This window comes from Streptomyces sp. NPDC006332 (genome assembly GCF_040612855.1).
In the GTDB taxonomy this organism is placed as follows: Bacteria; Actinomycetota; Actinomycetes; order Streptomycetales; family Streptomycetaceae; genus Streptomyces.
The window spans coordinates 56,373-112,137 of record NZ_JBEXRA010000030.1 but is presented as its reverse complement, the minus strand read 5'-3'; the positions used below and the strand labels follow the sequence as shown (position 1 = coordinate 112,137).

Genomic DNA, 55,765 nt, shown 5'->3' with positions numbered 1-55,765 from the left:
CCGGGCACGCGCAGTGCTGGCATCCGCCCGGGACGGCCCGCGACCCGTTCATCCTGTTCGAACCGGACGTACTGCGGCCCGACATCGCCCGCCTCCTGGCCCCGATCACCGCACACGAGGCCCCCGCCGTGCTCAGCCCCCACCCCGACGACACCGCCTGGCTCCACCAGACGGCACTCCAACTCCTGGACGAACACCGCGCACTGGGGCGCCGCCCCCTCGACATCCACCACGCCCTGCGCCGCAGCCTGCTCGAAGCACTGCTGCTGCGCCTGGCCAACTCCCCGGGCATCGCCCCCACCGGCACGGCCACGGCCCACGCGGGCCGCGCCGACCGGTACGGACGCTTCCTGGACGCCCTGGAGCTGCACTTCCGCGAACTGCACCACGCCGCGGACTACGCCGAGTTGCTCGGCTGCTCGGTCCGCACCCTCAGCCGCGCCGCCCGGGACGCCACCGGCAAGCCGGTACGCGAACTCATCGACGAGCGGCGCCTCCTCGAAGCCCGGCGCCTGCTGGGAGCTGCCCGGTGGGACGCCCGGACCGTGGCCGTCCACCTCGGCTTCACCGACCCCGCGAACTTCGGCCGCTTCTTCCGCGACCGCACCGGCCTCACCCCGGCCGCATACGCGGCCCGCGAGGCCACTACCGGCCCCCTCCTCCCCTAGGCGAGAGACCAAGTGCGTCGAGGATGTGGCCACTCCCAGGAGTTCGTCAGTGCCGGGCGTGCCTCCGTACCGGAAGTGCGGGAAGGCCGACGCCGGCTCACGCTCTACAGCACGAAGGATCACGCCGAAGACCGCCGTCCGCGTAGGACGAACTCCCAGGTGAGTGACACCGTTCGGGGCGTTTTTCGAGGTGCGTCAGGCGCTACCGCGTGGTGAAAGCGCCTCCGTTGACGTGGATGGTCTGGCCGGTGATGTGCCGGGCACCGGGGGAGGCAAGGAAGTAGGCAGTCTGGGCGATGTCGTCGACCGTTCCCGGACGCTTGTTGTGCGTCTCTTCCACGAGCGCGCGGTGGCGCTCTTCGGCCAGCTGGCCACGGAAGAAGTTCGTGCCGTCAATGAAGCCTGCGGAAATCACGTTGCTGGTGACACCCTTGGGTGCGAGTTCGGCGGACAGCGAAGCATTCCAGGCGGCCAGGGCGGCCTTCGCCGCACCGTAGGAGCCGCCTCGACGCTCGGCACCGATCGAACCGATACTGATGACGCAACCGCTGTCGGTGAACTTGTCCTGGACCGCGACGGTGGTGAGCACAGCGGTGAGAAGGTTCTGGGCCAAACTGCTGTGCCACTGGGCCAGTTGCGCTTCCAGCCCCGAAGGGTTCCCGGATGCGGACTCGGGCAGCCCTCCGGCGGCGTTGACCAGGATGTCCAGGTCACCGAGCTGGGCTGCGAGAGCCTCAACCTGCTCGGCCGAGGTGGCGTCACAGACGACGCCATGGGCCCCTATCTCCTTGGCCGTCCGTTCGACAGTGTCAGGGTTTCGTCCGGTGATGTATACGTCTTCCTGCTCGGCGGCGAACCTGTGGGCAATTGCGCGGCCGATACCGCTGGTGCCACCGGTGATGAGCACGGTGCGGGTCACGAGTCCTCCTGCTCTCTACTATGTTTAGATCTAAACGTAACTGATGGCGACAGGGAAAGCACACCGTGACCAACATCAAAACCGGATCGGACGGCCCCGCGCCCACTCCCTCCGCCGCCGACATCGCCATGGCCTGGCAGCGGGAACGACCGGGGACCCCAACGGAATCGATTGAGATCGTCACTCCCATCTGGTGGCTGGCGAAGCTGTTCACGGACGACCGCAACCGCGCCCTTCGAGAAGCCGGGATAGACGCGGCCACCCTCGATCTGCTGTCTGTCATTCGCCGCTCCGGCCCGCCTTACATCCTCAGCACCCGCGAGATCGCCCGGCGGACCCTGGTGACTGCCGGCGCGATCTCACAGCGCGTTGCCCGGGCAGAACGAGACGGCCTCGTCCACCGGAAGCCCGGGACCACCGGCTCCCGCACCGTCCTGGTGGAACTGACAGCCGACGGCCACGCACTCATCGAACGATCCGTTGACACCGTCCTCGGCCGCGAGGCCACACTCGTCAGTGGCCTGTCGGAGCACGAACGGCCGGTACTCATCGGGCTCCTGGACAAACTGATGGCGGACGTCAGGCAACGCACCGCGCACGAAGAGAAATAATCACCGCAAGCTCGCCGTGAGGCGGCAGAGACCATCAAGGACAGGCTCCCAAACCGGTGAACAACTGACGGCTCACTCGTGAATAGAGCCACTCCTTTTGAGTCCTCCGAACGCGCAGAGCGTCACTCCTGCGGCGATGGAGCCCGTGCACAGCTCAAGACACGTTGTGCCGCTGGAGGTGCCAGGTGCGGGTCGGCTGATGTCGAGCCGGGGCCGCCTGCCGGTACAGGTGTAAAAGTCGGGTAGGCGGCAGCTCGACGGACAGGGCGAGGTCGGGAGGTTCACATGACCGGGTTGGCGGCGCCGTTGTGGGATGTGCAGAACGGCCAAGGGCTGCGGCAGCTCTTCGAGTTGGGGTTGGCTCTGCTCTTGTCCAGCTTGATCGGCTGGGAGCGGGCGGCGCAGCAGAAGAGCGCGGGCCTGCGCACGCACACCCTGGTCGGGATCGCCAGCGCGCTGATGATGGAGGTGTCCCAGCACGGGTTCACCACCGTTCTGGGCATGGACAACGTCTCGTTCGACCCGTCCCGGGTGGCGGCACAGATCGTCTCGGGGATCGGGTTCATCGGCGGCGGTCTGATCTTTGTGCGCCGGGACGCGGTACGGGGCCTGACCACCGCGGCGACGGTCTGGCTGACCTGCGCGGTCGGCATGGCCTGCGGCGGAGGACTGCCCGTTCTCGCCCTGGCGACCACCGCCCTGCACTTCCTGGTGGTACGCGGCTACCCACGCCTGTCCGCCCGCCTCGTGCCCGGCACAGCCACGAACACCTTCGAGGCACGGCTGACCTACCGCACGGGCACGGCCTTGCTGCCGCGCCTGATGCAGATCTGCACCCGTCGCGGCTTCCGCATACTCCAGGTCAAGGTCGAGCGACTACCGGCCCACACCGACAACGCCGCGCGGGTACTGCTGGAACTGGACGGCACCCAGGACCCCGCCCACCTGGCGTCCGAGCTCTTCGAGGACGAGGGAGTGATCGACGTCGAAATAACCGCCGCAACCGATGACGAATAGACCCGCCCCACCGCACTTCGGCACCCCAACCAGCGGGCGACCGGCGGACGACAGGGCGAGGTGTGTCCCGGACACGGAAGGCGTCACCCCAACCAGCGGCATCCCTGTGAGAGCCGATGCCGGTAGTCGGCTGACTCGGACTGGTCCGCAGTTACGCGTGTCGATCGGCTTCCTGAGCTGCACGCTCCAGCCGGGTTCGATAGTTCTCCCACCACGCTGAGTCGCCCGGCGGCATGCTGTCGTTGCCCTGGTTCATCCCCACGGCCCCGTCTATGAGTTCCCGGAGGATGTCCGCGTGCCCGGCGTGCCGGTGTGTATCGGCGATCACGCGCACCACGGCATGGTGCAACGTCACCTCGTCCCTTCCATCGGGCCACCACGGCACCTTGCCGATCGTGTCCAGAGCCAGCGCGTCGATCGTCGCGTCCGCGTGCGCCCACGCCCGGCGGTACAGCTCCACGATGTGATCGCGTGACTCGTCGGCCGTGGCCCACATATCCGCGTTGGGCTCAGCACCGTCTTCGAGCCAGGGCAGCGGCTCGCCGGACGGCCGTCCGAAGGTGTCGCCGAGGTACCCCAGCTCCACACTGGCCACGTGTTTCACCAGGCCCAAAAGGTTGGTGCCGGTCGGCGTCAGCGGGCGGCGGATGTCGTACTCCGAGAGCCCTTCGAGCTTCCAGAGCAAGGCATCACGGGCGGACTGCAGATAAAAGTGGAGGTCAGCCTTGGGATCCGATGCGGTCATGGGGACAGTCTTCCGCTTGAACGATCTTCACCCACCTCCTTTTCCGCAACTCGCGGCCAACCAGATCATCTGACGCAGCGAGCCAATCGGACTGGATCACTTGAGACAGGGACCAGATCGACAGAGACAGGACAAGGCGGCAGCGCTGATCGTTCACGCTTGCTCGCTGACCTGTCGCAGCGAAGTTGAGTGTTCTCATCGAACGTTGGGCGGTGCCGCCGTCAGGAGGACACGGTCAAGGCCAACGAAGCCACCGCGGTGGCGAAGTAAAAACCGGGAAACGCGAGGTTGTAGAGCACGCGGGCGCGCAGATGGAAGGCGAGCGCGCCCAGGTAGAGCAGGACGAGACCGCAGGCCGCGGCGGCGCCGAGGGGGCGCAGTGCCGCGTCGAAGAGACCGAGGAGGAGGCCCGCCGCACCAGCCAGCTTGAGGGCGGCCAGCCAGGGCAGCCACGATCGGGGCACACCCACCTGCGCCGAGTTGGCCAGCACGAAGCGCGCCCCGGCGAGGTCGGCTGCGGCGATACCGACGTTGACAGCGGCGGTGAACAAGGTGACGACGAGGAATGCGAGCTGAGTACCGGTCATGCCTTCAGGGTCCGCAGGCACTTCGGCACCGTCCAATACCTGCTTCTATAACCTGGTGGCATGGATGTGGACACGCGCCTGCTTCGGTACTTCGCCGCAGTGGCGGAGGAGGGCAGCCTGACCGGGGCGGCGCAAAAACTGTTCGTCTCGCAGCCCGCGCTGACCAAGCAGATCCGGCGCTTGGAGGACGAGCTCGGGGTACCGCTCTTCGCGCGTTCGCGGTCCGGAATGGCTCTGACCGAGGCCGGTCGAGAGCTCGCCGCGCGGGTGCCCGCACTGCTGGACGGCTGGGACGAGGCGGTACAGGCAACCGGCCGGGCGGCGCGGGTGCTGCGCCTGGGCTTCCTGGACGCGGGCGCCGTGGGCGCCGTCCACGAGGTCATCGCCGAGTTCCGCCAGGCGCAGCCGGACTGGCGGGTGGAACTGCGTCAGTTCGACTGGTCGGACCCGAGTGCCGGCCTGGCCCGGGGCGAAGTGGATGCGGCAGTGGTGCGTTTGCCGTTTCCGGGGCAAGAGGGCCTGAACCTGCGGGAGTTGTTCGTTGAGGAGCGTGGGGTGCTGCTGCCGGCTCGACATCCGCTGGCGAACAGCGGGACGGTGGAGTTCCGGGAGCTGTGGGACGAGCCCTTCGTCGCGGCCGGAGCTGAGACCGGAGCCTGGAGGGAGCACTGGCTGGCGGCGGAGGAGCGGGAAGGGCACCCAGTCCGGGTCGGCGCCGTCACCAGCCGGCCCGACGAGTGGCTCGGAGCGGTGGCTGCCGGCTGCGTAGCCCTGGCCCCCGCGTCGACGGCCCGCTTCTACTCCCACCCGAACGTGGTGTTCCGTCGAGTCCGCGGAGTCTCACCGAGCCGGGTAGGGCTGGCCCGGCCAAAGGGCCGGACACGCGAGGTGGCGCTGGATGAGCTGCTGGAGGCCATCGCGCGGCGGTTGAGCCGGAGCTGACGACGGGGCCGACAGACTACCGGCACGCTGCCCGGCCGGATCGGCGCCACTCCCGGCGGCAGCCGCGTTGAACAGGCTCGCCCAGCACGAGGACACCCGCGGCGACCGCCTCGGTCCGGTGCGTAGACCATGACCGCCGACCGTACCGCCCCGAGCGCGTTCAATGTTCGTTGCGAACACTCGACCTTCGCTGCGACAGGTCAGCTCCTCTTGACCCCCGAGTGGTCGACGCTGCAGCCCACCCCTTAATATCGAACACGTGTCCGAACTATCGCCTGCCGAGCGCCTCGCCAAACTCCGCACGCTGGAGGTATGGCTCGGCTGGCAGCTACGCGACACCCAGCGGAAGATCGAACAGGTCGAGCAGCAGACGCGGGCGGCCGGCTACGTCACCGAACAAGAGCGGCGCGCGGGTCAGGCCGTGGGAGTGACCGTCCACGCCGCCGACTGCCCCAAGATCCACCAGCCGGTCACCACCCTCACCGCCACCGACGCGCACTACGCGCTCGTCAAGGACGCCAGCTTCTCCCACCCCTGCCGGCACTGCCGACCCGACAAGACCCTCGGCATCCTGAAGGATTAGCCGGACCGCGACTTCCGGGCAGGCTTCCTCGCCGCCTTCTTCGCTTGGGTCTTCCTCGGCTCGCGCGCATCGCCCTCACCGCGGGCCGTCTTCGCCTTGGACACCGACTCCTGCTCCTGCAGGGCGGCCATCAGGTCCAGCACCTCGCCGGGCTGCTCGACCGGCCACCCACCCCGGCAACGGTCGGTCCTCCCGCTTCGCTTCGATGACCTGGGCGAGGGCGTCGGTGCAGGCGTCTTCGAGCTCAAGGCCTTCCAGAACGTCACAGGTCATCGTCTCCATCAGGGCGAGCGCCCCGTCGATCTCCTCGTCGAACACGTCAGCGGTCGGCGGATCGACGGCGGCCGGGTCACGGACTTCGTCGGGCCGGCGCATCGCATGGAGGACGATCACGTCCTCGCGCACCCGCAGCAGACCCAGGCGTTCCCGGCCCGACCACGCATATTTGGCGACGGCGACCTTCGAGGAGCGGCCGAGCGCCTGGACGAGTACTGGCGAACGTGGTGATGCGAACCTGCGGAATGGTGAGCGTTCGGTGAGGCTGCCGGGCGGACCCGACCGCGGTCAAGGCCAGTCGGGGTGTGACACCGGTAGACGCCCGTGATCGATTGGTCGGAGTTTCTGTAGCTGCCATGTGCCTCCAGGCGGCGGCCGAAGTACCACCGTCTGCCGGCGGCGAGGCGTTCGGCGACTGACCGTGCAGTTCAAGCCCGGCGACACCGCGCATGTGGTGGAGCAACTCGACTGGATGCGGGCGCAGTTCTTCGCCAACCGCCCAGACGACCGCCCGACGGCGCGTGAACCTTCGAGCCGTGCCGCCGCGGCGTCGACGTGGGCCGACCGCATCAGATGCCTGCACAACGAGGCCGGCCGTGCCCTTCTCAGTGGTGGCGCGGGCGAGGCAGCAAGGCGAACGCGCTCTCCGCAATCGAGGTCAGGCGGTCGGGGCTGTGGCCGTACGCGCCTACGACATCGATCCCGCGGATGACGGTCAGCAGAAGGTACGCAAGGTCGTCGGGATCCGCGTCGGGGTCGATGTCGCCGTTGCGCTGCGCCGCTCGCACACACTCGGCGACCGCCGTCCGGACTACGGAGAAGCAGTCGTGGGCCAGGCGTTTCACCTCGGGGTCGGAGGCGCCGATCTCCAGGGCCATCTTGGCGGCGAAGCAGGCCGCCCCCGCCCGGTCGGACGCCGGGGGTACGTCGGCGGCGAGTGGCACCCCGTGGACGGCGCGGAGCAAGTATGCGTGCAGTCGTTCCAGGGCGCCCTCGTCCGGTCCGGCGAGCGCATTCCGCGGACCCTGCGCCAGCCGGGCGAAGTAGCCGGCCATCGCCTGCAGCAGCACGCCGTGCTTGCCGTCGAACGCGGCATAGAGGCTGCCGCGGCCCAGGCCGGTGGCGGCACTGATGTCGTCGACGCTCGTGCCGTTGTAGCCCGAGGCGCGGAACTGCCGCTCGGCGGCATGCAGGACGTGGTCGCGGTCGAAGCTTCGTGGTCTCGCCATACACAGAAGGTAAAGCCGACCCACCCTTCTTGACAACTCAGTACAGAACCACCTAGGTTTCTGACTGTTCAGTACACAACCGTCCTGAGCTCACCGGACAGGCTGCGTTCACGCCTGGCGCGATCGAGAGCAACCCAGCTTTTGAACTCCTCCGCGCCGCCCGGCGTCGCGACGCCTTCCAGGCCGGCAAGGCCCGGTCTGATCCTCGCGATCCTGGCGACGGCGAGTTTCATCGCCGTACGGGATCTGTACATCACGAACGTCCCAAGCAAACCGGGGCTGGACTCTCCACAACAACCCAAAACGGTCGCCGACCACATCCTCGGCTTCCTGAACAGCTGACCCCTCCACCCACCCAGAACTCGAAGGGTTGACCGAACCATGACTGACAAGGAAAAGCACGAGGCCATGGCTGTGACGACTCCTGCGTACGAGAGCGACGCACTGGCCGAGGGGACCGTCGACGCGGTGGTGATCGGCGGGGGCGCCGCGGGGCTGAACGGTGCGCTGATCCTCGCCCGCTCCCGCCGCTCGGTCGTCGTGATCGACAGCGGCTCCCCGCGCAACGCGCCCGCGGAGGCCGTGCACGGCCTCATCGCCTTGGACGGCACCCCGCCGCCCGAGATCCTTCGACGGGGCCGGGAGCAGGTGCGCCAGTATGGCGGACGCGTCGTGTTCGGCAAGGTGGTCTCCGCCGAGCCCGCCGCCCCGTCGGCGGACGGGGACCTGCGGTTCACCGTCACCCTGGCCGACGGCCGCAGCATCACCGCCCGCCGCATCCTGGTGGCCACCGGCCTCACGGATGTGCTGCCACAGGTGCCCGGGCTCGCCGAGCACTGGGGACACAGTGTGGTGCACTGCCCGTACTGCCACGGCTGGGAGGTGCGCGACGAGCCCATCGGCATCCTCGCCACCGGCCCCGCCTCCATCGGCCACGCGTTTTTGTTCCGTCAGCTGACGGAGGACCTGACCTACTTCACCCACGGCACCGACCTGGACGAGGACAGCCGCGCCCGCTTCGCCGCCCGCGGCATCCGCGTCATCGACACCCCGGTCACCGAGGTCGTCAACGACGAGGACGGTGCCCTCGCCGGGGTGCGCCTGGCCGACGGCCAGGTCGTGACCCGCCGCGTCCTCGCGGTCGCCGCGCCGATGGAGGCCCGTACCCAGGGCCTGGAAGGTCTGAGCCTGCCGGTGCAGGACCTGCCGACGGGGCGCGGTTTCGCCTCCGGCATGGCCGGCACCACCGAGGTGCCCGGTGTGTGGGTGGCCGGCAACGTCACCGATCCGGTTGCCCAGGTCGGGGCCTCCGCAGCGGCCGGCGCGCTGGCCGGCGCCGACATCAACAGGATGCTGGCCATCGCGGACACCGACGCGGCCCTCCAGAAGATCGCCGAAGGAAGCGCCGCAGCGGCCACACGATGATCTCGAAGCCCTGAGATCTCAGCCCGTCACCCACTCGCCTCACCTTCATTGGCGAGGAAACCAATCTGTTTTCCCCGATGGAAACTGATCAATTTCCAGACGGTTTTTCAGCCATGCCCAGCAAGCAAGCAAGCAGCAAGAGCGTCGCGCCGAGGTCAGCGCCACCCTCCTCGACTTCCTCACCCGCCTCGACGACTCCACATCCTCGGCTTCCTGAACGGCCGACCAACCCAACCAGATGGAGGGCACAACAATGACGGAACGCAATCCCATTCTGATCACCGGCGCCGGCGGCCAAGTCGGTGGCGTGAGCAGGGTGATGGTCGACATGCTGCTCGAACAGGGCCACCCGGTGCGCGCGTTCGTGCGACGGGACGACGAACGCGCGCAGTCGCTGCGCGAGGCCGGGGCCGAGGTCTTCGTCGGCGACCTGCTCAAACTCACGGACGTGGCCGCCGCGCTGAAGGGTGTCCGGCGCATCTACTTCAGCATGACGCCGCAGCCGTACTACGCCGATGCCCTCACCTTGATGGCCGCGGCGGCGCGAGCCCAGGGCGACATCGAGGCCTTCGTGCACCTGTCCAACTACGAGCAGTCGTACATGACGCTCGAGAAGATGACCACTCCGGATGAGGAGCGGCGTTCTTGGCTCGGCGGACTGGTCACGGACTGGTCACCGCAGCAGCGGGCGCACTGGGTCTGCGAGCAGGTGCTGGACTGGTCCGGCATCCCGACCGTCAACGTGCGTGCGACCCTGTTCGCCGAGACCGCCGTTCTGACCTGGATGCAACTGGGCCCGCTGAGAAACGGTGAACTGCGCCTGCCCTTCGGCAACCAGCGGCTCGCGCCCATCGCCGTTCACGACCTGGCAGAGGTGTGCGTGAAGATGCTGGTCGACCCCGCACCGCACATCTCGAAGTCCTACGCGCTCACCGGCCCGGAGCTGAAGGACATGTACGGGTTCGCTGACGACTACGCAGCCGCGCTGGGACGCCAGGTCGCCTACATCCCTGAGGAATTGGAGGCCTGGAACGAGGCCTTCATTGACGAGACCGTCCTGCAGGAGTCCCTGGGCGATCCGGCTGCGGCCCGGCACGTGGCGGCGCACCTGAGGATCCAGACCAGGCTGATCGCCGGCGGGCGGTACGACGTCCTCTCCGACCAACTGGAAACCCTGCTCGGGCGCCCGCCGCGGACCATGCGGTGGTCGCTGCAGAACAATGCTCGCCTGCGCGAACTGGCGGTTGCCCCGAGCCACTGAGCGCTCCGGACCAAACATGACGCCACACGATGGGCAATTCAGAGCTTCCGCTCGTCCGCCCCGTCCCTCTCAGGAGCTACTGATGCCCTTCCTTGCAAATACCCCCGTGGAGAAGATGACCGGGCCGTACGCGCGGCGCTGGTGGGCGCTGCTCGTGCTGTGCCTGAGCCTGCTGATCACGGTGATGGCGAACACGTCGCTGATCGTCGCCGCCCCCGACATGACCACCGACCTGGGCCTGAGCAGCAGTGATCTGCAGTGGGTCGTCGACGGCTACACCGTTCCGTACGCGGCGCTGATGCTGGTGCTGGGCTCGATCGGCGACAAGTACAGCCGGCGCGGCGCGCTGATGCTGGGTCTGCTGATCTTCGCCGGCGGTTCGGTGATGGGGAGCATGGTCGACGAGACCTCGCTGGTCATCGCGGCCCGCGCGATCATGGGTGTCGGTGCCGCGGTCGTGATGCCGGCCACGCTGTCCCTGGTGGTCGCGACCTTCCCCCGGAGCGAGCGGACCAAGGCCATCACCGCCTGGGCCGCGACCTCCGGGGTGGCGGTAGCCGTCGGCCCGCTGGTCTCCGGCTGGCTGCTCGAGGACCACGCCTGGGGCTCGACCTTCTTGATCAACGTGCCGATCGCCGTCCTCGCCGTGTTCGGCGCGCTCGCCCTGGTACCGCCGTCCAAGGCGCAGGGCATGGGCCGGATCGACTACGCCGGTAGTCTTCTGTCGATCGTCACCGTCGGCTCCCTGATCTTCGCCGCCATCGAGGGCCCGCACTTCGGCTGGGGCGCCGGCCCCGTCACCGCCGCCGTGGTCGCCGGTGTCGGTCTGGTCGCCTTCGCCGCCTGGGAGCTGCGGCATCCGCACCCGATGCTGGACGTCCGAAAGTTCGCGCTGCGGCCCTTCAGCGGCTCGATGCTCGCGGTGATGTTCTTCTTCTTCGGTATGTTCGCCGTGCTCTACTACTCGACGCAGTTCCTGCAGTTCGTCCTCGGCTACGGCGCCCTGGACACGGGCCTACGGCTGCTGCCGCTGGGCGGTGCGGTGTTCCTCGGGTCCGCGCTGACCGGGTTGTTCACCCCGAAGCTGGGGGTGAAGGCGATGGTCGTGACCGGCATGGCCATCGGCACTGCGGGCATGTTCCTGCTCACCCAGATCGACAAGGGGTCGACGTACGGGGACTTCCTGGCGCCGCTGATGATGCTGGGCCTCGCGCTCGGACTGGCCATCTCCCCGGCGACCGACACGATCATGGGCTCCTTCCCCGAGTCCGAGCTGGGCGTCGGCGGCGGTGTCAACGACACCGCGCTGGAGCTGGGCGGGGCGCTGGGCATCGCGGTGCTGGGCTCGCTGCTGGGCACGGCCTACCGGGACGAGCTGACCGACCTGGTGGGCAACCGGCTCCCGGCGCAGGCGATGGAGACCGCCAAGGACTCGGTCGGCGCCGGCCTGGCCGTCGCGCAGCGGGTCGCGCAGGATCCCTCCGCCGGGCCCCAGCAGGCCCAGGCCGCCGTGGACGCCGTCCACCAGGCCTTCGCCCACGGAGTCGCCCAGACCAGCCTCATCGGCGGGATCATCATGGCCGCCGGAACCCTGATCGTCCTCGCGGTCCTGCCGGGCCGGAGCGGGTTCGCGAGGAAGAACTCCGAGCCGGGGGCCGGGACGGCGGCGAGCGATGCGGCGGCTGTGCGGGAGCACACCGGGTCCACCCGTTAGATCGCCGGCGGGGCGCCCATTGGATCGCCGTGGACGCGTCCCCCGGGTCGCCGGGCACCGACTCCGCCGGATCGCCCGCCAGGCGCGTCGGCCAGGAGCCCGGCGGCGCGAGACGCGCAGGGCGCGGGCGCGGGCGCGGTCCACAGCCACGCGGATCGCGCTGCCCGAGGCGCAGCAAGACCTCGGCTTCAGCGACGGCAACCGGCTGGGGGTGCCCCCTCTGGGGGGGGCATCACGGGTTACGCCCTGGCGTGCAGCCTGCTGCTGCTCGGCGGCCGACTCGGTGACCTGTTGGGCCGACGTACGGCGCTACTGACCACCGTTGCCTCGTCGGCCGCGACCGACTACCTGACTTCGCACAAGCCCAGGGCGCCGGCTGCGGCGCTGGCCGGGGTCGAGGGCTACACGGCCACTCTGGCGTGAGGCTCCGGGTTCTTCGTGGTCGGTGCGGTGATCGCGGCGTTCCTGATTCCGAATCGGGCCCTGGAGCCGTCCGAGGGCGAGCCTGTGATGGCCCACTGAGCCTGGATCCACCCTGGAGATGCCCTGCTACCTGCGATGACTGTTGTTCTCAGGTCACGAATCAGCACAGGCAAGCAGGGCATCTCCAGGGTGGTGGACACGCCGTCACTGCGCGCCGGGCACTTCGAGAAGCAGCTGGGCTGGCAGGAGGTATTGGTCCCGCAGATCGCACGAAGACTGGGGGCCGGCCCCGACCGGCCGGAGGATCCCAGGCCGACTGCCCTGGTCGCCGCCGCCCTCGCCTGCTCGGACGCAGCTACGACGGGCTGGGTGGTCTGCGAGGGAACTGTCCCAATGACCGTGCTGCTCGACCGCGCAATGGGCGCCTTCATCGAGTAGCCCCGCGCGTACCGTGCTCCGCCGTTCGCGCCGCGCGCCTGGCGCACTGCCGGCATCAGTCGGAGGGCCGAGGTCTGTTCGACTCGCTGTCGGTGCGGCGGCTTTTGCTCAAGGTGGCGGCGTACTCCGTTCGTGAGCTGCCGGCGGCGTCAGCCCATTGGGTGGCTGCTTTTATACCGACGCCGAGGACTTGGCTGAGCACGGCGGGGGCATCTGCGCGGCGAGGTCAGAGGCGGCATTCGCGACGCAGATGGTCGGCTGTGTTGTATTCCGCAGGACCTCCCATGATGCAGGTCACTCTCGTTCGTGTTCCCGGGGCCGCGCTGTCAGTGGGGACTGAGATCGTGCCCGCGTGAGCGAATTGGTGGAGCATGTAGATGAGCAGGACCGCGTGTTGGGAGTCGTCGAACGAGGCGAGGCGGTGCGTCAGCACTGGCCGCATCGCATTGCGACGACGATCTGCCGTGATCGTTCAGGGCGGATCTTGGTGCTGCGACGGTCCGAGACGCATTCCCGGCTGCCTGGCCACTACGACGTGATGGTCGGTGGCGCAGTGGACGTGGGTGAGACATATGAGGAAGCCGCAGCCCGGGAACTGTCCGAAGAGCTGGGCGTTCGTGTGCCCGTGCGCTTCATGTTCAAGTTCCTTTGCCGGGAAGGGATCAGCCCCCTGTGGTTTGGGGTGCATGAAGCTGTCGTGACTGAACCCCTGATCCCGGACCCGGGCGAGATCGCCTGGCAGGGCTGGCTGACAGTGGCCGAATTGTGCAAGGTCGCCGATCAACGGCTCTTCGTTCCAGGAGGACGGAAAGCTCTGCGCCGATACCTGCAGTCCGAGTACGGACCGAGGCCTTGCCGGTGATGGCGTTCGGTGGTCCGAACGAGCGGCGAGTGGCCGACTTCGCAGCCTTTGCGATGTTACATCATCGGATATGACTCGATGGCCCACGGGAATGCCCGAAGGTCAGACGCAGATCACACCCACTGGAAAAGCTGCCAACTCCCTGGGCGAGGGAATGAGTAGACAGCTTCACCTGAAATGCCCTGACAGGCGCGGGAACAAGGACGTCAGCGAATCTCAATCTCGCTGGTCGGAGGCACTTTCCGCTCACCTGACCGCCTGCCGGGCACTCCGCTTCATGAAAGCTCGAGGCTAAGGCTTGCCCCGCAACCGCTGTTCAGGGCGAAATGCCGTATCCGGAGAGGTCTGTCAGTTGGCGGCCGCGGCGATGTCCAGGAGCTGTTGGTGGAGTCCGGGGCGGGCGAAAAGTGCGGCTCCGGTGTCGGTCCGGTGCTGGCCGGTGAGATCGCTGAAGGTGCCGCCGGCTTCTTGCACGATGGGGATCAGCGGGGCGATGTCCCAAGGGCCGGCGCCCAGGAGGAGGAAGGCGCCCAGTTGACCCGTCGCGACCAGGAGGGCGCCGTGGCTGGTGCCGGACCCGGTAGACGGTTTGCGGGCGCTGAAGCGATGGGGACCGCTGCAGTCCAGTCGAGCGACGGTCGGACCTGCGTGACGCCCCGGGCCAGCCTCGCGGCCACGGCGCGTTCCTGCTGGTTCAGTCTGGAGGGAGGCGGCCAGATGCCGACCGCCGCGTACTGGGCACTTCCGCCTTCGGAAAGCGCCAACCGGTGCGGCTGGGTTGGACGGGCATGGCCCTGCCCAGGAGCCTGAGTCTGGGCTGACCACCACCGGCGGCCCAGAGCCGGGGCGGAGACCATGCCCACGGTGATGCGGCCGTTCTCTTCTACGGCGATCAGGGTGCTCCACTCCGCTTCGCCGGCGACGAAGCTCGCTGTACCGTCGATGGCGTCGATGAGCCTTTCAGCGTGGCCACCGACCGGGTGACGGGGCTGTTGGCGGGGGCGGGCCGCAACGCGTGAGGCCCCCGTAACTGTTGAGGAGTGGTCGAAGCCTCACGCCCTGGTCGAGTGGGTCACGATGCTCATCGTCACCGTGAGGGTGAGTGCCGCTGCGAGCTCCCGCCGCACCTCCTTGCCCACATCGCCGCGGCCCTCGGAATGTTTGCGGCCACCAGGGAACCGCCTCTTGCGGGGAAACGCGTCAAACCTGTGTACCAATCTGGTGCCGATGCCCAGATTGCCGAGGTGACGCGGGTGTCCACACAGGATGATCACCTTGCTCTGCACGTTTGCTTGGCTTCTGACTGCACTTCGGGGGACCTCTTGTACCGCTTCACCCGCCGCACTGGCAGTGCTCTGACTACCGTCGCGCTGATTACCGGCATGGCATCCGCTTGTTCTGACTCGCCTACGGCGTCCAAGGCTTCGCAGTCCGAGAGGGCGGCGAGCTCCGCCGCGGCTCCCACGGCTCAGCCGCCCTCCCAGTCCGGCAGGGAGCAGTTGGACAAGGAAGCTCGCGACTTGCTTAACATGACGGATCGCCTGGAGTCGGATGAGGCGGGCTTGGTCGCGGCCGGTTCCCTCGCGGTGCCCGGAGAGAACCTGGACGAGACCATCAAGTCGGGCACGGCCCTGCGGGTGGAGGTGGCGTGCGCAGGGAAGGGCACGGTCACCTTCACGGTCGTCTCAGGCGCTGCCAAGACAGCTAAGCGCGTCGACTGCACGCAGCCGATGACGAACGGGTTCGACTTCACCACGGCCGGGCCGAGTCTCGCGATCCAGGCGGACTCACCCGAGGAAGACAGGGTAGGCACCGCCTACATAATGGGCCGCATCTCCTGATTTGTCGTGCCTGCCTGGCTGTCGTTTGCCAGCCGGTTTGTCACAGTGGTGGTCGTCGCAACGATGCTGCCCTGGTTGGCGGGCCGGTTCTGGTGCCAGTATCAGCAGCTTGTCCGGGCCGGTTGGGATCGTGCAGAACTACTGCAACGCGAACAGGAGTTGGTCGCTGAGCAGGCCCGACGGCGCGAGCGAGCGCGTATCGCGCAGGACATGCATGACGTACTGGGCCATGACCTCAGTCTGATCGCTTTGTCGGCCGGTGGCCTGAAGCTCGCGCCGGGTCTTGAAGAACACCATCGAAAGGCCGCAGGCGACATCAGGGCCAAGGCGGCAGGCGCAGTGGAGCGTCTCGGCGAGGTGATCGGTGTCCTGCGCGAAGAGACCGGTGACGCGCCGACGGCCCCTAACGGATCCAGTCCCGCAGACCTGATCGAAGAGGCCTCCGCGGCCGGCCTCGCGGTGAAGTTGTACACCGACGGCACGGCGGACGACCTGCCACCAGTAGCGGAGGGGGCGGTTCATCGCGTCGTGCAGGAAGCGCTGACCAACGTTGCCAAGCACGCGCCAGGCGCGACGGCGACCGTCCAAGTCACGCATACGGCAACGGAATCAAGAGTCGTCGTAGAGAACGGCCCGCCATCATCCGCGGCCAACCTGCAGCCCCGGCCACGGAGTGGGGGGCATGGTCTCATCGGTCTCGAAGAACGTGTGCGCTTGGCCGGCGGTTCGTTCGATCATGGTCCGCGCGACGGGGGCTTTACCGTCAGCGCGTTGATCCCGCACGCACCTGCGTCACAGCCGCCACGGCTCCGCGCGCCCGCGGCCTCCCGAACCGGCGGCCAGTTGCCGCAGGGCCATCGCCGTGCTCGGCGCCTCGTCAGGCGGACTCTGGTCGCTGCGGTCATGGTGCCCCTGGTGACAGGAGCGGTGCTGAGCGGAGCACTCATGGGATGGGAGATGCTGTCGGCGTCCCGGTCGGTCTTGGAACCTGGTGACTATTCTCGGCTGCGCGTGGGGCAAGATCGGTCTGAGGTGGTGCGTTTCCTGCCGGACCGGCAGACGAACTACCGACCGCTAACTGCCGAGCCGACAGGAGACGGCATAACGTGCGAGTACTACGCGATGACGGCCGACCGGTTCGACAACAGGTCCGGCGACGCTTACCGGCTCTGCTTCCGGGACGGCATCCTGATGTCCCTGGACGCGCTCACCCCTTGAGTGCTCGATGATCCGGGTGCTGATCGCCGACGACGAGCCGATGATCCGGGCGGGAGTACGCGCCGTTCTTGCCGCGGATCCGGACATGGAGATCGTCGCCGAGGCCGGTGACGGACGCGAGGCCGTGGAACTGGTTCGGCGTCACCGCCCTGCGGTAGCCGTGCTCGATATCCGTATGCCGGGGCTGAACGGCATCGACGCGGCGGCGGAAATCCGCAGCACCGCGCCCAGCACGGGCGTCGTCATGCTGACGACGTTCGGTGAGGACGACTACATCCTGCGAGCACTCGGTGGTGGCGCCACCGGCTTCCTGATCAAATCGGGTGAGCCCGAGGAACTGATCACCGGGGTCCGGGCGGTGGCCGACGGCGCCGCCTATCTGTCACCGAAGGTCGCGTCCCGGGTCGTCGCGCACCTCGCCGCGACGGGCGCGGGCACCCTGGCTGGCCGGCGCTCCGCCGCCCGCGCCCGAGTCGACTCCCTGACCGCCCGGGAACGGGAGGTCCTGGCCTTCCTCGGCAGTGGGCTGTCCAACGGGCAGATCGCCCAGCGTTTGCATGTGGTGGAGGGGACCGTGAAAGCCCATGTGAGTTCCATCCTGGCGAGGCTGGGCGTGGACAACCGCGCTGCTGCCGCTGTCGTTGCCCACGAGGCCGGGATGGTTCCTGGGCCATCCCAGACGTGATGCCGCCCGCTGAGCCAGTGGCAGGACCGTGAGCAGTACGGCCACCACCACAATGGCGCCGAGGATCGCGCCGGCGAGTACATCGTGCGGATAGTGGACCCCCACCAAGACACGCAGCAGCGCGGCGGCCCCGGCCAACGGCAGCGCGACTGCGGCAAGGCGCGGCCGAAGCACGACCATTCCGGCGGCCATCCCGGCGGCCATCCCGGTGGCCAGGGTGGCGTGGTTGCTCGGGAAGGACCAGTCCTCCGCGCCAGGGCATTCCGCGATGAGGTCGGCCCCCGTGCGCAGCGCGCGGCAAGGTCGCTCCTCGTCCACCACCAGCTTCACTGCTTCACTCACCGCGTAGGCCGCGACGGTGCCGCAACCGGTCAACACCGATCCGGCGGCCTCTCGTAGATCCTTGCGGCGGACTGCTGTCCACCAGGTCCAGGCCAGCAACATTCCGAGAAGCACCAGAGTGCCCTCGGTGGCCAATTCCAGGAGTGGGCCCACCCACGACGGCGCGTCTGCCACCGTCCGAGTAACCGACCGGTACGCGGACGCCGATGCTCCTCCAGTGGCCTGAACGGCACCGGCTTCACCCAGCCCATCCGGGGAAAGCCAGACGACCGTTCCCGACCCCACACCCAGGACGCCCAAAGCACCAAGCAGCCGGCCAGCTCTGATCTTCTCTCGTGGTTCTTGTTCCATGGGGACTGAACGTAGAAGCGGGGACAGCCAGGAACCCGAGCCGAACGGCACCAGCGACCCCTGCCGATCGTCGGGGTTGACGGGTACGGAAAACCTCGCCCACCGCACCGGACGGCCACTCTGATTGAGGCCGTCCAAGTGCCGGCGGCCCATCTCGATCAGGTCCTCGACCATGCGGCGGAGTTGGGTGGTGGTGACCTCGGCGACGTCGTCATCGGGCCCGAGACGGACGGCGTCCAGGAGCTGGCACCAGGATGTCCGGCCCGATTTCAGGGCGGCGACGAAGGAGAACGGCCAGCCGGGGATGAACTGATCCGAGGAGCGCCCGCTGCGACCGTAGACGTGGCAGAACCGCGATCCGCGCGGGTCGGCGCGTCGGGGCGCAGCCAGCTGCTGACGTCGACCGCCAGGACAAGGCGCCCGTCGGGGGCCCGCGGCATCGGCAGACCGGCAAGCATCTGCCGCAGCCGGGGCACATTCACACTCCCGTGGTTCAGTGCCTCGTACATAGCGCCGTGCCCGCGCCGATGCTCGGCCACCAGCGTCTGATCCACCGGCGAGGTCACCGGCCCGTCCGCGCACAAAATGCGTCGATGAGGTCGAACTGTTCGATCCCGCGCGCGGTCAGACAATCGAATAGGTCCTCCCGGAAGCGTGACGCTTGCACGAACGCCTCCCCGGACCGGCGTCAGGCAGCAAGCAGGGCCCGCATCCACTGGTCTTCGCGTTGCTCGATGTATTCGGCGTCGTTTCGCCAGGCGTCGCCATGGCCTTCAGCCCACAGCCTTGCCCAGGGCTGGGCTCCTTGGGCTGCCTGGTCGCGCAGGAAGTCGTGCATGGAACGCGTACGGCGCCCCAGTAAAGGAACCAACCGACGACGCTCGGACTCAGCGAGACCGTAAGCGTCGGCGAAGACTCGCAGCCGGTCCGCCGCGTCCGGGCTCTGCCAGTCCGGATGCGCGGACAGCGGGATGAACCCGTGAATGGCGTATGCGACATCCCACAGGCGCGAGCCGGGACCTGCAGTGTCCCAGTCGATGAATGCCCACCGCGCCTCGTCTGCGACCACGAGGTTCCAGGGGGCCAGGTCGTTATGGGCGATGATGTCACTGCCCTCAGCGGGGATCAGCGTCTGCCACCGCGCATCGGAGGGCGGCGTGAAGTCCTGCACGGCGTCGTGGAAGTCCCGGATCAGCCGTGCAACGCGAGCCAGTTGACGAGCGGGTTCCATCAGCGAGAACCGGTCGGGCCAGACCACATCTCCCGGCATGAAGGTCAGGGCCTCACGCCCCTGATCGTCAATGCCGAGCGGACGAGGCGCCGCGCCGAATCCCACCTCGTGCAGGTGGGCAAGCAGGGCATGCACAGCGGGAGTCCATGGTCCGGCCGGACGGCGAACGGTGTCCCCGACGCGAACGACACCATCACTGACGTTGCCGCCGGACAAAGGCTGTTCATCATCGTGTCGCATCGAACCAGTGTGTCGGATCAGCTCGTCATGATCACCCCATTAAGGGGAAGCGTCAAAGTAGGGACGGATGTCGCCATACGCGGGCCCATGCTTACGGTGATCAGCCCGGATTAGCGGTCGGCTGCTCGACGCGGCCGACCGTCTGGCCTCACCCTCCGCCGCATCCTCGGTACCGGGCCCGCCCCTGTCACCCCAAGAACTCGACGTCCTTGGGCAGGTGGCGCTGGACTGCAGCAACGCCGAAAGGCGGGCGACGACTGTCGCTGCAACGCGATGCGCAAGCTGGGAGCGAGCACCCGCTTCGAGGCAGTGGTCGCCGCAGGTCGACCGGTCCTGCTGCCCCTATGTTCCCGTCCACGTCGGCGTCTCGCGCGTCAGAAGAGTGCCGTGGGGGCCCTGACGGTACCTGTGCGCCTGCCGCCTGGAAACCGATCGGTGTACCGTATTGGAAACCGATCGGTTTCCATTTTGGAGTCGCACCCATGTCTACTCATGCCACCTCCTCCATCTTCGTCATCGGCGGCACGGGGGCCCAGGGGATGCCTGTTGTCCGCGCTCTTGTCGCGGACAAGAAGTACTCCGTCAAGGTCCTCACCCGGGACGCCAGTTCCCCCCGAGCCCAGGAGCTCGTCGCGCTCGGCAACGTCTCCATCCTCGAAGGGACGTTCGCTGACGAGGACGTACTACGCGAAGGATTTCGCGGATGCGACGGGGCGTTCATCAACATTGACGGTTTCAACACCGGGGAGAAAACGGAGACCTACTGGGCCATCCGCACGTATGAGATCGCGATCGAAGAAGGTATCAAGTTCTTCGTCTACGGAAACCTCGACTACGCCCTGAAGAAGTCGGGCTACGACTCGAGGTTCCGCACCGGCCACTATGACGGCAAGGGCCGCATGGCCGAATGGGTACTGTTCCAGAACGAAAAGAACAGCGACCGGATGGGAGCGGCGGTCTTCACTTCGGGTCCCTATATCGAGATGGTGATCTCACCGCTCACGCCCATGACGCCCGCCGTCGAGGACGGTGTCGTCACGTGGCGAGCCCCGCTCGGAGAGGGGGCCGTTCCGCACGTGGCTCTGGAGGACTGCGGATTCTATGTCCGCTGGCTCTTCGACCACCCGGAACGGGCCAACGGCATGGACCTCGAAGTCGCCATCGAGCACATGACCTATGCCGACATGGCCGCGGCGTTCGAGAAGGTCACCGGGCACCCGGCGCAGTACGTCGACACCGATCTGGACGCGTACTGGAACAGCCCGGACCTGAAGGGGATCGCCGACCACCCTGCCGGATACAACGCCGACCCCGACGACAAGAGCACCATGAGTTTCCGTGACAACTTCACCGGCTTCTGGAATGTGTGGAAGCACGGGATCATCACCAGGGACTACGCCCTGCTCGACGAAATCCACCCCAACAGGATCAGGACCGCTGAGGAGTGGTTCCGTCGGGAAGACCAGTTGGGCAGGGAAGCCGGCAAGGGAAGTCTCTGGGAAAGGGTCCAGCCGGAGAGCTGGACCGTGGACTCCGCGGTCCTCAAGAGCAGCGCGGATTTCAGGACGGGCAAGTTGTAGACGGACCCGTACCGCGGAAGTGCCCGGCGGGCAATTCGCCGTAGCCGCCGCCAGCCAGGCCTTCGACATCCTGCACGAGCCCGCCGAGGCTGCCGACGAGCGTGGCGGAGTTGGTGCGGTGCGACGCATCAGCGGGTCGGCGCCCGCTGCGATACCTTCTGCGCCTGATCAGAGGGTGACGCGCATGTATCGCTCACATGTCACATGTGCCGGATCAAGGTGTGCAACGCCGGGTTGTCGTTGGCTTTCCGCCACACGAAATGCAACTCGACCGGCGTCGGATCGGGCAGCTCGAGCGGCCTGAACCTGACGCCGGGGTGGCCCATCTGCGTTGCCGAGTCCGGGACGAAGGCGATGCCCCAGCCTGCGTTGACCATGGCCAGCATGCTGGGGACCTGACTGAGGTACTGGGCGTGCCGAGGTGCCACATGGGAGGCGCGGAAGATGCTGACCAGCAACTCGTGGAAGTACTGTGCTCCGACCGGCGAGTACATGAGCACTTCCTGCTCGTCGAACGTGTGGACCGGCAAAGGACCTTCCCCCGCCGCCAGGGGATGGTTCCGCGGCAGGGCCACCAGCAGGCCCTCCCTGATGGCAGGGCGTATGGCGAGGTCGGGCCCGGTCCTGGAAGGGCGGATTATCCCGAGATCTAGCGATCCATCAGTGATTGCATCGAGTTGGACCCGTGTGACTTCCTCGCGCGGGATGATCTCGGTGTTGGGCATGACGGAGCGGGCGACCTCCAGGAGAGTGCTCAGTACGGAGTGGGCACTGGCCGCGGTGAATCCGATGGCGATCGCGCCGGCCTCACCTGCGGAGACCTGCTGGGCCGACAGCGTGGCCGCTTCCACCTGGCGCAGGATGGTGCGCGCCTCGTTGAGGAACGACCGTCCGGCGGGCGTGAGGCGGACGGTGCGGTTGGTGCGGTCCAGCAACTGCACCGCCAACTCGCGCTCCAGGAGCTGGATCTGTCTGCTCAGCGGTGGCTGGGTCATCTGTAGCCGCTCCGCAGCCCGTGTGAAGTGCAGCTCCTCTGCGACGGCGACGAAGCTCACCAGCTGTGTCAGCGTGAACAATGATTCACTCCAGGTATTGGATCATCCAAAAACTGTGTTGGACGTGGATTGATCACCGACCCTAGCGTGAGGGAGAACAACGGCGAGCAGCCTGCTGCACCGGTACGGATGCGACGCGGCTGTCCGCCTTCTTCTGGGAGCACCTCAGTCATGCAAGAGCAGCCTCACAACCCCGGCCATGGCCTTCGCGGCATCCTGGGACACGTTCCCAGAACCACCTGAGCCGGGACGACGCCGCGCAGGAGCGCCGGTACGCCCGCGCCCCCCACCTGCGCCGGCCTTCTCGTCCTGCACAACGGGACCGGCTGCCCTCCTTCACGGCTGACCGGCCACGACCGGCAGATCGATCACATCCGCCTCACACACCAGGGACATGCAGTGGCGACCATGACACACACAGCCAGCTCCGCCGTCAGCACTCACGGCGAAGCCACCCTCGACACCATCGCCTGGGTCAAGCTCTCCTCGGTCACCCTGCCGCTGGCCACGCCGATCAGCGACGCCAAGGTCCTCACCGGGCGGCAGAAGCCGATGACCGAGGTCGCGTTCCTGTTCGTGGAGATCGAGACCGAGGAGGGCCACCAGGGCGTCGGTTTCGGCTACTCCAAGCGCGCCGGCGGTCCCGCCCAGTTCGCGCACGCCAAGGAGATCGTCGACAACGTGATCGGCGAGGACCCCAGCGACATCGGCAAGCTGTGGACCAAGCTGGCGTGGGCCGGCGCGTCGGTCGGGCGCAGCGGTGTCGCCACCCAGGCGATCGCCGCCATCGACGTGGCGCTGTGGGACCTGAAGGCGAAGCGCGCCGGGCTGCCGCTGGCCAAGCTGCTGGGCGCGCACCGCGACTCGGTGCGCTGCTACAACACCTCCGGCGGCTTCCTGCACACCCCCACCGGGCAGCTTCTCGACAACGCCACCGTCTCGCTCGCCAGCGGCATCGGCGGCATCAAGATCAAGGTCGGTCACCCTGAGACCAAGCAGGACCTGCGCCGGCTGAGCGCCGTCCGCGACCGCATCGGCGACGACGTGCCGCTGATGGTGGACGCCAACCAGCAGTGGGACCGGCCCACTGCGCAGCGCATGGGCCGCGCCATGGAGGACTTCGGTCTCATCTGGATCGAGGAGCCGCTCGACGCCTACGACACGCAGGGCCACGCTGCGCTCGCCGCCTCCCTGGACACCCCGATCGCCACCGGCGAGATGCTGGCCAGCGTCGCCGAGCACTATGAGCTCATCCGCCACGGCGCCGCCGACGTCATCCAGCCCGACGCTCCGCGGATCGGCGGCATCACCCAGTTCCTCAAGCTCGCCGCCCTCGCCGAGCACAACAACCTCCAGCTGGCCCCGCACTTCGCCATGGAGATCCACGTCCACCTCGCCGCCGCCTACTCCATCGAGCCGTGGGTGGAGCACTTCGACTGGCTGGAGCCGCTGTTCAACGAGCGCCTGGAGATCAGCGACGGCCGCATGCATCTCTCCGGCCGTCCCGGCCTGGGCATCACCCTCAGCGAGCAGGCCCGCGTCTGGACGCAGGCCACGCACGAGGTCGGCAAGCGTCCCTGACCCATCGAGGTCCCCGAACCCGCCTTCCCTCTCACACAGAGGGGAGCACGCCTGCCTGGCGCGGGCTCCGCTGACGGACAGCGCGGGGCCGGCGCCAGGCTCGGGCATCGCGCACGACCTGCGAGTCACCGAAGTCGCCAGCCGCACCGCCACGACCTGAGCACGGGCCGGAACCGGACTCCACCACTCCGCGACACACCGTCAGGCACCTACCCGCCCAACAGCGTGTCACGCCCGTCGTGCGGATGGCCGAGTGGGACGACGCCCACGCAGCGGCCATCTCCGTCCAGCAGCCGGCCCATGTGCTTGGCCGTGCGCAGTACCACCGACCGGTCGCCGATGGTCAGGCGTGGCAGTCGGCCCGACAGGTGGGCCTCGAAGGTGTGCACGTCGGCCAGGGCGCGCAGCCAGACGTCGATCACGAGGTTGTGCGGACCCGCCGTTATCGCGCAGGACCGGACCTCCCGTACGCCGGACAGGGCGCGGCTCGTCTCCTCCAGGTACTGAGCCGGTACGGAGGCGAAGTACACGGCGGACAGTGGCCATCCGGACAGCGGGCGGGCGAGGTCGCAGCGCAGGCTCACTCCGGTGGCGAGCAGTGACCGCAGTCGGCGGCGCACCGTCGTCAGGCCCGTGTCGGTCTCCGCGGCCAGCCGGCGCAGAGACATGCGGCCGTCGGTGCTCAGCAGTTCCACGAGCCGCTCGTCGAGGTCGTCCCAGCCGGTCGTGTCCGTGCTCGCCGGCGGAACCGGGAGGGCCGCCTCGATCCGGGCGCACTGGACGGCGTCCAGGCTGCGCAACCGCCATCGGCTGCCCTCGGTGGGCACTCCCGTCGACACATGGGTACGCGTCGCCCGTACACCCGGGGTGCCCTGGAAGAGCAGGGTGGTGAGGCGGGCCAGCTCGGCCAGGTCCCGGGCCTGCACGGAGGCCACCAGGTCCCGGCCGCCCGCCATGAGCTTGACGTTCGCCACCTCCGGGTCCGCGGCGAGGATCCGTGCCACGTCCTCGGCGGCGCCGGGTTCCGCGTCCACCTCGACGATCGCGGTGACCACGATCCTGGAGTTGGTCAGCCGCGGGTAGGCCGTCACCCAGGCCAGCCCCGCCTCCTCCATCCGGTGCCACCGCCGGGCGGCGGTCACCGGATTGATGGCGAGGACCTCACCGACGAGCGTCCACGGGGCCCGAGGGCGGATCTGGAGCGCGTGCACGACGGCGCGGTCGAGTTCGTCCAGCCCCAGCGCGGCGAAATCCTGCGCTCCTCCGGGCGGCGCGTTCCTGCGCACCTGGGCGGAATCGGGGTCGAAAGCTGCGCTGTGACCCACAGTTTTCTCGTGCATTCCACACTCCAATCGCCTGTTTCACATATCGGAGGAGTGAATCGCCCGCCATGACGGATGCCACGACCGGTACCCCGACGGACACCACCACGCGAGAGACCGGCAGGACCGCTCTGCGTGTCCACAACGCCCGGCTCATCGACGGCACGGGGGCCGCCCCCGTGCACGACGCCGTCGTCGTCACCGATGCCGAGGGAACCATCACCTACGCCGGACCCGCCGCGACGGCCCCGCCCGGCACCGAGGCCGTCCGGACCATCGACGCCGGAGGCCGTACCGTACTGCCCGGCTTCTTCGACTGCCACGTCCACCTCGCCTACGCGCAGGGCTCGCCCCCCGGCCGCCGCGCCGAACTCGATCCCGTGCTGGTCACTCTGGACACGGCCGCCCGACTGCGCCAGACCCTCGACGCGGGTATCACCACCGCCCGTGACCTGGGCGGCCTGTCCGCGGGCTACCGTACCGCCGTGGAGAGCGGCCGGATCGTGGGCCCACGGCTGCACACGGCCGTGCGGATCATCAGCCACACCGGCGGTCACGCCGACGTGCGCCTGCCCGACGGCACCGACCTGAGCGCCGGGATGTCCGAGATCGCCGACACCTCCGACGAGGCCCGGCTCGCCGTGCGCCGAGTACTGCGCGAGGGCGCCGACCTGGTGAAGATCTGCGCCACGGGCGGGATGGGCAGCCCGTACGACCAACCCGACGACGAGGGCCTGCTGGAGGAGGAGATCCGTGCCGTCGTGGACGAGGCACGGCGCCACGGCGGCAAGCCGGTCGCCGCGCACGCCCAGGGCAACGCCGGCATCCTCAACGCACTGCGCGGCGGCGTCACCAGCATCGAGCACGGTTACGGTCTCGACGAGCGCGCCCTGGATCTGGCCGGCGAGCGCGGCACCTTCGTCGTGCCGACCCTGTCCACCGTGTACGCCGGCATCAACAAGGACACGATGCCGCACTACCACTACGAGAAGAAGGTCCGCTGGTCGGGCATCACCAAGGAGAACATCGCCCGGGCCATCGAGTACGGTGCCCGGATCGCGCTCGGCACCGACGCCGCCGTCGGTCCGCACGGCGTGAACCTGATGGAACTCACTTATCTGGTGGACCTGGGTATGGACCCGATGACCGCCATCGTGGCCGGTACCCGCACCTCCGCCGAGCTGCTGGGCGTGGCCGACCGGCTCGGTACGCTCACCACCGGCCGCACCGCCGACCTGATCCTCTGCGACGGCGACCCGCTCACGGACATCGGTGTCCTCGGCGATCCCGCGAACATCGTCTGTGTCGTCCAGGACGGAACGGTCCGCAAGGACCTGCTGCCGACCACACCAACCGGAAGGCGGGCTTGATGTCCTCCTCCTCATTGACCGGCCTCCCCGCTCCGGCAGGCAAAACCCCGGACAAGCAACGGCGCGGTGTCCTCGACCGCGTCCTCGCGCTCATCGAGCGGGCGGGCAACGCCCTGCCCAACCCGATCGTGCTGTTCGCCGCCCTCTTCCTCCTGCTGGGCGTCGTCTCCACCGCCCTCGCCCTGGCCGATGTCTCCGTGGATGTCCCCGGCACCGACGACACCAAGGCGATCACCGGCCTGTTCACCGGCGAGGGACTGCGCTGGCTGGTGGAGAACCTGATCCCCAACTTCGCGACGTTCCCGCCGATCGGCGCCGTACTCGTCCTCATCATGGTGGTCGGACTGTGCGAGAAGACGGGTCTGCTGGAGACAGCGATGCGGGCGACCCTGGCCAGGGTGCCGCGCGCCCTGCTGCCGTACGCCGTGGCCCTGATCGCCAGTCAGGCGCACATGATGAGCGATGTCGCGGCCATCGTGCTCCCGCCGCTGGCGGCGCTGGTCTTCAAGAACGCCGGGCGTCATCCGGCGGCGGGCCTGATCGGCGGCTTCGCCTGTGTCACCGCGGGCTACGCCGCCGGGTTCACCATCGGCTCGCTCGACGCCCTGTACGTGGGCATCACCCAGCAGGCCGCCGCGGTGCTCCCGGCCGCCGACGGGCTCGACATCCATCTGCTCATCAACTACTTCTTCACCGCGGCGAGCAGCGTCGTGCTCGCGCTGCTGGGCGGATTCCTCATCAGCCGCGTCCTGGAGCCGCGCCTCGGGCCGTACGAGCCGGCCGGCGACGAGCCGGCCGGACAGGACGTGCGCCTCACTCCCGTCCAGCGCCGGGGCCTGCTGCTGGCGGGCGTCGTCGTCGTGGTGTTTCTGGGCGCGGTCCTCGCCCTGTGGCTGCCGCCGGGGGCGCCCCTGCGCGGCGAGGGCGGCGCCTATGTGCCCTCGCCGCTGCTCAGCGGAATCGTCCCGGTCCTCTTCGGTGCGTTCCTGCTGGCGGGACTGACGTACGGGATCACCGTCAAGACGCTCACCAGCACCGAGGACGCGGTCACCGCGGTGACCGACTCGGTGAAGACCATGTCCGGTTACATCGTCATGATGTTCGTCGCCGCGCAGGTCATCGCCCTGTTCACCTGGTCCAACGTCGCGGTGCTGCTGGCCGTGAAGGCGGCCGCGGTGTTCAACTCCCTGGGCGTGAACGGCTTCTGGGCGATCATGGCGTTCGTCCTGCTGGTGTCCTGCCTCAACCTCTTCATCCTGTCCGGTTCCGCCCTGTGGTCCCTGGTCGGACCGGTCTTCATCCCCGCGTTCATGCTGATGGGCATGAGTCCGGCGCTGAGCCAGGCCGCGTTCCGTATCGGCGACTCCGCGACCGGCGTCCTCACACCGATGAACCCGTACGTGTTCCTCGTCCTCGCGATGCTCCGTGAGTACGAGCCCGAGGCCCGGCTCGGCACGCTCATCTCCCGGCTGGCCATCTTCGCGGGGCCGTTCCTGGTGGCGTGGCTGGCCATCCTGGGGATCTTCTACGGGTTCGACCTGCCGCTCGGGCCCGGTGCTCACATCGGGCTCAAGTGACCGGTCACGCGGCGGACCGTTAGGGCCTGTCCGGCGGATCATGCCGCAGACGCGGGGCTTGGCACGACCTCCCCCGCTCTCGGCTTCGCTCGAGCGGGAGGTACCCCCACCGGCGTTGTCGTCGGTTGCCGACTCCCCCATCGCGTCGACGCCCTCCTCCGCCTTGCAGCTGGACGCGCCAAGCCCCGCTCACCAGCGTCAATGAGGCACCGCCTGTTTCCTGCGACTTGATCCGCCGGACAGGCCCTACGCGGCGGTCACCCATTCCAGGACGACTTTCGAGAACTTTTCGGGCAGTTGCTCCAGGACCGGGACGTGGCCGCCGGACAGGACGCGGGTCTCGCAGCCGAGCGCGGCCGCGAACTTCTCCAGGGAGGGGAGGGAGTAGTGGTCTCCCGAGGCACAGACCGCCAGGGTCGGTGCGGTGACGCTGGGCAGGCGCTCCTCCATCGCGTAGCGCCGTACCGCCTCGTGGCCCTCCTCCACCCGGTCGAGCACCGTGAGCGCGTCGACCATGAAACGGTTGAGGGCGGCCTCCTCCCCTTCCTGGTAGAAGCCGCGGCGACGGTTCCACAGCTCGACCAGGTGCGAGCCGTCGGGCTTTGGATCGACGTGGTCGACGGGCTTGCGGCCGCCCGCCGTACGGCGCTTCTCCTCGTCGACGAAGGACGTGGCGGACAGCAGGAGACTCGCGACCCGGTCCTCGTACCGGGCCGCGAGTTCGACTGCGATCACCCCGCCCGTGTGGTGCCCGACGAGGTGGAAGCGGTCCAGTCCCAAGGCTTCGATGAGGGCGCCGGCGGCGTCGGCGAACCGCTCGATGGAGTGCGGCCCGTCGGGCTTGGCGGAGGCGCCGAAGCCGAGGGTGTCCATGGCGATCCCCCGGCGTACGGTGCCGACGAGCGGCAGCACTTCGAGGTACTCGGTCCAGGAACGCGGGGTCTGGTGCAGCAGCAGTACGGGTTCGCCCGTACCGCATTCGGCGAAGTGCAACTGGCCGAAGGGGCTGGGCACATAGCCCTTTCGCACCGGATCCTTGCGCATGGAGTCCGTCATCGCTGGCCTGCCTTCGCTCGGGCGGAGTGGGACAGGGCCGGCAGCACCGAGGTGCCGACGGCCTCGATCAAGTCGGTGGGCGGGTCGTAGGAGCCGACGTGCTGGAGGAACACACCGGTGACGCCGGTGGCGTGCAGGGCGTCGAGGCGTTCGGTGATCTGCGCGGGGGTGCCGAACAGGCAGAACTCCCGGGCGAACAGGAGCGCCGCCTCGTCGCTGATCCACGCCGAGCAGATGTCGACCGCGGTGTCCCAGTCCTCCGCGTGCACGAGGTCGGGATAGACGCCCTCGACCGTCGCGGGGACGTCGACGTGGATGCCCGCGAGGGCGAGGAAGGGCGCGCCGCCGTTCTGGGCGATCGAGGCGCAGATGGGTTTGATCAGGCGGGCCTCGGCCTCGATGTCGTCGGTCACCGCGCAGAAGGCGGAAACGGTCAGCGGCAGGTCGTCGACGCTGCGGCCGGCCGCCTCCGCGCCCTCCCGTACGCGCGCCGAGGCGCCCTCGAGCGTCCTCGGCGAGACGCCGCTGAGGAGGATCACGCCGTCGGCCACCTCGCCCGCGAGGCGCAGGTTCTTCGGACCGCTCGCGGCCAGGTGCAGGGGCACGTGGGGCTGCGGGTCGCGCAGTCGGGAGCGGACCGGGCCCTGGAAGCCGTCGAACTCCCATTCATGGCCGTCCAGCAGCGCCCGCAGCATGCCGAGTCCCTCGCGCATGGCCGCCGAGGTGGTCTGGCGCAGGCCGACGGGCCCGACGGAGCTGTTGCCCACGCCAAGCCCGAGGGTGAAGCGGCCGGGGGCGAGTTCGGCGACGCTGCGGGCCGCCGAGGCGACGACGGCCGGGTGCCGGGTCGCCAGGTTGGTGACCGCGGTGCCGAGTCCGATCCGGTCCGTGCCCAGCGCGGCGGCGGTCAGTGTGGTGAACACGTCCCGCCACAGCAGTTGGGAGTCGGGGAACCACACGTCGTCGAAGCCGAGGTGCTCCGCCCGTCGTACGGTCTCGACCAGGCGGTCCGCACGGTCGCAGGGCGGAACGCGGACACCGATCCGCAGGGCGGGGAGCGGGTTCACGCCCGGGCTCCCGCCGCGAGGTCCAGGGCGACGTCGATGATCATGTCCTCCTGTCCGCCGACCATCCCGCGGCGGCCGACCTCGACGAGGATCGCGCGGGTGTCGAGGCCGTAGCGGGCCGCCGCGGTCTCGGCATGGCGCAGGAAGCTGGAGTACACCCCGGCGTAGCCGAGGCTGAGGGTCTCGCGGTCGACGCGCACCGGCCTGTCCTGGAGGGGGCGTACGAGGTCGTCGGCGGCGTCCATCAGTGGGAAGAGGTCGCAGCCGTGTTCCCAGCCCATGAGATCGGCGACGGCGACGAACGCCTCGAGCGGGCAGTTTCCGGCGCCGGCGCCCTGACCGGCCAGCGAGGCGTCCACGCGGGTGCAGCCGTTGTCGACGGCGACCACACTGTTGGCGACGCCCAGGGCGAGGTTGTGGTGGGCGTGGATGCCGAGTTCCGTGGCCGGGTCCAGGACGTCACGGTAGGCGCGGAAGCGGTCGCGGACGCCGTCCATGGTCAGCCGGCCACCGGAGTCGGTGACGTAGACGCAGTGGGCGCCGTAGGACTCCATCAGCTTGGCCTGGCGGGCCAGTTCGGCGGGCTCGGCCATGTGGGACATCATCAGGAACCCGGCGACGTCCATGCCCAGCTCCCGCGCGGCGGCGATGTGCTGGGCGGAGATGTCGGCCTCGGTGCAGTGGGTGGCCACGCGTACCGAGCGGATACCCAGGGCGTGGGCCTGCCTGAGGTCGTGGAGGGTGCCGATGCCGGGCAGCAGGAGCGTGGTGGGGATCGCGTGGCGTACGGCGCCGGTGACCGCCTCGATCCACTCCCAGTCGGTGTGTGCGCCCACCCCGTAGTTGATGCTGGAGCCGGACAGCCCGTCGCCGTGCGCGATCTCGATGGCGCGCACTCCCGCGGTGTCGAGGGCGGCGGCGATGCTGCGGGCCTGGTCGATGGTGTAGCGGTGCCGGACGGCGTGCATGCCGTCGCGCAGGGTCACGTCCTGGACGTACAAGGTGGTCACTTGGCCGCCTCCTTGCTCTGGTGGGCGGCCAGGCGTTCCGCGGTGCGCAGCGCGGCCGAGGTCATGATGTCGAGGTTGCCGGCGTAGGCCGGGAGGTAGTGGGCGGCACCCTCGACCTCCAGGAACACCGAGACCTTCACCGGCGTCGTGCCGACGGGCACCAGCAGGCGCAGCGGGTCGTCGGAGGCGATCCGGTCGAACTGCACCTTCTGCCTGAGGCGGTATCCGGGCACGTATGCCTGTACGCGCCCGACCATCTCCTCGATGGACGCGGTGACGGCCGCGTCGTCGCACTCGGAGACCAGGCAGTGCACGGTGTCCCGCATGATCAGCGGGGGTTCCGCGGGGTTGAGGACGATGATGGCTTTGCCGCGGGCCGCGCCGCCGACCTTCTCGATGGCGCGGGAGGTGGTCTCGGTGAACTCGTCGATGTTGGCGCGGGTGCCCGGCCCCGCCGAGCGCGAGGCGATCGAGGCGACGATCTCCCCGTAGTGGACGGGGGTCACCGCCGAGACGGCGGAGACGATCGGGATGGTGGCCTGGCCGCCGCAGGTGACCATGTTGAGGTTCGGGCTGTCGAGGTGGGCGTCGAGGTTGACCGGCGGAACCACGTACGGGCCGACCGCGGCCGGGGTCAGGTCGACCACCGTCCGTCCTAGGGCGCGCAGCACCTCGTCGTGGTGGCGGTGGGCGCCCGCGGAGGTGGCGTCGAAGACGACACGTACGTCGGCGAACTCGTCCAGCGCGACCAGTCCGTCCACGCCCTCGTGCGTGGTGGCGACCTTGAGGCGGCGGGCGCGTGCCAGGCCGTCGGAGGCCGGGTCGATGCCGGCCAGCGCGGCCATCTCCAGGCTCTCCGACAGCCGCAGCACCTTGATCATGAGGTCGGTGCCGATGTTGCCTGAGCCGATGACGGCGACCTTGGTACGGGTACTCACGACTCGTCTCCCTTTGTCGCGAACTCGACCGCCACGTGGCCCAGTTGGCTGATACGTGCCTCGAATCGGTCCCCCGGCGCCGCGACGGCCATCGGGCCCAGCGCTCCGGTCAGCACGACGTCCGCGGCCCGCAGCGGGTCGCCCGCGGCTGCCAGGGTCGAGGCGAGCCAGGCCGCCGCGTTGAGCGGGCCGCCCAGGCAGTCGGCTCCGGTGCCCTCGGAGACCGCCTCGCCGCCCCGGGTCATGGTCATCCGGACGCCGCGCAGGTCGAGGTCGGCCAGCGGTACGGGAGTGCCGCCGAGGACGAACAGACCGCTGGAGGCGTTGTCGGCGACGGTGTCGACGATGGTGATGTCCCAGTCGGCGTTGCGGCTGTCGACGATCTCCAGCGCGGGCAGCGCGAACTCGGTCGCGCGGATGACGTCGGCCACCGTGCAGTCGCGGTGCGCCAGGTCGGCGCCGAGGACCAGGGCGACCTCGGCCTCGACCTTGGGCTGGATGAGGCGCCCGGCCGCGACGACGCCACCCTCGGGCACCGCCATGTCGGCGAAGAGGGTCCCGAAGTCCGGTTGGTCGACGCCCAGTTGGGCCTGGACGGCGGGCGAGGTCAGACCGATCTTGCGGCCCGCGATCCGCCGACCGTTCGCCACGCCGCGCTCGGTGTTCACGCGCTGCACCGCGTAGGCGGCTTTGATGTCGCCCTCGGGCAGCAGCGCGCGAACGGGCGGGCAGGCGATTCCCGTACGCACGGCGTCGATGAGCATGTCGGCGGCCTTGAGTACGTCGGGGCTGGTCATGCGCTCACCCCGGTGACCAGAGGTGCGTCGACGCCGACGGCTCCGAGGCCGCTCGCGCCGCCCGGTGTGCCCAGCGGCTGCGCGCGGCCGGGCAGCACGAGTTCGAAGAACTGGCGGTTGTCGTCGCGGTGTTCGGGCTCGGCGCGCCGGCCGACGGTGATCGCCTCCGTGGGGCAGGCGATCTCGCAGGCGCCGCAGTCGATGCATTCGGTCGGGTTGATGTAGAGCTTGCGGTCGCCTTCGTAGATGCAGTCGACGGGACACTCCTCGACGCAGGAGCGGTCCATGATGTCGACGCAGGCGGCCCCGATGACGTAGGCCATCTCAGTTCTCCTTGTCCGTGGAGTGCCCGGGGAACAGCTGGGCCTCCGGGTCGATGACGGTGGCGACGTTGTTCACCGCGGTGGCGACCTCGCCGAAGCCGACGGCGATGAGCCGCACCTTGCCGGGGTAGTCGGTGATGTCGCCGGCGGCGAAGACGCGGGGGACGTTGGTGGCCATCCGCGTGTCCACGGCGATGCGCCGGGCCTGCAGGGTCAGGCCCCAGTTCTGGAGCGGGCCGAGGTCGGCCTTGAAGCCGAGGGCGGCGACGAGGGTCTGTGCCGGGATCACCTGGGTGGTTCGTTCCACGCGGTGCCGGATCTCCACCTGTTCCAGGTGGGTGGAGCCGCGCAGCGCGCTGACCTCGGAGTCGACGAGGATGTCGATGCCGAGGGTGCGGGCCTTGTCGATGGTCGTGCGGTGGGCGCGGAAGCGGTCGGTGCGGTGGACGAGTCTGACGGAGCGGGCGAGCGGGGCGAGGGTCACGGCCCAGTCGAAGGCGCTGTCGCCACCGCCGACGACGACGACGTCCCGGTCGGCGTGGTCGTCGGGGTTGGGTACGAAGTAGACCTGGCCGCGCCCCAGGAACTCCTCGCCCGCCGGGAGGGGCCGGGGCGTGAACGTTCCCACTCCCCCGGTGATGACGACAGCTCCGGCGTGGACCGTGGTCCCCTGGTCATCGCGCACGACGGGGCGTCCGTCCGCGTCGTGGGAGAGCTCGACGGCGCGGTGGCCGAGGAGGTAGACGGGACCGTACGGCTCGGCCTGCGCCACCAGTCGGTCGACCAGGTCGCGACCGCGCACCGTCGGGAATCCGGCGATGTCGAAGATGGGCTTCTCGGGATACATGGCGCTGATCTGGCCGCCGCACTGGGGCAGGACGTCCATGACCGTCACCCGCAGTCCGCGGAAGCCGGCGTAGTAGGCACCGTAGAGGCCGGCCGGTCCGGCGCCGATGATCAGGACGTCGGTCTCGATCCGGCGGGACTCGTCCGTGCTCACGGGCACGTCGGAGAGGAGGCTCATGGACCGGGAGCGTAGGGACGGCGCCGGTTTCGCCAAATGGTTTCGGTCCGCTGAGCAGGACGCCCCCGCTCGTGCGTCCCCGGGGGTCCGGTGAGCAGGACGATCCGCTTATCCGATGCCGGGGGTGCTGGGAGCCTCGGTCACCACGATCCGGTGCTCGGGAGGACGAATGCACGTGAACGGAAAGACAAGCGCCCTGACCGCCGCCTGTGCAGCCCTGGTTCTCGCCACGGGCTGTACGGCCGGTACGACGGACTCGGCGGGCGGGACCTCGGCGGGGCAGCCGACGGTGCGGGTCGCCCTCGGCGTGGACGCCTCGTACGCCCCGTTCTATCTGGCCGTGGAACGCGGCATGTTCGAGAAGGCGGGCGTGAACGTCGAGCTGGTGAAGACAGAGGGCGGTCCCGCGGCTGCCGAGGCGGTGTCCGCGGGCACCGCGCAGATCTCGGCCAACGCCGACTCCACCGCCCTGCCGCTGATGGCCACCAATCCCGATCTGCGGTCCCTGGGTGTCTTCCAGTCCTCCGACCGCTACCTCAAGGTCGTCCTGCGCGACGGCGTCGACTCCCCGAAGCAGATCAAGACCATGGCGTCGATCGGCGGGCTCGGCCTGTACGCGACCCACCAGTATCTGCGCCACAACGACGTCGATCCGAAGTCCGTGAAGATCCTGCAGAGTTCACCGCCGGAGATCCCCGGCATGCTGGAGCGCGGCTCGATCGACGCGTACGTCCTGTTCGAGCCGTGGGCCGCGCGGGGCGCCGCCGCGGGCGGTCATGTCGCCGGACGCATCGGCGACTTCGGGGTGAAGTACGTGCAGTGGCTGCTGACGGACCAGAAGTGGCTGGCGGACAACGAAGAGGTCGCCGGCAAGGTCTTCAAGGTGGTGGCCGCCGCGGACAAGCTCGTCACCGATGACCCCGCAGCCGCGGCGAAGGCCTCCAACCAGCAGGTCAAGCTTCCCGCGGCGGACACGGAGAAGGTGCTGCCCGAGATCACCTTCGCCGCCCGTGGCATCACCGCAGCCGACGTCGCCGAGTCGAAGAAGATCGTCGACTTCCTGCGCGAGCAGAAACTGATCAAGAAGTCGCCGGATCTGGGGACGTCCCTGCTGAAGGGCTGGTACGAGCAGCACGCGCGGTGAGTTCGACGTGCCCTGTGACGCAGGGAGCGCCGTCCTCCTTGAGCACGGAGACGTCGAGCTTCACCCGCACTCCCGCGTCGCACGGCTCGGCCGCAGCGACCGTCGCGGTCCAGGTGAGGCGCTCACCGGCCACGGCGGTCGCCCGGTTGCGCCAGCTCACCGACGTGAGGCTCGCGCCTGGACCGGCCCATTCCAGCGCGTACCGGCTGAGGGTCTCGCCGTGCAGGGTGGACTGCACGACGACGTCCGGGTGCCCCTCCGAGGCGGCGAAGGCGGCGTCGTAGTGGATGCGGTGGGCGTTCCACGACACGGCGCTGAACCGGAACAGCTGCAGTCGGCTGTGGGCGTACGCGCGCGGTGGGCAGACCTGCTCACCGACCTGCCCCGCGACGTCGGTCTCCGTCATGCCGCGGCCCCGCGCTTCTCGCCAGTGCCCTGCTCGTCCGCGCGCCGCTCGTCCGGCACGCCGTCCAGGACGACGATCGTCTCGTCCACGGCCATGAGTTCCTCTCCGTTGTGAGCGGTGAAGCGGGTCGTGACGCCGAGCAGCACGAACTCGCCCGATCTGCCGCGTCGTCGGTCGGCCGAGGTGACCGAGCGGGCGGCGGTGACGCGGGTGCCCGCGACCGGGGCGCGGACCAGCCGGACCGACTGGCCCCCGTGCACCTGACGTACCGGCAGGCCCTGAGTGCAGGGCGACTCGCGGGAGGCGAGCCCGTCGGGCCGCAGTTCGTCCTCGGCCGGGCCGTCCTCCCAGCTCAGCGTCCCGGCGAGGAACAGGGCCGGGGCGACGACCGTCTCTCCGGCCGCCTCTCGCGCCCGGGCGGTGCGGATGTAGTCGACGTCGTTGAGGGCGGCGGCGTAGCGGCAGAAGTCCTTCACCGAGAGCACGCCGCAGTCCTCGCTGTCCCAGTCGCCGATCAGCTCGCGGGCCCGGGTGAGCACCTCCTCCAGGACCGCGCTCACCGCAGTGACCTGCTGATCCCCAGAGCCGCGGCGCGCAGTGCGCTGGCGTGCCCGGACGGGTCCATGCGGTAGGTGGGCGCCGTGATCGAGAGGGCTCCGACGAGCGAGGACTGGCTGCCGAAGACCGGTACGGCCATGCTCGTGTAGCCCAGACGGATCTCCTCGGCCTCGACCACGATCCCCTCGGCCCGGATCCGCTCGATCTGAGCGCGCAGCCGGCCCGGCGAGGTGACCGTGTGCCGGGTGAACGGTTTGAGTCCGTTCCTGACCACCTCGGCGAAGAGCGTGCCCGGGGAGTAGGCCAGGATCGCCTTGCCGGTGGCCGTGCAGTACAGCGGCAGCCGGCCGGCCACCCGGGACTCCTCGTTCAGCCCGCGATGCGGGAGGATCTTCTCCAGGTAGACCACGTCGAGGCTGTCGTGGATGGCGAAGTGGATCGTCTCCTGGGTGGCCAGCAGCAGGTCTTCCATGTACGGCTGGGCAACCTCCCGCAGGATGCGCTGCCGGTGCACCCGCTGGCCCATCTCGAACAGGCGCAGACCGAGCCGGTAGTCGCAGCCCGCCCGCTCGAGGAGTCCCCATACGACCAGTTCCTGGGCGAGCCGGTGCACGGTGGCCTTGGCCACCCCGGTCCGGCGGACCAGCTCGGCGAGGGAGAGGGCGTTGTCCTCGGCGGTGAACGCCTCCAGGATCGGTCTCACCTTGCCCAGGACCGAGTTCATCGGGTCGGGGGTCTGGTCGGAACCGGGATCCGCGCGAGGGATGGCGGAGCCGACGGGGTGAACGGCGGTGCCGCTGAGCGAGATGACGGTCATGGGGAGGACCTTTCGATCAGTCCGTGGCTTTCCGGGGAACTCGGTCCGTGGCTGGATATGGCCCCTCAACGGAACCACGCCTGCCCTGATCACGGCCATGCGCCAAGGTGTAAATTCGCGGTGACCGCGCTGACCTCGGTCACCGCTGACGAACGTCCGCCGACGAGGCGTAGCGGGAGTCCGCTACCGCGCCTCGGCGAGAAAGGCCAGGCTGAGCGGGTTGTAGAGGTCGGCCTTCTCGTGCTGCGGCCAGTGCCCGCACTCGGGAAAGACCTCAAGGCGGGCCCCGGGGACGGCGGCCGCGATGGCCTCGGCCTCCGGGACGTCCCCCAGCGGGTTCTTGTTCCCCCACACCACCAGCGTCGGTGCCTTGATCCGGGCCATCCGGTCCGGCCGGAGCAGATTGCGCTCGCGTGCCTCGAGTTCCTGGAGGGCGAGCAGGTTGTGCAGGTTCTGCTGGAAGTCGGGGTGGTGGTAGATGCCGTAGCGGACCTGGGTCAGCTCCTCGCCGAGGTCCTCGTCCCACGCGGCCCACAGCAGGCGCAGACGCTCCCGGGTGAAGGAGATGTCGTCCTCCAGGGCGGCGGCCCTGGTCGAGGTCTTCAGCCGCTCCATCACCTTCGGGTTGACCTTCGTCCCGCCCATGCAGAGCAGCTGCAGCGAGGCGACCCGGTCCGGGTACTCGCTCGCCGCCCAGGAGCCGACCCAGCCGCCCAGCGACTCACCGACCAGATGCGCGCGCTCCGCGCCGACGGCGTCCAGGTAGGACATCAGGTGCTCGACGTACGCGGGGATCTCACCGGGGCGGTCCGGCTTGCCGGTGTAGCCGTGGCCGAGCATGTCGATGGCGTGGCAGCGGTAGCCGGCCGAGACATGCGCCGGGATGTTCTTGACGAAGGCCTCCAGATGGCCGGTCGTGCCGTGCAGGAACACCACGTGCTCGCCGTCCTCGGGACCGGCTTGCAGCGCTCGCGTCCTGAAGCCGCCGGTCTCCACGTACGCATGCCGGTAGTCGACGCCGATCAGTTCGGTCCAGATGCTCATGGCTGCCTTTCAACGCTGTCCGCGCTCACTGCGCTGTCTGCGGTGGGTGGGGTGGGTGCGGGGTCGAGGACGGCGACGCCCATGCCGGTGAGCCACTCGGGCATCGGCTCGTAGGCCAGGCGCCGTCCGGGGACGTGGTCGAGCAGGGCCGCCATGAGCAGCCAGGTGCGCACTTCCTGGGCGCCGTTGCCGGCCACCTTCTCCAGTTCCTCGGTGGAGTACTCGGTGATCCGGCCTGTCCGGCCGCGCTCCACCAAGGAGAGGAACTCGTCGTCGAACCCAGGGTTGAGGGACGCCTCGGCGGCCCGGATGATCTCGCGGCGCCTGACGTCGTAGTCCTGCCAGCTCTCCCGGCCGTTCAGCCAGGCGCCGACCATGAACTCCTCGTCGTCGCCGTGCGGTGCGCGCCAGTCCGGCCAGGGCAGCCGGTGCGAGAGGCCACCCGAGCCGATCACGGCGACCCGGCGGTCCTCGGGGAACGCCAGGACGGCTTCGCGTATCGCACGGCCCAGTTCCTCGCAGCGGGCGAGCGTGGGCAGTGGAGGGGCGAACACGTTGATGACCAGCGGGACGATGTCCACGTCCAGGCCGTCCAGCAGGTACTGGATGGCGTGCGACTGGCCGTGGTCGATCTGCAGCCGGGCCGAGAACGCCGGATCGAACCGGCCGCCCTCCACAAGGCAGCCCGCGATGTGCTGGGCCAGCGGCACGTCCACCGGCTGCGGGCCCTTGGGGGTGCCTGACTCCCCGCTGGCGACGCATTCGCCGACACCGAGAGTGAAGGAGGGGATCAGATCCAGCCAGAAGCCCCGGAAGTGGTTGGAGCCGACGAGGATCACCGTGTCGGGACGGGCCGCGGCGAGTTCGTCGCGTGCCGCCCTCAGCGCGTCGCGGAACCGCTCGGCGCGGTCCTTGTGGAGGGTCTCCTCCCAGTGGGTGTTCATGAGGGTGCTGTGCGAGGCGCCCACGCCCAGGACGATCTCGGCGCTCATGCGAGCGCTCCTTCCACCTCGGCGCGGGTACGGGTGACGGTGTCGACGGCCGTACGCACCAGATGACGTGTCAGCTTCTCCATGGCCCGCACGGAGACGGTGTTCATCCCTCGCGCGAAGTCGATGTCGAAGGGGGCCTGAGCCGGGTCGACCTTCGGCATGCCGACGCGGACGGTCGGGATGCCGCGGCCGCGCAGGATGTTGGCGTCGGTCGCGCCGCTGTTGCCGCGGACGACCTCGTGCTCACGGCCTTCGAACGCCTCCCAGCCCGCTTTCGCCGTACGGAAGATCCAGTCGCTCGGATCGGTGCGCGTCCCCGGGATGGCAAGGACCGTCTCGGCGGTGACGTCGAGACCGGGCATCTTGTCGCGGATGGCGTCGAGGGCGGCCGCGAACTCGCGTTTGGCCTGCATCGGCGTGGTGTCGGGGCTGATCCGCAGGTCGACCATGAGGGTGCAGGCCGCCGGTGTCACCGCGGCCATCCGGGGCCAGCCGGCCCGTACGGAGGAGACGACGGCCTGCGGGGCGACGGTGCCGTCGGTGTGCCGGTGGGCGTACTCGACGAACCACTCCTCCAGATGCCGGACGACCTCGCCGGCCCGGGTGATGGCGTTGTCGTACGGGAGCCGGTGCCGCGAGCCGACGTATGTGTGTGTCCCGCGGACCGTGACCTCGAACCAGACCAGGCCGACCTCGTCCCACGAGACCGTCCAGCCGGGCTTGGCGATGACCGCGTGGTCGGTCCAGACCCCCTGCTCCAGCAGGAACGAACAGCCAACGCCCTGGCCGGTGTTGCGCCGGCCGGAACCCGGCCGGGCGTTGGTGGGCATGCCGCCCGCGCCGAACGCGGCCACCAGGTCGCCGGTGAGCGGGATCCCGGCGAGGGCGATCGCCTCGGCGGCCATCATCACGCAGGCCACGTGACCCTTCGGATTCGACGCCCCGAGTCCGACGACCAGGTCCTCGTAGACGGTCGCCTCCGGCCGCATGTCGTCCCGCAACTCCGGGCCGATCCAGGGGAGGTCCTCGCTCTCCTCGCCCACCGTCAGGGTGTCGACGGGGGCGTAGAGCATGAGGTCGGGGCCGGTGCCGTCGCCTTCGATCCGGGCCCAGGCGTTGGCCTGCCGGTCGTCGATCGGCTGGACGGCGGCCCGGCATCCCGCGGCCTTCAACGTGGCGGCGATGTGCTCGGCGAGGGGGGCCTCGTCGCCGGTCGGGCTGGGGATGTCGACCAGGCCGACGATCAGCTCGCGCAGCCGGTCACCGGTGACGTGCCGCCAGGCCTCGGCGACCCAGGCGCCGCGCTGGTCGTCCAGTCCGGCCAGGCCCGCCGGTTGCGCGCCGGTCACTGGTTGATCCTGTGGACCTGGGTCATCGTGGTGCGCGCGAAGCGCTTCTTTGCCAGGGGCAGCCCGATGGCGAGGGCGACTCCGGCCAGCAGGGTGAGCAGGGTACGGCCCATGCTCAGGCTCCCTTCGTGTCAGGGGAGTTCGCGGTTCGCTGGGCGTCCGGGGCCGCCGCGGCCAGCTTCTTCGCGTAGTCCTCCTCGCTGAGGTTGCGCCAGGCGGTCAGCGAGATGTCGGGGCGGTAGAGCTTCTCCGGGGGCGCGTCGGTGACGTCGACCATCCAGGCGTCCTGGCCGGAGAACTGGCCGTGGAACAGCCAGCGGATGGCGCCCAGGTACTTGGCGTAGAAGCCGAGTGTCTGCCAGCCCTCGGTGAAGTTGACCATCACGCCGACGTAGGTGTGGTGGTCGTCGTCCACGGGGACGTAGAACTCGTAGTGGATGAAGTTCGGGTAGGCGATGCGCAGCACGCCGGGCATCGACAGGGACGCGAACCCTGGGAACTCCTGGGCCTCGATCGTCGGGTTGATCGTGTCCGGCGCTCCGGTGTTGCCGATGTTGAAGGTTTCCTTGGGCGGCCGCTTCTTCCACCAGCGCTTGTTGGACCAGCGGCCGACTCCAGGGAAGTCCGCCTCCCAGTGGACCTCGTCCTGCACCCGGAAGATCCATCGCCCCTGAGGGACGATCCTGGTGATGTTCCAGGTGGGCATGGGCTTGAACAGCCGCCATAGCGCGGTGCGGTGCAGGTACTTGGCGTGCCCCTCGTCGAAGCCGTTCTCGCAGGCGAACCGCCAGTTGCCGCCGCGGGGTTCGATGCGGCCGCCCATGACGAAGCCGTTGGAGACGAGCTCCTCGGGAAGCTGCTCGTCGATCGGGTGCGGTTCCTCGTCGGCGACGGGCATGTACACCCACACCATGCCGAGGCGTTCCTCGACCGGATACGTCGTCACCCCGACCTTGCCGGTCAGCCGACAGCCGGGGCCGTCGGTGATCACGGCGGCCAGCTTGCCGGTGGGCAGGTCGAACGTCCAGCCGTGGTACGGGCAGCTGACCGTGCCCGGGAACTGCTGATTACCCTCGGACAGCGGCACACCGCGGTGCGGACAGCGGTTGTGCAGCGCGTAGGCCTTTCCGCCGTCCCGGATCAGTGTGATCTTCTCGCCGCAGAGCGTGAACGGAAGCGGTTTTCCCGTGATGTGGCTGGCCCAGGTGACCGGATACCAGTAGCCACGGAAGCCGGCCGCCGCCGCGTCGTAGTGGGGCCACGACGACCAGTCCTGCCGGCCAGGCTGCCCTCCCGGTCTGCGGTTTCCTCGGACCGTGGTGCCCTTGGAGGCGAGCGAGCCCTCACCCGTCGTCATCGTGCGTGACCTCCTGCTGCCGTCGGAACATGGGTCGAGCATCCGGGTGTGTGCTCGATCCGCCTACGGACCCGTTCCGCTGAGCAGACCGTGCCGAATCCGGGCACGAGCAGGCGTGCGAAGGTCCCGGCATGGGTGACGTGTATGACCTCGGCGCCGGCGGTGGCCAGCCGCGGGGTGACTGCGGACTGTCCGCCGCCCGGGCGGATGCTCACCGAGATGGACGAGAGCGTGAACGACGATCCGGACGCCTGGACGTTCGTACGCGACGAGGTGCCGCCGCGGGACCGGTCTCGCGCGTGTCCCGTTGAGCGGACCGCGAACCGAGCCAGTGCGCGACGCCGCGTTCTACGGTTCGCGCCACCCCACGGGCCCCACCCAGACCCTGAACGCGATCAAGGAAATCGACTTCAGCACACGCGACATCACGGCGAAGGACCTCACGAACTACACGGCGACCGCCAGGTTCTACCTCGACATCGGCAAGGTCACGTCCCAGCCCGACGTGGCGCAGGCGCGCCGCGCGGCGGGTTCACCCCGGCAGACGAAGGGATCATGATGACGAAGGCCCTCAAGACCGACCGGCCGCCGCCCGGGTCGGTTCCAGCGAAGAACGGCCACGGCGCGGCCGTCTTGGTCGACGGGGTGGACATCCGGTTCGGCTCCTTCCACGCCGTACGGAACATCTCCCTGGACATCGCCGCCGGTGAGTTCCTCTGTCTGCTCGGCCCGTCCGGCTGCGGCAAGTCCACGCTGCTGTCCGCGCTGGCCGGGTTCGTACGACCGCACCAGGGCAGTCTGACCGTCGACGGCGCCCAGGTCGGCGGCCCCGACCCGGACCTCGGCATGGTCTTCCAGAGCAGCGAGGCGCTGTTCGACTGGATGACCGTTCGCCAGAACGTCACGTTCGGTCCGCGGATGCGGGGCGCCTCGCGGGCCGAGCAGACGAAGCTGGCCGACGAGTATCTCGGCCTGGTCGGGCTGCGGCACTGCGCCGACCGGTTCCCCAGTCAACTGTCGGGCGGCATGCGCCAGCGGGTGCAGATCGCCCGCGTGCTGGCCAACCAGCCGCGGGTGGTGCTGATGGACGAGCCGTTCGGCGCGCTCGACGCCCAGACCCGGCAGGTGATGCAGGAGGAGATGGCCCGCATCTGGCAGACCTCGGGCTGCACGGTCGTCTTCGTCACCCATGACATCGACGAGGCGATCCTGCTGGGCGACCGCGTCGCCGTCATGACGGCCGGACCGGCGGCCGCCATCAAGTCGGTGTACCCGATCGACCTGCCGCGGCCGCGTGACGAGTCCGACCCCGCCGCCCTCGAACTGCGCCGCGCCCTGCGCGACGACATCGGTGAGGAAGTACGCAAGTCCCTGCGGGACCAGGGCCTGGACCCGCAGTCGGCCTCGCGGCCGGACCTTCAGGAGGAGCGATGACAGTCGTCACGGCGGAGGCGTCCGCGAGCCCACGCACCGAACGACACGCGCTGCGGAACGCCGCACGCGGACTGCGCTCGGTCCTCCTGCCCGTGGTCTCCGTCCTCATCGGCATCGGGATCTGGCAACTGCTGTCGATGAAGTACGGCGCCTCCCTGGTCGCCTCCCCGAGCGCGACCCTGGACGCGGCACGCGAACTCGCGAGCGACGGAACGCTGACCAACTCGATCATCGCCTCCAGCCGCCGCATCCTCATCGGCTGGGGGCTCGGTCTGGTGGTGGGCGTTCCGGTCGGACTGCTGCTCGGGCAGATCCCCCTCGTGCGCCAACTCCTCGACCCGTACATCGAGTTCTTCCGCTTCATCCCGCCCGTCGCCTTCGTGACGCTGGCGGTGGTGTGGCTGGGCATCGGCGAGTCGTCGAAGGTCGTGCTGATCTTCTACACGGCGGTCTTCATCGTCACGCTCAACACGAGCGCCGGCGTGATGGCGGTGAGCGAGTCGAAGATACGCGCCGCAGCCAGCCTGGGGGCGAACCGCCGGCAGATCCTTCGGGGGATCGTGCTGCCGTCGACGGTGCCGCACATCATCACCGGGGCTCGCCTCGCGATGGGCAACAGCTTCCTGACCATCGTCTCCGCCGAGATCGTCGCCGCGCAGGTCGGTCTCGGCTCACTGATCTGGACATCCCGCAACTACGGCCGCATCGACTGGGTCTTCGTCGGGATCATCATGTTGGGCATCCTCGGGTTCGTCTTCGACCGCGTGCTGCGGATCGTCGCCTCCCGGGTGCTGCGTCGCTACGGAGTGAGGGTGTGACAAGGCTGTGAGTGAGGCAGTGAAGGACACTGCGAGTGGGGCTTTTCGGGGCGGGACGTCACGTGCCCTGGTCCTTGAGGAGTTCGGCACGCTGCCCAGGCTGGTGGAGCGACCGGTGCCGGTACGAGAGCCCGGACAGACCCTCGTACGGATCCAGGCGGCGCAGGTGGGCCACCTCGATCTCAACGTCGTGGACGGCAAGTTCGGCATCCTGCCCGATCTGCCCTCGGTGCCCGGCACCAACGCGTGCGGCGTCGTCCTGGCCTCTGACCAGCACGCCGAGGGCAGCCTCGTGAGGATCAACGGCCAGGGACTCGGGCTGCGCCGGGACGGCGGCTGGGCGGACCACGCGGTGGTGCCCGACGCCGCCGCGCTTGCCGTACCCGAGGGTACGGACCCGGCGCTGGCGTGCAGTTTCTTCTCGCCGGCCGGCACCGCCTGGGCCGCCGTGCACACCGTCGCCGCGATCCGGCCCGGGGAACGGGTCCTGGTGACCGGCGCGGCGGGTGCGGTCGGCGCGCTGACCGTGCAGGTCGCCGCGCGGGCAGGGGCCGAGGTCATCGGCGTGGTCGGCCGTCCGGCCAAACTGGACCATGTCCCGGCGCCCGCGAAGCCCGTCCTGGCGTCCGAGTTGTCGCCGGAGGCGGTCGGCGGCCCGGTCGACGCGATCGTCGACACGGTCGGCGGACCGGTGCTGCGGGATGCCCTCGGACTCGTCCGGCCGCGCGGACGTGTGGCGCTGGTCGGCTACACCGCGGGGCGCGAATTCACCGTGGACCTCGCGGACTTCCTGCTCGCGGACGTGTCCCTGCTGCCCGTCAACCTCATGTCGAGGGGCCGGGAGGTCGCCGCGGACACCGAACGCATGCTGACCGAACTCGCCTCGGGCGAGCTGACGCTGCCGATCGAACGTTACGGCCTCGATGAACTGGCCGAGGCCGCGGACCGGTTGCGCACCGGGGAGGCGATCGGGAAGGTGGCGCTGGATCTGACCTGACAGGGTCTGCGCCAGAACGACGGCTGTCCTGGCGGTGGTTCAGCCCAGGACGACGGCTGTCCTGGCGGTGGTTCAGCCCAGGACGACGACGGCATGGCCCCGGCAGCGGACAACGCCGGGGCCTTCGCCGTCAAGGGGCGCCCCGGCAGGAGCGCGGGGCACGACATCACGCGCCCCGCCGTGCGGGCACGATCCGCCACCCCGGACGTGCGGCGCCTCGGACCGTGCCGGTCACCACCATCCGGTCATCACCAGCCGGTCGCCAGGATGGGCCGGCGCCCGGTTCTGCCACGCGACTTCCCGCACCCACCCCCGCCCCGGCCCGCGAACCCGGCCCGCTCAGCGGACCGTTCCGCTTGGGCGGGCCCGTGCCACCGGACAGCATGCGGGGATGGACCTCATGGACATTCAGCCGCCTCCGCCGGGTGCCTACGCGGATGCGGACGGCGTCACGTACCACTACGTCGAGATGGGCGAGGGAAGCCCCACCGTCTTTCTGCACGGAGGCGGCCCGGGGTGCACCGGCTGGTCGGACTTCGGGCAGGTGGCGCCGCTGTTCGCCGCCGACCGCCGCTGTCTCCTCGTCGACATCCTGCAGTACGGCAAGTCGGCCAAGCCCGTCATCAAGGGCCCGATGTGGGACTACCACGCGGCCAAGACCGTGGCGCTGCTCGACACCCTGGGTGTGGAGCGCGCCGACTTCGTCTGCAACTCGTGGGGCGGCACCATCGCCCTCAACCTGGCCGCCAAGTATCCGCAGCGGGTGCGGTCCCTGGTCATCACGGGCAGCATGCCGGTCTTCTACGGACCTCTCGCCCCGCTTCCCGAAGGCGCGCGGCGCGGGCGCAACGCCCGGGACGTGTACTACGGCGGTGACGGCCCCACGCCGGAGAAGATGCGCGAGCTGATGGCCCGCCTGGAGTGGTACGACGCGGACGCCGTCCCCGACGGCACGGTGCAACTGCGCCACGCACAGAGCCTGGACCCGGAGGAGATGGCGCTCGCCGCCGCCTCCGACAACCCGCGCGGCGACTGGCAGGACCTCACCGAAGAGCTTGGGCGGATCGAGGCACCGACGCTCTTCATGTGGGGCATGTACGACGCGTTCCTCACCCCGGACTACCCGCTGATGCTGGCCCGTATGGTTCCCCACGGGAACCTTCACGTGATGAGCCGGACGTCCCATCACCTCCAGGAGGAGCGCCCGCACGACTACTGCACGGTCGTCTCCGGTTTCCTGAACCAGCGGCACGACGACCAGCGGCGTGGCTGACAGCCAACCGACCACGAACCGACTCTGAACCACTCCCGGCGGAGGAAAACGTGAGCGAACCGGCTCTGCGAGTCGTCGAACTGTCCAGCCCGTTCACCCGCTTCGCGGGCAGGCTCCTGGTGGGTCTGGGCCACGAGGTGGTGCTGGTCGAGCCCCCGGAGGGAGACCCCGCCCGGCACGAACACGACGGCGCCGCCTTCGCCCACTGGCACGCCGGGAAGCGTTCGGTGACGCTCGACCTGGCCACGCGCGAGGGCTCGGCCGGTCTGCGCCGGCTGCTGGAGGGTGCGGACGCACTCCTGGACGGCACTGCGGCAGACCCTGCCGACGGTGCCGGGCCGACCGCCGCGGATCTCGGTCACCTCGTGCACGTACGGGTCACTCCGTTCGGACTCGTCGGCCCGCGCAGTGGCTGGCAGGGCACCGATCTGGTGGTGGCCGCGCTCGGCGGGATGCTGGCGCAGGTGGGCGACCCGGACGGCCCGCCGCTGCGGCTGCCGGAGAACCAGGCGGAGCATCTCGCGGGCGTCAACGCGGCGATCGCCGTGCTGCTCGGACTGCGCGCTCGCCGCCACGGTCCGGGGCAGCTCGTCGACGTCTCCGCGCAGGCGTGCGTGGCCGCCGCACTGGAGGCGGGCACCCTCGCCTACCTGCACGAGGACCGGGTGCCGCCCCGTCCGGGCCGGGTGCATCCGTTGGTGCCGCACGGCCTGTTCCGGGCGGCGGACGGCCACCTGGGCGGTGGGCTCGGTGGCAGTCCCCGGATGTGGGACGCGCTGCTGGCCTGGCTGTGCGAGGAAGGTGCCGAGGCCGATCTGGCGGAACCGCGCTGGCAGGACCCCGTCGAGCGCAAGAAGTACCAGGAGCATGTGTTCAAGGTCGTCCAGGACTTCGTGGGCTCCTGGCCGAAGGCCGACTTCGCCGAACGGGCCCAGGCCAGGAAACTGCCCTGGGCCGCGGTGGACCTCCCGCGGGAGCTGCCGGACAACCCGCAACTGGCCGCACGAGGGTTCTTCACCCAGGTCGAGGGTCGGACCGATCTCGGCTTTCCGTTCGCGTTCCCCGAGGGCCGCCGGATCACCGAGTTGACGGTACCGGTGGCCGGGGAGGCCCAGGCTCTGCTCGACGAGCGGCGCTCGGTCCCCGCGTCCGCCCCCGATCCCGACGCGGCCACCGCCGTCCGCCCCGCGCTGGACGGCGTACGCGTCCTCGATCTGACCTGGGTGCTCGCGGGCCCGTACTGCACCAAGGTCCTCGCGGACCATGGCGCCGACGTGGTCAAGATCGAGTCGGCCGGCCGCCCCGACCCCACCCGTTTCGCGCCCTTCATGCACCTGTCGCGCGGTCCGCACACGGACCCGGACACCAACGGCTACTTCAACGAGGTCAACCGCAACAAGCGCAGCGCCACGCTCGACACGAGGTCCCCGGAGGGCATCGCGGTTCTGCGCGAACTCATCGCGTCCTGCGACGTGTTGGTGGAGAACTTCAGCTCCACTGTCATGAAGAAGCTCGGCCTCGGCTACGAGACGCTGCGGGAGATCAACCCGGGCATCGTGTACGTGAGCATGTCGGGCATGGGCCACACCGGGCCGCGCAACGGCTGGGTGTCGTACGCGGACACCGTCTCGGCGAGCGGCGGCCTGACCGGTCTTACGGGCTGGGGAGCGGACGACGTGGTGGGCGTGATCTACGGTCACGGCGACATCGTCGCGGGCCTCCAGGCGGCGCTCGCCACCGTCGCGGCGCTGGAGTACCGCGACGCGACCGGGCGCGGCCAGCACATCGACCTGTCCCAACTGGAGGCGCTCGCCGCCCACATGGGCACCAGCCTGCTCACGGCGTCGGACCCGGTCGGCAACGCCCACCCGAGCTGGAGCCCGCACGGCGTTTACCGCTGCCTGGGCGCGGACCGCTGGCTGGCCGTCAGCGTGCGCTCAGGGGTCGAGTGGACGGCGGTGTGCGAGGTCATCGGCCGCCCCGAACTCGCCGTCGACGGGCGCACCCGCACGGCCGAGGGTCGCAGACGCGAGCAGGCGCTGGTCGACGAGGCGATCGGCGCATGGGCGCGCACCATGCCGGCCGACGCCGCCGCGGAGCTGCTCCAGGAGCGCGGCGTACCGGCCGGGGCGGTGCAGGACGGGCGGGATCTGGTGGAACAGGACCCTCAGCTGCGGGCACGCGGGTTCTACGTCCGCCGGGAACACCCGACCGCGGGCGCCTTCCTCCACGAGGGCGTACCGATCCGCCTCACCCGCACGCCCGGCGGCATCCGCAAGGCCGCGCCGCTGCTCGGTGCGGACACGGACACGGTGTTGCGGGAGTGGGCCGGCATTCCGGAGGAGCGGCTGGGCCGGCTGCGCGGCGCGGGAGTGCTGGAGTGAACGACGCGCCCACCCCGGGCCCCGCCGTACCGGCCCCGACCATCCCGGAGCTGCTCGACGCCGCCGCATGCGAGCACGGCGACCGTGTACTCCTGCGGGTGGGCGGCACGGAGCGCACCTACCGGCAGGCGCGGCAGGCGGCGGCGACCATGGCGGGAGCCCTGGCCGCACACGGGTGCCGCCCGGGGGACCGCGTCGCGGCCCTGCTCTCCAACCGGATCGAATTCGTCGATCTGATGCTCGGCTGCGCCTGGCTCGGCGCTGTCCTGGTACCGCTCAACACCGGTCTGCGCGCCCGGGGGCTGCGGGAGGTCCTGCGGGAGGCGGACCCGTCGTTCCTGCTGGCCGAGGCCGAGGCGGTGGACCGGGTCGCCGAGGCGGGTTACCGGGGGACGCTCTGGACCGTGGGTGCGAACGGCGTTCCGGCGCCGGGCCGGGCCGAGGCGCTGCCGCCCGCTCCGGTGCGCCCCGAGGACACCTCCTCGATCCTGTTCACCTCGGGCACCACCGGACGGCCCCAGGGCGTGCGCTGCCCCCATGCGCAGTTCGCCTGGTGGGGCCGCAATGTCGCGGACTCCCTCCGCCTCACCCGCGACGACGTCCTCTACACCTGTCTCCCCCTGTTCCACACCAACGCCCTCAACGCGCTGGCGCACGCCATGGTGGTGGGCGCCACCTATGTGCTGGACGAGCGTTTCTCCGCGTCCAGGTACTGGGCGCGGGTGGCGGCGGCCGACGCCACCGTCGTCTACCTGCTCGGGGCGATGGTGCCGATGCTCCTGGCGCAGCCGCCGGGCCCCCAGGACCGCGCGCACAAGGCCTGGCGCGGCCTCTCCCCCGCCACCCCGGGGCCCGTCTGGCAGCCCTTCCGCGAGCGTTACGGCGTCACGCTGATCGACGGATTCGGCTCGACGGAGACGAACCTCGTCATCGGCTCCACGCCGGACGAACAGCGGCCCGGCTCCATGGGAACCGTGCGGGCGGGCTTCTCCGCGCGGGTGGTCGACGAACACCTCACCCCCGTGCCGGACGGCACACCCGGCGAGCTGATCGTCCGCACCGACCTGCCGTACGCCTTCTCCACCGGCCATCTGGGACAACCGGGGCCGCCCCCCGACTCCTGGCGCCGGACCGGCGACCGCGTGATCCGCGAGCGCGACGGCGGGTACCGCTTCGTCGACCGCATCAAGGACGTCATCCGACGCCGCGGCGAGAACATCTCCTCGTGCGAGGTGGAGTCGGCGGTGTGTGCGCACCCGGCCGTCGCCGAGGCCGCGGCCTTCCCGGTGGCCTCGGAACTGGCCGAGGACGAGGTCATGGTGACCCTGGTCGCATCACCGGGCCGTGCTCTGGGCCCCGACGACCTCGACGACCTCATCCGCCACTGCGTCCGCGAGCTGCCCGCTTTCGCCGTACCCCGGTACATCGACGTCGTCCCCGAACTGCCTCTCACCGAGACGGGCAAGATCCGCAAGGGGGTCCTGCGTGCGCGGGGCATCACCGCCGCCACGTGGGACCGCTCCGCGGGCGACGCCCGATCTCGGTGACCGGGAATCGTGTCGGAGGCATCCGGCTGGTGCTGGGCTCGGTACTCATGCCGCCTGACTGGCAATCGTGAAGTCGTCCTCCTGCTTGAGCTCGAAGAGGACCGCGTGCCGCTCCGCTCCTCGGGACCTTCGACGACCTCCCAGCGCACGAGTTCGGCGGGTCGAGTCTCCAGAAGGTTCGGTAGCTCTGGTGACCGGTGACAACCGTGGCATCGGCAGGGCATTCGCAGACGAGCTCCTCGACCGCGGTGCAACCGAGGTGTACGCGGCTGTCCGCGATGTCGCCGCCATCACGGACCCGCGGCTCACGCCCGTCGCGCTGGACGTCACGGACCCGGCAGCTGTCGCCGCGGCTGCTGCCGAGTTCGCCGATGTCGCGATCGTCGTGAACAACGCCGGCATCGCCAGCAGCAACCTCGCCCTCTCCGCGTCGCTCGACGTGGCGCGCAGCGAGCTGGAGGTGAACTACTTCGGGCTCATCTCCATGACGCAGGCGTTCGCCCCGGTCGTGGCGGCCAACGGCGGCGGTGCCTTCGTCAACATGCTCTCGGTCGTCTCGTGGGCGGCGTACGTACCCCGTTGCCGCAACGTACGGCGCGTCGAAGGCAGCCGCATGGAGCTACACCAACGCCGCCAGGCAGCAGCTCAAGACGCAGGGGACCGAAGTCGTCGCCGTCCACGTCGGGCCGGTCGACACCGACATGCAGGTCGGCATGGACGTCGCCAAGACCCCTCCGGCCGACGTGGCCCGCAGCGCCCTGGACGCGCTCGAGGCAGGTCGGTCCGAGGCCATCATCGATGAGATCAGTCGCAACGTGAAGTCCACGCTGCACGACGACCTGGCCCTGCTGTACCCGGCCATCGAGGCGCAGTTCGCCGCGCAACTGGCCGGCTGACCCATGCATTCCCGGCAGCGGCAACTCCTCGAGCGGGAACAGGCGCTCGCGCCCGTCCTCGCCGGTGACTCGCACTACGGTGATCCGCCGTCCTCGGGAACCTCCACCATCAGTGGCCGCTGCCCTAAACGTGTTGACCGCCCCCGGCAGGCAGTGCTGAAGTCGGCACGTGGACAGCATCCCCGCCAACCGGCGGCTCTGGAACCGGATCAGCAGCGCCTACCAGCACAAGCACGACCCGCAAATCGGCGCCACACCCCGGCTGTGGGGCATGTACTCCATCCCCGACGCGCACCTGCGCGCCCTGGGTGACGTCACCGGCAAGCGCGTCCTCGAACTTGGCTGCGGCGCCGGCCAGTGGTCCAGGGCGCTCGCCGCCGAGGGCGCCACGGTGGTCGGGCTCGACCTGTCCGAAGCCCAACTCGCCGCAGCGGCCAGCGCGATGGGAGCGGCCCGCTACCCGCTGGTGCAAGGCGCCGCCGAACAACTCCCCTTCGCCTCCGGCAGCTTCGACCTGGTGTTCTGCGACTTCGGTGGGCTCAGCTGGGCGCCCCCGCACCTGGCCGTCCCGCAGGCCGCACGCGTCTTGGGCCGAGGCGGGCGCCTGGTGTTCAACGTCGCCAGCCCATGGTTCGAAGCGTGCTACGACGAAGCCGCCAGCCGCGTGACCACGACACTGCAGCAGGACTATTTCGGGCTGGACACCATCGCCGAGGGCCACGGCGCGACCAGCTATCAGCTCACCTACGGCGACTGGGTCAGGGTCCTGCGCGGCGCGGGTCTCATCATCGACGACCTCATCGAGCCGCGGCCCGAACTCGGAACACCCAACGGCTACAACGAAACCGACCCACCCGACTGGGCACACCGCTGGCCGGCGGAACTGCTCTGGGTAACCCACAAACCGTAAGGTCCGCCGCGCCGAGACGTGCGGGCATCTGGCCCTCGCCTGTTCAAGCACCCAGCCCGCGTGGCACCAACGTCCCAGGACAGCACACCCAGACCTGCCCGGGCCTGTCGTTCGTCATCTGAGGAGTAGGGCCGGTGGAGGTGGCTTCGACGTGAAAGCCGCGCCGCATGACCATCGGGTTGACGGCCGCCCGGTCGAGTCTGTCGATCGCCTCTTGGCGGCTTTCGCCGAGGCCGCCCGACGGCTCACCCCTCAGCGGCCGGCCTGACCATACGCCGGCGGGACAGCTGATGCCGCCTGCGGCGACCGTGAGATCGCCGCGTGGCCCAGATGAGTCTCAGCGGGCGTCAAGCACCGCGCTTGCGGCGGAAGGATGTTCGGCCGTTGCGCCGCACCATGGAGACCGTGGTGGCCAGACGTCCGCGCCGCAGGTCGGGTTCGAGCCCAGCCCCCAGTCGGTGCAGCTGATCGGCGTGCCAGCTGATGTCGAGGACGCCGTCGAGTGCCTTGAGGTCGGCGACCTTGCCCAATACGCTGCGCATTCCGTAGCGCATCTGGTGTGCGACGACCGCATCGGCCCGCCCCGTGAGGATCACGTCGGCGGCGTCGGGCGTAGTGGCGGTGGGGCGCCCGATACCGACGACGTCGCATTCGCCCTCGGCGACGGCGTCCGCCATCGCGCCACGCGAGCGGAAGCCGCCTGTCACCGCCAGCGGGATGTCGCCCACCAGATCGCGCACTGTGCGGGCGTACTCCAGGAAGTAGGCCTCGCGGGCGCGCGTCGACGCCGCCGAGGCGCCCGACATCGCCGGCGACTCGTAGTTGCCGCCGCTCACTTCGATCAGGTCGAGTCCCTCCCCCGCCAGAGCCGCGACGACTCCGCGCGACTCCGCCTCCGTGAAGCCTCCGCGCTGGAAGTCGGCGGAGTTGAGCTTGACGGAGACGGCGAAGTCCGGTGACACCCGTGCCCGTATGCGACGGACGATCTCGAGGACGAAGCGCATCCGTCGCTCAGCATCGCCGCCCCACTGGTCGTCACGCTGGTTCGACAGCGGGGAGAGGAACTGGTTGACCAGGTAGCCGTGAGCTCCGTGGACCTGGACTCCGGCGAAGCCCGCCGCTTCGCACACTTCGGCCGCGGTCGCGAATCGCTCGATGATGTTCTCGATCTCCGCGGACGTCAGCTCGCGGGGTTTGGTGGCGCCGGGAAGTGCCAGCGGTATCGGGCTGGGCGCGACCGGGGTGTGCCCGAGGGCGAGCAGGTTGGCCTGGCGCCCCGGGTGGTTGAGCTGCACCCAGGTCGGAACGCCGGCGTCCTTGGTTGTCGCCGCCCATCGGGTGAGCATGGCGAGGTCGCGGTCGTCCTCGATGACGACGTTGCCCGGCTCGCCGAGTTGGCCGCGGTCGACCATGACGTTGCCGGTGATGATCAGCCCGTACCCGCCCCTGCTCCAGGTCCGGTAGAGCTGTTCGAGGCGATGGTCCGGGGCGTTGTGCTTGTCGGCGAGCCCTTCGCTCAACGCGGACTTCATGATCCGGTTCGGCAGTACCTGGCCGTTGGGCAGGGTCAGGTGGTCGTGGAAAGAGGTCACGGGGGGAGAATTCCTTCGATCGGGTGGGTACGTGGCACAGGGGTGTGCGGGCACTTGTGAGCTGACAGGCGTCGACTGGCTCGGCTCGGTTCGCGGCCCACGTCGGCTCACCGTCGTCAGACAACGCAGGGGGCGGTACAAAGCCCTCACTTCTCGGCCGAGCCGCGCCACCGCGTTCAGCGCGGGGTTGTGGGTGGCGATTCGCTCGAGGTAGAGCTCGACGAGTTCGTGACTGGAGACCTCTCCTCAGGCCATCAAGTGTGACGTACGGGATCGACGGATCCGGTGTCTCCACGCTCATGTCGGACGCCGGGCTGACCAACGGGGCCTTCTACGCCCCCTTCGAGTCCAAGGACGGCCTCGTCGCGAACGTCCTAGCAGACCAACTGCGCACGCAGGTGGAGCGGTACGGCACGCTGCGGCCCGGCCGTGCGGGGCTCGAGGGCCCCAACAGCATGTGCCGGGGGAGCCTGGGGGACGTCACGACTCAGAGGCAGCGTCCTCGGTTCAAGCAGCAGCCGCACTCCGCGCCTACCGCCTTGCGAGAAACTCGAGAGCCGTGTCCACGAACTGCTGGTGGAACTGGAATATGCCGCCGTGGCCGGCGTCCGGATAGATCACCAACTCACCGTTCGGCACTCGCTGCGCCAGGTCGTACGAGTTCTTCGTCGGCACCATCCGGTCGCTCTCGCCGTTGGCGACGAGCACGGGCTGACGGATGACGGAAAGATCCTGGGGCCGCTCCAGCCCCCAGCGGTGAATGGCCTTGAGCTGGGACCTGTACGCGGAGAGGGAGATCGCCTTGTCCCGGTCCTTGCTGCGCTCCTTCAGGCGGGCCAGGAACTCCTTGCCGGCCCGACGCCCGTTTGCGGTGCGGGTGAAGAAGAGGAACTGCTTCGGGTCCTGCAGGGTGAACAGCGCTTTGACGGTGTCGATGTTGGACAGCCGGGTCACGTTCTTGATGCCCTCGCCACCCGCAGGACCGGTGCCCGTGAGGATCAGCCGGCGGATTAGCTGCGGGTCGGTCTGCGCGACCATCTGGGCGATCATGCCGCCCATCGAGAAGCCGTGGATGTCCACGAGCTCCAGCCCGAGCGCCCGAATGAACGTGACGGCGTCCTGCGCCATCTCCTGGATGGTCTTCGGGGTGGAACCGTTGGTGGCACCGACCCCCCGGTTGTCGAAGGTGATGACCCGGTGCTTCGCCGCGAAACCGTCGACGACGCGGGGGTCCCAGTTGTCGAGGACCCCCGCGAGGTGGTTGAAGAAGACCACCGGCGTGCCGGTCCTGGGACCGAGATCGCGGTAGGCGAACGTCAGCCCGCCTGCGGTCACGGTGCGGTTCGGTGCGAGCTTGTACGACGTCACCACGTCGCCTCGTACACCCTGTGCGTCGTTCATGGTCGCCTCTCAATACGCGGCTGCTGCGACGACTGCGGCTGCAGTCTGCGGGGTCGACGGTCGAGGACCGAGAAGACGAGAACCTTGCGTGGCCGAGTCCCTCGGTAACGCGTCGACAATTGAAGTATGACTGTAATTCTATAGAGGTGCAAGGGTGCGCTGAACACATCGACACCGATGTGGGCCGAGGACTGGCCAGCAGCGGTCGACTCTCCGCCTCCCGAGACAGGAAGTCACCGCCTCGGCGGCTGTGAGCCCGGACGTGGACGCCGTCTCGGTTCGACGACTCCAGCGCATCCGCCTCCACACCAGCGGGCGCCCGCACCTGGGAGACGAGCCAAGATCCGATGGGGCACGTCCGACTGCACACACGCCCACGGACACCTTCAGCAGTCTCGAAAGGGTCACAGCAATCAGACGGCCCGATCCTTGAGGCCAACGGACAGGGGCGGCCTGCAGCACGCCGCAGGCGGGATCATGTGCCACCCATGAACGGCAGACACTCACCCCGCATCATTGAATTACATTCACAATACAA

The 55,765-nt window shown here is 69.4% G+C and carries 53 protein-coding genes and 7 pseudogenes (1 of these 60 running past the window's edge); 30 read left to right on the top strand and 30 right to left on the bottom strand.

Annotated features, from left to right (window positions below; genetic code table 11):
- Positions 1-668 carry the 3' portion of an AraC family transcriptional regulator gene (locus tag ABZ027_RS25785; protein ID WP_356772243.1) on the top strand. 172 nt of this gene lie to the left of the window's left edge, so the window shows 668 of its 840 coding nt (coding positions 173-840); the start codon falls outside the window, past its left edge; its stop codon occupies positions 666-668.
- A gap of 202 nt (positions 669-870) precedes the next feature.
- Here the strand turns inward: ABZ027_RS25785 and ABZ027_RS25780 are convergent, their stop codons facing one another.
- On the bottom strand, positions 871-1,587 hold the full coding sequence (locus ABZ027_RS25780; protein WP_356772241.1) for an SDR family oxidoreductase: 717 nt from the start codon (positions 1,585-1,587) through the stop codon (positions 871-873).
- A gap of 128 nt (positions 1,588-1,715) precedes the next feature.
- On the opposite strand from ABZ027_RS25780, the gene ABZ027_RS25775 reads away from it, so the two are divergent.
- Both ABZ027_RS25775 and ABZ027_RS25770 read left to right on the top strand, forming a co-directional pair.
- On the top strand, positions 1,716-2,198 hold the full coding sequence (locus tag ABZ027_RS25775) for a MarR family transcriptional regulator (RefSeq protein ID WP_356772267.1): 483 nt from the start codon (positions 1,716-1,718) through the stop codon (positions 2,196-2,198).
- A 285-nt stretch (positions 2,199-2,483) separates the two neighbouring features.
- A complete protein-coding gene (locus ABZ027_RS25770; RefSeq protein ID WP_356772239.1) occupies positions 2,484-3,215 on the top strand; it encodes an MgtC/SapB family protein in 732 nt (243 codons plus the stop codon).
- Between the two features lie 151 nt (positions 3,216-3,366).
- Here ABZ027_RS25770 and ABZ027_RS25765 read toward each other — a convergent pair whose 3' ends face one another.
- On the bottom strand, positions 3,367-3,960 hold the full coding sequence (locus ABZ027_RS25765; RefSeq protein WP_356772237.1) for a DinB family protein: 594 nt from the start codon (positions 3,958-3,960) through the stop codon (positions 3,367-3,369).
- Positions 3,961-4,181: 221 nt separating this feature from the next.
- On the bottom strand, positions 4,182-4,547 hold the full coding sequence (locus ABZ027_RS25760; RefSeq protein ID WP_356772235.1) for a DoxX family protein: 366 nt from the start codon (positions 4,545-4,547) through the stop codon (positions 4,182-4,184).
- 60 nt (positions 4,548-4,607) lie between these two features.
- Here ABZ027_RS25760 and ABZ027_RS25755 point away from each other — a divergent pair, with 60 nt between their 5' ends.
- A complete protein-coding gene (locus ABZ027_RS25755; RefSeq protein WP_356772233.1) occupies positions 4,608-5,489 on the top strand; it encodes a LysR family transcriptional regulator in 882 nt (293 codons plus the stop codon).
- Between the two features lie 259 nt (positions 5,490-5,748).
- Entirely contained in the window at positions 5,749-6,072 is a 324-nt protein-coding gene (locus ABZ027_RS25750) for a DUF6233 domain-containing protein (RefSeq protein ID WP_356772231.1), read from the top strand.
- A gap of 75 nt (positions 6,073-6,147) precedes the next feature.
- Here ABZ027_RS25750 and ABZ027_RS25745 read toward each other — a convergent pair.
- The 3 genes and pseudogenes from ABZ027_RS25745 to ABZ027_RS25735 all read right to left on the bottom strand — a co-directional run.
- A pseudogene (locus tag ABZ027_RS25745) lies at positions 6,148-6,504 on the bottom strand (hypothetical protein); the annotation flags it as partial.
- Positions 6,505-6,953: 449 nt separating this feature from the next.
- Positions 6,954-7,577 carry a TetR/AcrR family transcriptional regulator gene (locus ABZ027_RS25740; protein ID WP_356772229.1) on the bottom strand — a complete coding sequence of 208 codons (624 nt, stop codon included), beginning with the start codon at positions 7,575-7,577 and terminating at the stop codon, positions 6,954-6,956.
- Between the two features lie 68 nt (positions 7,578-7,645).
- A complete protein-coding gene (locus ABZ027_RS25735) occupies positions 7,646-7,810 on the bottom strand; it encodes a hypothetical protein (protein WP_356772228.1) in 165 nt (54 codons plus the stop codon).
- Between the two features lie 175 nt (positions 7,811-7,985).
- Here ABZ027_RS25735 and ABZ027_RS25730 point away from each other — a divergent pair, with 175 nt between their 5' ends.
- The 5 genes from ABZ027_RS25730 (at position 7,986) to ABZ027_RS25710 (ending at position 13,700) form a co-directional block, all read left to right on the top strand.
- Positions 7,986-9,002, top strand: a complete 1,017-nt coding sequence (locus ABZ027_RS25730) for an NAD(P)/FAD-dependent oxidoreductase (RefSeq protein WP_356772265.1) — start codon at positions 7,986-7,988, stop codon at positions 9,000-9,002.
- A 253-nt stretch (positions 9,003-9,255) separates the two neighbouring features.
- Positions 9,256-10,263, top strand: coding sequence for an NAD(P)H-binding protein (locus ABZ027_RS25725; protein WP_356772226.1), 1,008 nt, complete (start codon positions 9,256-9,258; stop codon positions 10,261-10,263).
- A gap of 82 nt (positions 10,264-10,345) precedes the next feature.
- The gene (locus tag ABZ027_RS25720; RefSeq protein WP_356772224.1) at positions 10,346-11,977 is read left to right on the top strand and encodes an MFS transporter; all 1,632 of its coding nucleotides are present in this window, start codon (positions 10,346-10,348) and stop codon (positions 11,975-11,977) included.
- 558 nt (positions 11,978-12,535) lie between these two features.
- The gene (locus tag ABZ027_RS25715; protein WP_356772222.1) at positions 12,536-12,838 is read left to right on the top strand and encodes a hypothetical protein; all 303 of its coding nucleotides are present in this window, start codon (positions 12,536-12,538) and stop codon (positions 12,836-12,838) included.
- Positions 12,839-13,190: 352 nt separating this feature from the next.
- The gene (locus tag ABZ027_RS25710) at positions 13,191-13,700 is read left to right on the top strand and encodes an NUDIX domain-containing protein (protein WP_356772220.1); all 510 of its coding nucleotides are present in this window, start codon (positions 13,191-13,193) and stop codon (positions 13,698-13,700) included.
- A gap of 348 nt (positions 13,701-14,048) precedes the next feature.
- Here ABZ027_RS25710 and ABZ027_RS25705 read toward each other — a convergent pair whose 3' ends face one another.
- The 3 genes and pseudogenes from ABZ027_RS25705 to ABZ027_RS25695 all read right to left on the bottom strand — a co-directional run bounded on the left by ABZ027_RS25705 (position 14,049) and on the right by ABZ027_RS25695 (position 14,986).
- Positions 14,049-14,174 (bottom strand): hypothetical protein, encoded by a 126-nt coding sequence (locus ABZ027_RS25705; protein ID WP_356772271.1) that lies wholly within the window; start codon positions 14,172-14,174, stop codon positions 14,049-14,051.
- A 9-nt stretch (positions 14,175-14,183) separates the two neighbouring features.
- A pseudogene (locus ABZ027_RS25700) lies at positions 14,184-14,525 on the bottom strand (inositol monophosphatase); the annotation flags it as partial.
- Positions 14,526-14,752: 227 nt separating this feature from the next.
- Entirely contained in the window at positions 14,753-14,986 is a 234-nt protein-coding gene (locus ABZ027_RS25695; RefSeq protein WP_356772219.1) for a hypothetical protein, read from the bottom strand.
- Positions 14,987-15,199: 213 nt separating this feature from the next.
- Between ABZ027_RS25695 and ABZ027_RS25690 the strand changes: the two genes are divergently transcribed.
- From ABZ027_RS25690 to ABZ027_RS25680, 3 genes are read left to right on the top strand one after another with little or no spacing between them, the layout of a single operon-like run.
- On the top strand, positions 15,200-15,541 hold the full coding sequence (locus ABZ027_RS25690) for a hypothetical protein (RefSeq protein WP_356772217.1): 342 nt from the start codon (positions 15,200-15,202) through the stop codon (positions 15,539-15,541).
- A gap of 6 nt (positions 15,542-15,547) precedes the next feature.
- On the top strand, positions 15,548-16,759 hold the full coding sequence (locus tag ABZ027_RS25685) for a histidine kinase (RefSeq protein WP_356772215.1): 1,212 nt from the start codon (positions 15,548-15,550) through the stop codon (positions 16,757-16,759).
- Positions 16,760-16,766: 7 nt separating this feature from the next.
- Positions 16,767-17,444, top strand: a complete 678-nt coding sequence (locus ABZ027_RS25680; RefSeq protein ID WP_356772213.1) for a response regulator transcription factor — start codon at positions 16,767-16,769, stop codon at positions 17,442-17,444.
- Positions 17,445-17,483: 39 nt separating this feature from the next.
- Here the strand turns inward: ABZ027_RS25680 and ABZ027_RS25675 are convergent.
- The 3 genes and pseudogenes from ABZ027_RS25675 to ABZ027_RS25665 all read right to left on the bottom strand — a co-directional run.
- Positions 17,484-18,137: pseudogene (locus ABZ027_RS25675) on the bottom strand (phosphatase PAP2 family protein); the annotation flags it as partial.
- Between the two features lie 153 nt (positions 18,138-18,290).
- Positions 18,291-18,804: pseudogene (locus tag ABZ027_RS25670) on the bottom strand (transposase); the annotation flags it as partial.
- A 21-nt stretch (positions 18,805-18,825) separates the two neighbouring features.
- Positions 18,826-19,608 carry an aminoglycoside phosphotransferase family protein gene (locus ABZ027_RS25665; protein WP_356772211.1) on the bottom strand — a complete coding sequence of 261 codons (783 nt, stop codon included), beginning with the start codon at positions 19,606-19,608 and terminating at the stop codon, positions 18,826-18,828.
- A gap of 344 nt (positions 19,609-19,952) precedes the next feature.
- On the opposite strand from ABZ027_RS25665, the gene ABZ027_RS25660 reads away from it, so the two are divergent.
- Positions 19,953-21,188 (top strand): NmrA family NAD(P)-binding protein, encoded by a 1,236-nt coding sequence (locus ABZ027_RS25660; RefSeq protein ID WP_356772209.1) that lies wholly within the window; start codon positions 19,953-19,955, stop codon positions 21,186-21,188.
- A gap of 200 nt (positions 21,189-21,388) precedes the next feature.
- On the opposite strand, the gene ABZ027_RS25655 is transcribed toward ABZ027_RS25660, so the two are convergent.
- The gene (locus ABZ027_RS25655; protein ID WP_356772207.1) at positions 21,389-22,264 is read right to left on the bottom strand and encodes a LysR substrate-binding domain-containing protein; all 876 of its coding nucleotides are present in this window, start codon (positions 22,262-22,264) and stop codon (positions 21,389-21,391) included.
- A gap of 387 nt (positions 22,265-22,651) precedes the next feature.
- Here ABZ027_RS25655 and ABZ027_RS25650 point away from each other — a divergent pair, with 387 nt between their 5' ends.
- On the top strand, positions 22,652-23,824 hold the full coding sequence (locus ABZ027_RS25650) for a mandelate racemase/muconate lactonizing enzyme family protein (RefSeq protein ID WP_356772205.1): 1,173 nt from the start codon (positions 22,652-22,654) through the stop codon (positions 23,822-23,824).
- Positions 23,825-24,033: 209 nt separating this feature from the next.
- Here the strand turns inward: ABZ027_RS25650 and ABZ027_RS25645 are convergent, their stop codons facing one another.
- The gene (locus ABZ027_RS25645) at positions 24,034-25,164 is read right to left on the bottom strand and encodes an Lrp/AsnC family transcriptional regulator (RefSeq protein WP_356772203.1); all 1,131 of its coding nucleotides are present in this window, start codon (positions 25,162-25,164) and stop codon (positions 24,034-24,036) included.
- Between the two features lie 50 nt (positions 25,165-25,214).
- Here ABZ027_RS25645 and ABZ027_RS25640 point away from each other — a divergent pair, with 50 nt between their 5' ends.
- Entirely contained in the window at positions 25,215-26,516 is a 1,302-nt protein-coding gene (locus ABZ027_RS25640; RefSeq protein ID WP_356772202.1) for an amidohydrolase family protein, read from the top strand.
- Positions 26,516-28,093, top strand: a complete 1,578-nt coding sequence (locus tag ABZ027_RS25635) for an AbgT family transporter (protein ID WP_356772200.1) — start codon at positions 26,516-26,518, stop codon at positions 28,091-28,093. Before ABZ027_RS25640 ends, ABZ027_RS25635 begins: the two co-directional genes overlap by 1 nt.
- A 246-nt stretch (positions 28,094-28,339) precedes the next feature.
- Here ABZ027_RS25635 and ABZ027_RS25630 read toward each other — a convergent pair whose 3' ends face one another.
- Genes ABZ027_RS25630 through ABZ027_RS25600 form a run of 7 tightly spaced genes read right to left on the bottom strand, consistent with a single transcriptional unit; the run spans position 28,340 to position 34,308 of the window.
- Positions 28,340-29,149 carry an alpha/beta hydrolase gene (locus ABZ027_RS25630; protein ID WP_356772198.1) on the bottom strand — a complete coding sequence of 270 codons (810 nt, stop codon included), beginning with the start codon at positions 29,147-29,149 and terminating at the stop codon, positions 28,340-28,342.
- Entirely contained in the window at positions 29,146-30,216 is a 1,071-nt protein-coding gene (locus ABZ027_RS25625; RefSeq protein ID WP_356772196.1) for an LLM class flavin-dependent oxidoreductase, read from the bottom strand. Before ABZ027_RS25625 ends, ABZ027_RS25630 begins: the two co-directional genes overlap by 4 nt.
- Positions 30,213-31,226 carry a 4-hydroxy-2-oxovalerate aldolase gene (dmpG, locus tag ABZ027_RS25620; RefSeq protein ID WP_356772194.1) on the bottom strand — a complete coding sequence of 338 codons (1,014 nt, stop codon included), beginning with the start codon at positions 31,224-31,226 and terminating at the stop codon, positions 30,213-30,215. Before dmpG ends, ABZ027_RS25625 begins: the two co-directional genes overlap by 4 nt.
- On the bottom strand, positions 31,223-32,164 hold the full coding sequence (locus ABZ027_RS25615) for an acetaldehyde dehydrogenase (acetylating) (protein ID WP_356772192.1): 942 nt from the start codon (positions 32,162-32,164) through the stop codon (positions 31,223-31,225). The genes dmpG and ABZ027_RS25615 overlap by 4 nt, the downstream gene beginning before the upstream one ends.
- Complete coding sequence (locus ABZ027_RS25610; RefSeq protein WP_356772190.1) at positions 32,161-32,961, bottom strand: fumarylacetoacetate hydrolase family protein; 801 nt, start codon at positions 32,959-32,961, stop codon at positions 32,161-32,163. Before ABZ027_RS25610 ends, ABZ027_RS25615 begins: the two co-directional genes overlap by 4 nt.
- Entirely contained in the window at positions 32,958-33,284 is a 327-nt protein-coding gene (gene fdxA, locus ABZ027_RS25605) for a ferredoxin (RefSeq protein ID WP_356772188.1), read from the bottom strand. Before fdxA ends, ABZ027_RS25610 begins: the two co-directional genes overlap by 4 nt.
- A gap of 1 nt (position 33,285) precedes the next feature.
- Entirely contained in the window at positions 33,286-34,308 is a 1,023-nt protein-coding gene (locus tag ABZ027_RS25600) for an NAD(P)/FAD-dependent oxidoreductase (RefSeq protein WP_356772186.1), read from the bottom strand.
- A gap of 175 nt (positions 34,309-34,483) precedes the next feature.
- Between ABZ027_RS25600 and ABZ027_RS25595 the strand changes: the two genes are divergently transcribed.
- A complete protein-coding gene (locus ABZ027_RS25595) occupies positions 34,484-35,452 on the top strand; it encodes an ABC transporter substrate-binding protein (RefSeq protein WP_356772184.1) in 969 nt (322 codons plus the stop codon).
- Here ABZ027_RS25595 and ABZ027_RS25590 read toward each other — a convergent pair.
- The 7 genes from ABZ027_RS25590 to ABZ027_RS25560 all read right to left on the bottom strand — a co-directional run bounded on the left by ABZ027_RS25590 (position 35,388) and on the right by ABZ027_RS25560 (position 41,975).
- Complete coding sequence (locus ABZ027_RS25590; RefSeq protein ID WP_356772182.1) at positions 35,388-35,858, bottom strand: acyl dehydratase; 471 nt, start codon at positions 35,856-35,858, stop codon at positions 35,388-35,390. The two genes, ABZ027_RS25595 and ABZ027_RS25590, sit on opposite strands and share 65 nt — an antisense overlap.
- Positions 35,855-36,418 (bottom strand): MaoC family dehydratase N-terminal domain-containing protein, encoded by a 564-nt coding sequence (locus tag ABZ027_RS25585; RefSeq protein WP_356772180.1) that lies wholly within the window; start codon positions 36,416-36,418, stop codon positions 35,855-35,857. Before ABZ027_RS25585 ends, ABZ027_RS25590 begins: the two co-directional genes overlap by 4 nt.
- The gene (locus ABZ027_RS25580; protein ID WP_356772178.1) at positions 36,415-37,233 is read right to left on the bottom strand and encodes an IclR family transcriptional regulator; all 819 of its coding nucleotides are present in this window, start codon (positions 37,231-37,233) and stop codon (positions 36,415-36,417) included. Before ABZ027_RS25580 ends, ABZ027_RS25585 begins: the two co-directional genes overlap by 4 nt.
- A gap of 183 nt (positions 37,234-37,416) precedes the next feature.
- The gene (locus ABZ027_RS25575; RefSeq protein ID WP_356772176.1) at positions 37,417-38,277 is read right to left on the bottom strand and encodes an alpha/beta fold hydrolase; all 861 of its coding nucleotides are present in this window, start codon (positions 38,275-38,277) and stop codon (positions 37,417-37,419) included.
- On the bottom strand, positions 38,274-39,269 hold the full coding sequence (locus ABZ027_RS25570; protein WP_356772174.1) for a catechol 1,2-dioxygenase: 996 nt from the start codon (positions 39,267-39,269) through the stop codon (positions 38,274-38,276). Before ABZ027_RS25570 ends, ABZ027_RS25575 begins: the two co-directional genes overlap by 4 nt.
- Positions 39,266-40,618 carry a peptidase dimerization domain-containing protein gene (locus tag ABZ027_RS25565; RefSeq protein ID WP_356772172.1) on the bottom strand — a complete coding sequence of 451 codons (1,353 nt, stop codon included), beginning with the start codon at positions 40,616-40,618 and terminating at the stop codon, positions 39,266-39,268. Before ABZ027_RS25565 ends, ABZ027_RS25570 begins: the two co-directional genes overlap by 4 nt.
- A 115-nt stretch (positions 40,619-40,733) precedes the next feature.
- Positions 40,734-41,975 carry a Rieske 2Fe-2S domain-containing protein gene (locus ABZ027_RS25560; RefSeq protein WP_356772170.1) on the bottom strand — a complete coding sequence of 414 codons (1,242 nt, stop codon included), beginning with the start codon at positions 41,973-41,975 and terminating at the stop codon, positions 40,734-40,736.
- Between the two features lie 307 nt (positions 41,976-42,282).
- On the opposite strand from ABZ027_RS25560, the gene ABZ027_RS25555 reads away from it, so the two are divergent.
- The 11 genes and pseudogenes from ABZ027_RS25555 to ABZ027_RS25505 all read left to right on the top strand — a co-directional run bounded on the left by ABZ027_RS25555 (position 42,283) and on the right by ABZ027_RS25505 (position 52,234).
- On the top strand, positions 42,283-42,534 hold the full coding sequence (locus ABZ027_RS25555; protein WP_356772168.1) for a hypothetical protein: 252 nt from the start codon (positions 42,283-42,285) through the stop codon (positions 42,532-42,534).
- Positions 42,531-43,409, top strand: a complete 879-nt coding sequence (locus tag ABZ027_RS25550; protein ID WP_356772166.1) for an ABC transporter ATP-binding protein — start codon at positions 42,531-42,533, stop codon at positions 43,407-43,409. Before ABZ027_RS25555 ends, ABZ027_RS25550 begins: the two co-directional genes overlap by 4 nt.
- Positions 43,406-44,227: an ABC transporter permease gene (locus ABZ027_RS25545; protein ID WP_356772164.1), complete on the top strand. Its 822-nt coding sequence runs from the start codon at positions 43,406-43,408 to the stop codon at positions 44,225-44,227. Before ABZ027_RS25550 ends, ABZ027_RS25545 begins: the two co-directional genes overlap by 4 nt.
- Before the next feature lie 7 nt (positions 44,228-44,234).
- Positions 44,235-45,224, top strand: coding sequence for a zinc-binding alcohol dehydrogenase family protein (locus ABZ027_RS25540; protein WP_356772162.1), 990 nt, complete (start codon positions 44,235-44,237; stop codon positions 45,222-45,224).
- 391 nt (positions 45,225-45,615) lie between these two features.
- The gene (locus tag ABZ027_RS25535) at positions 45,616-46,497 is read left to right on the top strand and encodes an alpha/beta hydrolase (RefSeq protein ID WP_356772160.1); all 882 of its coding nucleotides are present in this window, start codon (positions 45,616-45,618) and stop codon (positions 46,495-46,497) included.
- 50 nt (positions 46,498-46,547) lie between these two features.
- The gene (locus tag ABZ027_RS25530) at positions 46,548-48,881 is read left to right on the top strand and encodes a CoA transferase (RefSeq protein ID WP_356772158.1); all 2,334 of its coding nucleotides are present in this window, start codon (positions 46,548-46,550) and stop codon (positions 48,879-48,881) included.
- Entirely contained in the window at positions 48,878-50,428 is a 1,551-nt protein-coding gene (locus tag ABZ027_RS25525) for an AMP-binding protein (protein WP_356772156.1), read from the top strand. The genes ABZ027_RS25530 and ABZ027_RS25525 overlap by 4 nt, the downstream gene beginning before the upstream one ends.
- A 67-nt stretch (positions 50,429-50,495) precedes the next feature.
- Positions 50,496-50,930: pseudogene (locus ABZ027_RS25520) on the top strand (SDR family NAD(P)-dependent oxidoreductase); the annotation flags it as partial.
- 25 nt (positions 50,931-50,955) lie between these two features.
- Positions 50,956-51,078 (top strand): annotated as a pseudogene (locus tag ABZ027_RS25515) (hypothetical protein); the annotation flags it as partial.
- Between the two features lie 63 nt (positions 51,079-51,141).
- Positions 51,142-51,324 carry a hypothetical protein gene (locus tag ABZ027_RS25510; protein WP_356772269.1) on the top strand — a complete coding sequence of 61 codons (183 nt, stop codon included), beginning with the start codon at positions 51,142-51,144 and terminating at the stop codon, positions 51,322-51,324.
- 169 nt (positions 51,325-51,493) lie between these two features.
- Positions 51,494-52,234, top strand: a complete 741-nt coding sequence (locus ABZ027_RS25505; protein ID WP_356772154.1) for a class I SAM-dependent methyltransferase — start codon at positions 51,494-51,496, stop codon at positions 52,232-52,234.
- A 347-nt stretch (positions 52,235-52,581) separates the two neighbouring features.
- Here the strand turns inward: ABZ027_RS25505 and ABZ027_RS25500 are convergent, their stop codons facing one another.
- On the bottom strand, positions 52,582-53,826 hold the full coding sequence (locus ABZ027_RS25500) for an NADH:flavin oxidoreductase/NADH oxidase family protein (protein WP_356772152.1): 1,245 nt from the start codon (positions 53,824-53,826) through the stop codon (positions 52,582-52,584).
- A gap of 269 nt (positions 53,827-54,095) precedes the next feature.
- Here ABZ027_RS25500 and ABZ027_RS25495 point away from each other — a divergent pair.
- A pseudogene (locus ABZ027_RS25495) lies at positions 54,096-54,269 on the top strand (TetR/AcrR family transcriptional regulator); the annotation flags it as partial.
- 88 nt (positions 54,270-54,357) lie between these two features.
- Here the strand turns inward: ABZ027_RS25495 and ABZ027_RS25490 are convergent.
- Positions 54,358-55,227, bottom strand: coding sequence for an alpha/beta hydrolase (locus ABZ027_RS25490; protein ID WP_356772150.1), 870 nt, complete (start codon positions 55,225-55,227; stop codon positions 54,358-54,360).
- Positions 55,228-55,765: the final 538 nt, after the last annotated feature.

Coding starts and splice junctions, on each gene's coding strand:
- ABZ027_RS25775 (WP_356772267.1), top strand. CDS start 1,716: ATGGCCTGGCAGCGGGAACGACCGGGGACCCCAACGGAATCGATTGAG.
- ABZ027_RS25770 (WP_356772239.1), top strand. CDS start 2,484: ATGACCGGGTTGGCGGCGCCGTTGTGGGATGTGCAGAACGGCCAAGGG.
- ABZ027_RS25765 (WP_356772237.1), bottom strand. CDS start 3,960: ATGACCGCATCGGATCCCAAGGCTGACCTCCACTTTTATCTGCAGTCC.
- ABZ027_RS25760 (WP_356772235.1), bottom strand. CDS start 4,547: ATGACCGGTACTCAGCTCGCATTCCTCGTCGTCACCTTGTTCACCGCC.
- ABZ027_RS25755 (WP_356772233.1), top strand. CDS start 4,608: ATGGATGTGGACACGCGCCTGCTTCGGTACTTCGCCGCAGTGGCGGAG.
- ABZ027_RS25740 (WP_356772229.1), bottom strand. CDS start 7,577: ATGGCGAGACCACGAAGCTTCGACCGCGACCACGTCCTGCATGCCGCC.
- ABZ027_RS25735 (WP_356772228.1), bottom strand. CDS start 7,810: ATGAAACTCGCCGTCGCCAGGATCGCGAGGATCAGACCGGGCCTTGCC.
- ABZ027_RS25730 (WP_356772265.1), top strand. CDS start 7,986: ATGGCTGTGACGACTCCTGCGTACGAGAGCGACGCACTGGCCGAGGGG.
- ABZ027_RS25725 (WP_356772226.1), top strand. CDS start 9,256: ATGACGGAACGCAATCCCATTCTGATCACCGGCGCCGGCGGCCAAGTC.
- ABZ027_RS25720 (WP_356772224.1), top strand. CDS start 10,346: ATGCCCTTCCTTGCAAATACCCCCGTGGAGAAGATGACCGGGCCGTAC.
- ABZ027_RS25715 (WP_356772222.1), top strand. CDS start 12,536: ATGACTGTTGTTCTCAGGTCACGAATCAGCACAGGCAAGCAGGGCATC.
- ABZ027_RS25680 (WP_356772213.1), top strand. CDS start 16,767: ATGATCCGGGTGCTGATCGCCGACGACGAGCCGATGATCCGGGCGGGA.
- ABZ027_RS25665 (WP_356772211.1), bottom strand. CDS start 19,608: ATGCGACACGATGATGAACAGCCTTTGTCCGGCGGCAACGTCAGTGAT.
- ABZ027_RS25660 (WP_356772209.1), top strand. CDS start 19,953: ATGTTCCCGTCCACGTCGGCGTCTCGCGCGTCAGAAGAGTGCCGTGGG.
- ABZ027_RS25650 (WP_356772205.1), top strand. CDS start 22,652: ATGACACACACAGCCAGCTCCGCCGTCAGCACTCACGGCGAAGCCACC.
- ABZ027_RS25645 (WP_356772203.1), bottom strand. CDS start 25,164: ATGCACGAGAAAACTGTGGGTCACAGCGCAGCTTTCGACCCCGATTCC.
- ABZ027_RS25640 (WP_356772202.1), top strand. CDS start 25,215: ATGACGGATGCCACGACCGGTACCCCGACGGACACCACCACGCGAGAG.
- ABZ027_RS25635 (WP_356772200.1), top strand. CDS start 26,516: ATGTCCTCCTCCTCATTGACCGGCCTCCCCGCTCCGGCAGGCAAAACC.
- ABZ027_RS25630 (WP_356772198.1), bottom strand. CDS start 29,149: ATGACGGACTCCATGCGCAAGGATCCGGTGCGAAAGGGCTATGTGCCC.
- ABZ027_RS25610 (WP_356772190.1), bottom strand. CDS start 32,961: ATGACCAGCCCCGACGTACTCAAGGCCGCCGACATGCTCATCGACGCC.
- fdxA (WP_356772188.1), bottom strand. CDS start 33,284: ATGGCCTACGTCATCGGGGCCGCCTGCGTCGACATCATGGACCGCTCC.
- ABZ027_RS25600 (WP_356772186.1), bottom strand. CDS start 34,308: ATGAGCCTCCTCTCCGACGTGCCCGTGAGCACGGACGAGTCCCGCCGG.
- ABZ027_RS25590 (WP_356772182.1), bottom strand. CDS start 35,858: ATGACGGAGACCGACGTCGCGGGGCAGGTCGGTGAGCAGGTCTGCCCA.
- ABZ027_RS25580 (WP_356772178.1), bottom strand. CDS start 37,233: ATGACCGTCATCTCGCTCAGCGGCACCGCCGTTCACCCCGTCGGCTCC.
- ABZ027_RS25575 (WP_356772176.1), bottom strand. CDS start 38,277: ATGAGCATCTGGACCGAACTGATCGGCGTCGACTACCGGCATGCGTAC.
- ABZ027_RS25570 (WP_356772174.1), bottom strand. CDS start 39,269: ATGAGCGCCGAGATCGTCCTGGGCGTGGGCGCCTCGCACAGCACCCTC.
- ABZ027_RS25560 (WP_356772170.1), bottom strand. CDS start 41,975: ATGACGACGGGTGAGGGCTCGCTCGCCTCCAAGGGCACCACGGTCCGA.
- ABZ027_RS25550 (WP_356772166.1), top strand. CDS start 42,531: ATGATGACGAAGGCCCTCAAGACCGACCGGCCGCCGCCCGGGTCGGTT.
- ABZ027_RS25545 (WP_356772164.1), top strand. CDS start 43,406: ATGACAGTCGTCACGGCGGAGGCGTCCGCGAGCCCACGCACCGAACGA.
- ABZ027_RS25535 (WP_356772160.1), top strand. CDS start 45,616: ATGGACCTCATGGACATTCAGCCGCCTCCGCCGGGTGCCTACGCGGAT.
- ABZ027_RS25510 (WP_356772269.1), top strand. CDS start 51,142: ATGGACGTCGCCAAGACCCCTCCGGCCGACGTGGCCCGCAGCGCCCTG.
- ABZ027_RS25490 (WP_356772150.1), bottom strand. CDS start 55,227: ATGAACGACGCACAGGGTGTACGAGGCGACGTGGTGACGTCGTACAAG.